This window comes from Latilactobacillus sp. (genome assembly GCF_033176295.1).
GTDB lineage: Bacteria > Bacillota > Bacilli > Lactobacillales > Lactobacillaceae > Latilactobacillus > Latilactobacillus sakei.
This window is the reverse complement of the sequence record NZ_JAMQEX010000004.1, coordinates 57672-102383: the sequence shown is the minus strand read 5'-3', so window position 1 is coordinate 102383 and position 44712 is coordinate 57672. Positions and strand designations below refer to the sequence as shown.

General features: G+C 40.5%; 46 protein-coding genes and 1 pseudogene (1 of these 47 cut by a window edge). 25 read left to right on the top strand and 22 right to left on the bottom strand.

Annotated features, from left to right (window positions below; genetic code table 11):
- Positions 1–92: 92 nt before the first annotated feature.
- Positions 93–308: pseudogene (locus tag NDN60_RS03685) on the top strand (glycerol-3-phosphate cytidylyltransferase); the annotation flags it as partial.
- Positions 309–351: 43 nt separating this feature from the next.
- Here NDN60_RS03685 and NDN60_RS03680 read toward each other — a convergent pair.
- Together NDN60_RS03680 and NDN60_RS03675 are read right to left on the bottom strand one after the other, a co-directional pair.
- Positions 352–897, bottom strand: a complete 546-nt coding sequence (locus tag NDN60_RS03680; protein WP_099947731.1) for a sigma-70 family RNA polymerase sigma factor — start codon at positions 895–897, stop codon at positions 352–354.
- Between the two features lie 204 nt (positions 898–1101).
- Positions 1102–1920, bottom strand: coding sequence for a hypothetical protein (locus NDN60_RS03675; protein ID WP_099947730.1), 819 nt, complete (start codon positions 1918–1920; stop codon positions 1102–1104).
- A gap of 191 nt (positions 1921–2111) precedes the next feature.
- Between NDN60_RS03675 and galU the strand changes: the two genes are divergently transcribed.
- Positions 2112–3014 (top strand): UTP--glucose-1-phosphate uridylyltransferase GalU, encoded by a 903-nt coding sequence (galU, locus tag NDN60_RS03670; protein ID WP_099947729.1) that lies wholly within the window; start codon positions 2112–2114, stop codon positions 3012–3014.
- Between the two features lie 200 nt (positions 3015–3214).
- On the opposite strand, the gene NDN60_RS03665 is transcribed toward galU, so the two are convergent.
- The 5 genes from NDN60_RS03665 to NDN60_RS03645 form a co-directional block, all read right to left on the bottom strand.
- Positions 3215–3352 carry a hypothetical protein gene (locus NDN60_RS03665; RefSeq protein WP_011375194.1) on the bottom strand — a complete coding sequence of 46 codons (138 nt, stop codon included), beginning with the start codon at positions 3350–3352 and terminating at the stop codon, positions 3215–3217.
- Positions 3327–3899 carry an accessory gene regulator B family protein gene (locus NDN60_RS03660; RefSeq protein ID WP_157771049.1) on the bottom strand — a complete coding sequence of 191 codons (573 nt, stop codon included), beginning with the start codon at positions 3897–3899 and terminating at the stop codon, positions 3327–3329. The genes NDN60_RS03665 and NDN60_RS03660 overlap by 26 nt, the downstream gene beginning before the upstream one ends.
- Positions 3900–3918: 19 nt before the next feature.
- Complete coding sequence (locus NDN60_RS03655; protein WP_056948066.1) at positions 3919–5247, bottom strand: sensor histidine kinase; 1329 nt, start codon at positions 5245–5247, stop codon at positions 3919–3921.
- Positions 5240–5971 carry a LytR/AlgR family response regulator transcription factor gene (locus tag NDN60_RS03650; RefSeq protein ID WP_099947727.1) on the bottom strand — a complete coding sequence of 244 codons (732 nt, stop codon included), beginning with the start codon at positions 5969–5971 and terminating at the stop codon, positions 5240–5242. Before NDN60_RS03650 ends, NDN60_RS03655 begins: the two co-directional genes overlap by 8 nt.
- A 366-nt stretch (positions 5972–6337) precedes the next feature.
- Complete coding sequence (locus tag NDN60_RS03645; protein ID WP_011375190.1) at positions 6338–6748, bottom strand: peptide deformylase; 411 nt, start codon at positions 6746–6748, stop codon at positions 6338–6340.
- A gap of 391 nt (positions 6749–7139) precedes the next feature.
- Here NDN60_RS03645 and NDN60_RS03640 point away from each other — a divergent pair, with 391 nt between their 5' ends.
- From NDN60_RS03640 to NDN60_RS03620, 5 genes are all read left to right on the top strand, one after another.
- Positions 7140–7574 carry a hypothetical protein gene (locus tag NDN60_RS03640; RefSeq protein WP_099947726.1) on the top strand — a complete coding sequence of 145 codons (435 nt, stop codon included), beginning with the start codon at positions 7140–7142 and terminating at the stop codon, positions 7572–7574.
- 206 nt (positions 7575–7780) lie between these two features.
- Positions 7781–9217 (top strand): amino acid ABC transporter substrate-binding protein/permease, encoded by a 1437-nt coding sequence (locus NDN60_RS03635; RefSeq protein WP_099947725.1) that lies wholly within the window; start codon positions 7781–7783, stop codon positions 9215–9217.
- Positions 9217–9951 (top strand): amino acid ABC transporter ATP-binding protein, encoded by a 735-nt coding sequence (locus NDN60_RS03630; RefSeq protein WP_011375187.1) that lies wholly within the window; start codon positions 9217–9219, stop codon positions 9949–9951. The genes NDN60_RS03635 and NDN60_RS03630 overlap by 1 nt, the downstream gene beginning before the upstream one ends.
- Positions 9952–10053: 102 nt before the next feature.
- Positions 10054–11055, top strand: a complete 1002-nt coding sequence (gene rfbB / locus NDN60_RS03625) for a dTDP-glucose 4,6-dehydratase (RefSeq protein ID WP_099947724.1) — start codon at positions 10054–10056, stop codon at positions 11053–11055.
- A gap of 100 nt (positions 11056–11155) precedes the next feature.
- Entirely contained in the window at positions 11156–12052 is an 897-nt protein-coding gene (locus NDN60_RS03620; protein ID WP_011375185.1) for a DUF975 family protein, read from the top strand.
- 40 nt (positions 12053–12092) lie between these two features.
- Here the strand turns inward: NDN60_RS03620 and NDN60_RS03615 are convergent, their stop codons facing one another.
- Positions 12093–12983 (bottom strand): diacylglycerol/lipid kinase family protein, encoded by an 891-nt coding sequence (locus NDN60_RS03615; RefSeq protein WP_011375184.1) that lies wholly within the window; start codon positions 12981–12983, stop codon positions 12093–12095.
- A gap of 156 nt (positions 12984–13139) precedes the next feature.
- On the opposite strand from NDN60_RS03615, the gene NDN60_RS03610 reads away from it, so the two are divergent.
- Positions 13140–13958, top strand: a complete 819-nt coding sequence (locus tag NDN60_RS03610; RefSeq protein ID WP_016265518.1) for a TIM barrel protein — start codon at positions 13140–13142, stop codon at positions 13956–13958.
- On the opposite strand, the gene NDN60_RS03605 is transcribed toward NDN60_RS03610, so the two are convergent.
- From NDN60_RS03605 to NDN60_RS03590, 4 genes are all read right to left on the bottom strand, one after another.
- Positions 13955–14254 carry a hypothetical protein gene (locus tag NDN60_RS03605; RefSeq protein WP_011375182.1) on the bottom strand — a complete coding sequence of 100 codons (300 nt, stop codon included), beginning with the start codon at positions 14252–14254 and terminating at the stop codon, positions 13955–13957. The genes NDN60_RS03610 and NDN60_RS03605 overlap by 4 nt on opposite strands.
- Positions 14241–15065, bottom strand: a complete 825-nt coding sequence (locus NDN60_RS03600) for a hypothetical protein (RefSeq protein ID WP_076632340.1) — start codon at positions 15063–15065, stop codon at positions 14241–14243. The genes NDN60_RS03605 and NDN60_RS03600 overlap by 14 nt, the downstream gene beginning before the upstream one ends.
- Before the next feature lie 192 nt (positions 15066–15257).
- Positions 15258–15479: a DUF2922 domain-containing protein gene (locus NDN60_RS03595; protein ID WP_011375179.1), complete on the bottom strand. Its 222-nt coding sequence runs from the start codon at positions 15477–15479 to the stop codon at positions 15258–15260.
- A gap of 32 nt (positions 15480–15511) precedes the next feature.
- The gene (locus NDN60_RS03590; RefSeq protein WP_011375178.1) at positions 15512–15724 is read right to left on the bottom strand and encodes a DUF1659 domain-containing protein; all 213 of its coding nucleotides are present in this window, start codon (positions 15722–15724) and stop codon (positions 15512–15514) included.
- A gap of 194 nt (positions 15725–15918) precedes the next feature.
- On the opposite strand from NDN60_RS03590, the gene NDN60_RS03585 reads away from it, so the two are divergent.
- The 3 genes from NDN60_RS03585 to NDN60_RS03575 are packed head-to-tail and all read left to right on the top strand — an operon-like array spanning position 15919 to position 19554.
- Entirely contained in the window at positions 15919–17115 is a 1197-nt protein-coding gene (locus tag NDN60_RS03585; protein WP_099947723.1) for an acetyl-CoA C-acetyltransferase, read from the top strand.
- A complete protein-coding gene (locus NDN60_RS03580; RefSeq protein ID WP_099947722.1) occupies positions 17108–18376 on the top strand; it encodes a hydroxymethylglutaryl-CoA reductase, degradative in 1269 nt (422 codons plus the stop codon). Before NDN60_RS03585 ends, NDN60_RS03580 begins: the two co-directional genes overlap by 8 nt.
- Positions 18377–18390: 14 nt before the next feature.
- Positions 18391–19554: a hydroxymethylglutaryl-CoA synthase gene (locus NDN60_RS03575; protein WP_099947721.1), complete on the top strand. Its 1164-nt coding sequence runs from the start codon at positions 18391–18393 to the stop codon at positions 19552–19554.
- A gap of 779 nt (positions 19555–20333) precedes the next feature.
- Here NDN60_RS03575 and NDN60_RS03570 read toward each other — a convergent pair.
- Positions 20334–20576: a hypothetical protein gene (locus tag NDN60_RS03570; protein ID WP_011375173.1), complete on the bottom strand. Its 243-nt coding sequence runs from the start codon at positions 20574–20576 to the stop codon at positions 20334–20336.
- A gap of 86 nt (positions 20577–20662) precedes the next feature.
- Positions 20663–21133: a nucleoside 2-deoxyribosyltransferase gene (locus NDN60_RS03565; protein ID WP_011375172.1), complete on the bottom strand. Its 471-nt coding sequence runs from the start codon at positions 21131–21133 to the stop codon at positions 20663–20665.
- Between the two features lie 90 nt (positions 21134–21223).
- Here NDN60_RS03565 and NDN60_RS03560 point away from each other — a divergent pair, with 90 nt between their 5' ends.
- Positions 21224–21730: a DUF805 domain-containing protein gene (locus NDN60_RS03560; RefSeq protein ID WP_011375171.1), complete on the top strand. Its 507-nt coding sequence runs from the start codon at positions 21224–21226 to the stop codon at positions 21728–21730.
- 215 nt (positions 21731–21945) lie between these two features.
- Here the strand turns inward: NDN60_RS03560 and rlmD are convergent, their stop codons facing one another.
- Positions 21946–23337, bottom strand: a complete 1392-nt coding sequence (gene rlmD, locus NDN60_RS03555; RefSeq protein ID WP_011375170.1) for a 23S rRNA (uracil(1939)-C(5))-methyltransferase RlmD — start codon at positions 23335–23337, stop codon at positions 21946–21948.
- A gap of 385 nt (positions 23338–23722) precedes the next feature.
- Here rlmD and NDN60_RS03550 point away from each other — a divergent pair, with 385 nt between their 5' ends.
- From NDN60_RS03550 to ntdP, 4 genes are all read left to right on the top strand, one after another.
- Positions 23723–23902 carry a hypothetical protein gene (locus NDN60_RS03550; RefSeq protein ID WP_011375169.1) on the top strand — a complete coding sequence of 60 codons (180 nt, stop codon included), beginning with the start codon at positions 23723–23725 and terminating at the stop codon, positions 23900–23902.
- Between the two features lies 1 nt (position 23903).
- Positions 23904–24710 (top strand): recombination regulator RecX, encoded by an 807-nt coding sequence (gene recX, locus NDN60_RS03545; protein ID WP_016265510.1) that lies wholly within the window; start codon positions 23904–23906, stop codon positions 24708–24710.
- Complete coding sequence (mutY, locus tag NDN60_RS03540; RefSeq protein WP_099947439.1) at positions 24697–25800, top strand: A/G-specific adenine glycosylase; 1104 nt, start codon at positions 24697–24699, stop codon at positions 25798–25800. The genes recX and mutY overlap by 14 nt, the downstream gene beginning before the upstream one ends.
- 86 nt (positions 25801–25886) lie before the next feature.
- Positions 25887–26423, top strand: coding sequence for a nucleoside tri-diphosphate phosphatase (gene ntdP / locus NDN60_RS03535; RefSeq protein ID WP_011375166.1), 537 nt, complete (start codon positions 25887–25889; stop codon positions 26421–26423).
- Positions 26424–26491: 68 nt separating this feature from the next.
- Here ntdP and NDN60_RS03530 read toward each other — a convergent pair whose 3' ends face one another.
- The 3 genes from NDN60_RS03530 to NDN60_RS03520 all read right to left on the bottom strand — a co-directional run bounded on the left by NDN60_RS03530 (position 26492) and on the right by NDN60_RS03520 (position 29314).
- Complete coding sequence (locus NDN60_RS03530; RefSeq protein WP_231953169.1) at positions 26492–28192, bottom strand: glycosyltransferase family 8 protein; 1701 nt, start codon at positions 28190–28192, stop codon at positions 26492–26494.
- 141 nt (positions 28193–28333) lie between these two features.
- Positions 28334–28807, bottom strand: a complete 474-nt coding sequence (locus NDN60_RS03525) for a hypothetical protein (RefSeq protein WP_099947719.1) — start codon at positions 28805–28807, stop codon at positions 28334–28336.
- A 75-nt stretch (positions 28808–28882) separates the two neighbouring features.
- On the bottom strand, positions 28883–29314 hold the full coding sequence (locus tag NDN60_RS03520) for a GNAT family N-acetyltransferase (protein ID WP_099947718.1): 432 nt from the start codon (positions 29312–29314) through the stop codon (positions 28883–28885).
- A 127-nt stretch (positions 29315–29441) separates the two neighbouring features.
- On the opposite strand from NDN60_RS03520, the gene NDN60_RS03515 reads away from it, so the two are divergent.
- The 3 genes from NDN60_RS03515 to NDN60_RS03505 all read left to right on the top strand — a co-directional run bounded on the left by NDN60_RS03515 (position 29442) and on the right by NDN60_RS03505 (position 33635).
- The gene (locus NDN60_RS03515; RefSeq protein ID WP_011375162.1) at positions 29442–30548 is read left to right on the top strand and encodes an AI-2E family transporter; all 1107 of its coding nucleotides are present in this window, start codon (positions 29442–29444) and stop codon (positions 30546–30548) included.
- 138 nt (positions 30549–30686) lie between these two features.
- A complete protein-coding gene (locus NDN60_RS03510) occupies positions 30687–32027 on the top strand; it encodes a hemolysin family protein (RefSeq protein ID WP_016265506.1) in 1341 nt (446 codons plus the stop codon).
- Positions 32028–32057: 30 nt separating this feature from the next.
- Positions 32058–33635, top strand: a complete 1578-nt coding sequence (locus NDN60_RS03505; protein ID WP_011375160.1) for a peptide chain release factor 3 — start codon at positions 32058–32060, stop codon at positions 33633–33635.
- A gap of 87 nt (positions 33636–33722) precedes the next feature.
- On the opposite strand, the gene NDN60_RS03500 is transcribed toward NDN60_RS03505, so the two are convergent.
- From NDN60_RS03500 to NDN60_RS03485, 4 genes are all read right to left on the bottom strand, one after another.
- Positions 33723–34808, bottom strand: coding sequence for a MucBP domain-containing protein (locus NDN60_RS03500; protein ID WP_016265505.1), 1086 nt, complete (start codon positions 34806–34808; stop codon positions 33723–33725).
- A gap of 206 nt (positions 34809–35014) precedes the next feature.
- Positions 35015–35437, bottom strand: coding sequence for a PPC domain-containing DNA-binding protein (locus tag NDN60_RS03495; RefSeq protein ID WP_011375158.1), 423 nt, complete (start codon positions 35435–35437; stop codon positions 35015–35017).
- Positions 35438–35561: 124 nt separating this feature from the next.
- Positions 35562–35858 (bottom strand): DUF1827 family protein, encoded by a 297-nt coding sequence (locus tag NDN60_RS03490; protein ID WP_011375157.1) that lies wholly within the window; start codon positions 35856–35858, stop codon positions 35562–35564.
- A gap of 107 nt (positions 35859–35965) precedes the next feature.
- On the bottom strand, positions 35966–38131 hold the full coding sequence (locus tag NDN60_RS03485; RefSeq protein WP_099947717.1) for an ATP-dependent Clp protease ATP-binding subunit: 2166 nt from the start codon (positions 38129–38131) through the stop codon (positions 35966–35968).
- Positions 38132–38364: 233 nt separating this feature from the next.
- Here NDN60_RS03485 and NDN60_RS03480 point away from each other — a divergent pair, with 233 nt between their 5' ends.
- From NDN60_RS03480 to nrdD, 6 genes are all read left to right on the top strand, one after another.
- The gene (locus NDN60_RS03480) at positions 38365–38556 is read left to right on the top strand and encodes a hypothetical protein (protein WP_011375155.1); all 192 of its coding nucleotides are present in this window, start codon (positions 38365–38367) and stop codon (positions 38554–38556) included.
- A gap of 142 nt (positions 38557–38698) precedes the next feature.
- Positions 38699–38965 carry a phosphocarrier protein HPr gene (locus NDN60_RS03475; protein WP_004265632.1) on the top strand — a complete coding sequence of 89 codons (267 nt, stop codon included), beginning with the start codon at positions 38699–38701 and terminating at the stop codon, positions 38963–38965.
- Positions 38965–40689 (top strand): phosphoenolpyruvate--protein phosphotransferase, encoded by a 1725-nt coding sequence (gene ptsP, locus NDN60_RS03470; RefSeq protein WP_011375154.1) that lies wholly within the window; start codon positions 38965–38967, stop codon positions 40687–40689. The genes NDN60_RS03475 and ptsP overlap by 1 nt, the downstream gene beginning before the upstream one ends.
- A 148-nt stretch (positions 40690–40837) precedes the next feature.
- Entirely contained in the window at positions 40838–41278 is a 441-nt protein-coding gene (locus NDN60_RS03465; protein ID WP_011375153.1) for a CopY/TcrY family copper transport repressor, read from the top strand.
- A 2-nt stretch (positions 41279–41280) separates the two neighbouring features.
- Entirely contained in the window at positions 41281–43320 is a 2040-nt protein-coding gene (locus NDN60_RS03460) for a heavy metal translocating P-type ATPase (protein WP_099947436.1), read from the top strand.
- A gap of 200 nt (positions 43321–43520) precedes the next feature.
- Positions 43521–44712: the 5' portion of an anaerobic ribonucleoside-triphosphate reductase gene (nrdD, locus tag NDN60_RS03455; protein ID WP_056948103.1), read on the top strand. Its footprint extends 1025 nt past the window's final position; only the first 1192 of its 2217 coding nucleotides appear in the window; the start codon lies at positions 43521–43523; its stop codon lies off the right edge, out of view.

The window sequence follows — 44712 nt, the reverse complement described above, 5'->3', positions numbered from 1 at the left end:
GTAATCACTCCCTATATTGGTTGGAATTAGCTACTACCATTGTAAGTGATTGCTTTGGGCTTTTTAATTTCTGTTCGGATTAATTATAGAATTTGCCAGCTATTAAATATGTTGATGAAGTGATTCCAGAAACAGATTGGGAACAAAAGAAAACTGACGTTGCTAAGTATGATATTGATACATTTGTCATGGGTGATGATTGGAAAGGTCAATTTGACTTCCTAAAAGATCAATGTGAAGTAATCTACTTACCAAGAACAGAAGGTATTTCAACAAGTAAAATTAAAAACGATTTGAACATCAACTAAAATAAAAGGTCTCTCATTCTTACGAGAGGCCTTTTATTTTTTATTAGATTAACAACTTACTAAACTTCTTCTGCACCCTAAATTTAATATTATTAGCCGTTCGCCGCGTGATGTTTAAGTCCACGGCGATTTCTTTTAGGCTGGCGTTGGCAAAGTAGCGTAGGACTAGGAAGCGACGTTCACGCGGGTCGCAGACCTGATAGAGTTTTTCGAAGAGGTCGTTATAGATGACGGCATTATCTGGGTCGCAGTGGGGATCACTGATTTGGTCGAGGTAGTCCATTAGGGCATCGTCTTCAGATAGACGGTTAACGAAACCGATTTGTTTGTTCCGGCCGTTTTCTTGTCTGAAGTGTCGCATCGTGGCCCATTTAATCGCTTGGTAAGCGTAGACGATGAATTCGTGCTCTTGGGTCTCAGGATCGCCTGGAAAGCGCTGATAGGCATCAATGAAGGTCAGGATGGCTTCTTGGTAGAGATCATCGAAATTCTCGTGATAACGGTTAATATGGAGCGATTTGAGGGCACCGTAAATAAAGTTGTCGTCTTGGAGTAAGAGATTAAAAGCGGCTTGGTTAGATTTGGTCATTATATATCATCCTTTAGGCCGCGAGCTCGCAGTGAATTTTCCCGGTAAGTTCACTATAACGACTTGGCAATCAAAAGAATAACGAACGTTTTTGATGATTAATCAGAGTGAAACGTTGGTTTTATAGGAATTCGTAAGTAGTAATTTCTGAAACAAGTGTTATTTAATCTTGAAAATCGGTGAAAAGCCAATATTTCGGGTGTTTTATAAATCGCGTAATTTCCTGATAAAACCGGGTACACCTTGTAAATACCAGCTAAATTCATGAATCGGATATTCCTTGTATTCTTGTATGGCCGCTTGGTAGATATAATTTGATTTGTGAATTTCTAAGTCATCTAGGAGCCGAATCAATTGTTGTAGGTTATTCGGTACCATGCTACATAATTGGCAATGACAGTAATCATAGCTGTGGATAATACTACTGTTAAAGCAAGATTGCAGTTCGATGGTATAGCCGAAGTTAGTTGCGCAAATCCCGAGGCTCGTGCGTAGAATCCGGCCGATTGCGGCACATTGATGAATTTCGGTCTCTAACTGACGTCCTTTGTAGAGGAGTTCGCAACTTGTTTCATTCAGGAAAGTAATCCGCAGATGATCACCAGCTTGTTCGTAGTATTTAACGTAGTGTAGCGCTAACCAACTCGCGTTTTGATGGGCAGTGCCACTAAGCGGTAGAAATTGGTATTCACCGTTAATTTGCGGTAGTTTCCGTAGGTGGCCGAAGTTATGATAGATGTGTCGCATTTGTGAGAAATCAATGAGTTGTTGACGGTTATACTGGCGCATTAATTTGCGGGTTGAAAGGGGCGTCGCTTGCAGGCCGTTGTTACGACTGATAATTAAACTGCGATGTTTATTAGTCGCTAGCAACATGGTATCGGAATTAATACGATAATGGTTGATATACGGGCAACTAATTGATTCACGAAAGCGCAGATCATAATCGACGGTTTTGATTAAAGGTAGGCAATCTGGACAAACTGTGTGTTGGAGCGGGACGGTACGCGTATGTAGTAACATAGAAACCTCCTAATAAACTATTCAATTGAGGATAGCAAACATTAACAAGCGCTTACAAATTTAATGTGATTATGTTAACAAACATGTGTTAAGATATTAATATTTTTCTCATTTTTGAGCGTCTAAGGGTCACAAATCGGCCTGAGTATGGCATACTATGATTAGACTATGATTAATGGGGGATTCTTTAAATGAAAGTACGCAAAGCAGTTATTCCAGCAGCCGGATTGGGCACTCGTTTTTTACCAGCTACCAAAGCAATGGCGAAGGAAATGTTGCCAATTGTTGATAAACCAACGATTCAATTTATCGTGGAAGAAGCAAAGGCTTCAGGGATTGAAGATATCTTAATTATCACTGGTAAGGGCAAACGGCCAATCGAAGATCACTTCGATTCAGCACCTGAGCTGGAACAAAACTTAAAAGCTAAGAATAAGACGAAGATGTTGAAGATGGTCAATGAAACCACTGACATGGGCGTTAACCTCTATTTCATTCGCCAATCACATCCTAATGGTTTAGGGGATGCTGTTCGTCTTGCGAAGTCTTTCGTGGCTGACGAACCTTTCGTGGTCATGTTAGGTGATGACTTGATGGAAGATGAAGTGCCATTGAGCAAACAATTAATTAATGAATATGAAGAAACACATGCCTCACAATTGGCTGTTATGAAAGTACCACATAACGAAGTTGATAAGTATGGTGTCATTAACCCTGAAAACAAGGTTAAAGATGATTTATACAATGTTAAGAACTTCGTTGAAAAGCCAGCTGTTGATAAGGCACCTAGTGATTTAGCCATTATCGGTCGTTACTTATTAACTCCGGAAATTTTTGATGTCCTAGAAAATCAAAAACCAGGCCTTGGTGGTGAAATTCAATTAACCGATGCAATCGATGAATTGAACAAGACCCAACGCGTCTTCGCTCACGAATTCAAAGGCCGTCGTTACGATGTTGGTAACAAATTCGGTTATTTAGAAACAAGTATTGAATATGGCTTAAAACACCCAGAAGTGAAAGATGACTTGAAGAAATATATTATCAAATTGGGTGAAGAATTAAAACAAAGTGAAAAGAAAGAAAATAAATAGAGTTCTGACTCGAACGGGTTGGCTTTGAGGATTAACAAGAAAATGGGGATTATGGCGGGTTTAGCCATGATTCCCATTTTGTGGTTAACCGGAAAAGGCAGTTCGAGAAGCACGTTTAAGTGAAGGGTGCTGACCATCGCGGTTAGTAATTGAGCATAAAAAAAGATCTCGTCATTGACGGGATCTTTTTTTGTAATGAATTAGTCAATACTCTTAAGGTATTTGTCTAATTCAGCTGGTTTTTTAACTTCGTAGCTCCAGCCTGCAGAAACAGTTTTTGAGTTTAAGCGCATCTTTAATACGATGGCTTCTCTAACGTAATTTAGGACTTTTTTCATGAGATATCACCTCCTTTAAATGAGATATTGTGACTAGTACTAAAGTTGCCAGTGTCGCGGCACCGATTGGAACGACTAAAAAATGGAAGAACAGACACAAAACTGAGAATAAGCCGAAAACGATAATCGTGATCCGATTACGCTTAAACTTTTCATTTTTAACACGTTTATCTTCTATAAGTGGTGTTCCAAACCAGAAAGCAAGGGCTGATAGAAGCGAGAAAATAATCGCGATAGTGGTATTGAATAATAGCCATTGCGCGAGATAGATGGCAACAATAGCCAGAGAAACGGATGTCAGATAACAATTTAAATAGGTCCGACAGTGATAGCCGCCGGTTTGTGTATGAATGATTCTAAAGAGAATCACATAACCGACAGTGAGCCAAAATTGATGAGTGCTGAGCCCAAATAATAAGATGGAGGCCGTAATTAAAAACTCATTAATTGTTAGCTCAACGCCATAATTGTAGAAGACTTGTTCGTCTGCTGAAATCACTTTTTTTCTAACGAGTAGATTAGTAATCATTTTTGTAAGGTTTTCCAAGCCACCAACACCGCCATTATTATTTTTGATCAATCGGTAATAAAACAAGCATGTCAAAGTGTGTTTCATCGTAGGCTATTTTATAATCACCGTCTAGTCGATCGATGCTCTTCTTAATAATCCCGATACCTAGTCCGTGATGTTCATGCTTAAACCAACTTTTGTTAGAAAGGTTTACCCTACTACCTAAATGGGTTTCGGCATGAGAGTTATTAACGATTAATACCAATTTGTGTTTGTATTCAAAAATCTTAACGCTAATTTTTCTTTTTTCAGGGGGCAGCTTTTCGGTTGCGGCAACGGCATTTTTTAATAAGTTAATTAGTATGTTGGAGAGGGAAACGGGTTCTAACGATTCAGTCTGGACTTGGTCCACTTTAAGTGAGAGTTCGATATCCTTAGAAGCACATAGTTGAATATTGTTGTTTAAAACGGCATCAATATAGACATTCCCGGTTAAAACCTGGGCTTTAACCTTCTCCAATTGCCCTGTAATCTGGTTGATATAATTAATGGCTTCAGTATCAAGCTCATTTTCAATCATGTATTTGATTGACATGATGTTTTCTTTAAAGTCATGCCGCATATGACTGAGTTCAAGTTCTTTTTTATTTTGAATTTTAATTTCGTTTTTTAAGACAGTAGAAGCCGCTTGAAGGTTAAGTTCAAATTCACGATTTTGATAGTAGAGGCTTAGTTGTGAAAATAGGTAAATCGTTAAGCAGATAGTGATATTGAGTAAAATAACCATAATTAGTATTTTATGGGATAACGGGCCCGTATTGTTAAGTTGCAAGTTGCCACTGATGATAGACATGAAATTGTCAATTAGGATGGCACCAATGATTAAAATACAGTTCATAATCATTAAATAGTGATACGAAATATTTAAATTCAGTTTATTGAAAAAGTGGTAGTAGCCATAAATTAGAAGCAACATGATCGACTTCGTCAGAATATAGAATAGGATGCCATAAAAATCTGTAACGTCGATAACTTGTAGGATATTTTTATTGAGAAGGTTGGAGAGTATTAACCCAGAAAAAATATCAGAGAAATAAACAAAATAGTAACCTAATGCAACAAAGTAAAAGATTTTAATTATTTTATCTTTAAATAGTAATATTGATGAAAGGCTCACAGCGATGGGGATTAGCAGTGCACGGATATATGGTATTGATTCAGAGATAAAAATAGTAAGGTATGAATCTATCGCAATGAGTGTGATTAGCACAGCAATCGCCCGGCTTCGTTGAATAAAACGCGTATTTAAAAATAAAATCAATAGTACATAAAGGATGGTCACTTCAATCACAGTCGGTGTAACGTAGATAATTAGATTAGTCACTGAGAATCCCCCGTATACCGCATATAAATGCTTCTTGAACTTCTTTTTTTCGTCGACGGCTTAAATCTAGTTTTTCACCATTATCCATTAGGATGCTGGTGTTTTTAATTTCATTAATAAAAATTGGATTGACGGAGAATTTCCGATGCGTTCTCAGAAATCCCTTCTCAACTAGCGAATCTGTTATTTCTTGGAAGGTATAACCGATAAGTTCAAATTGGGTTTGATCGGCCAGATGGAGATAAACTTTCCGATTGAGTGATTGAACGTAAATAATGTCATCAAGATAGACTTTTTTATAGAGTTCTTCACCAGTTGTTTCGCGTAGTTTCAGTCTGAGATATTTGCTATTTTCAAAAGCCACAGAGCGACTCAGCCGTGCCAGTAAGTTATCAATACGCTCACTGAGATGATCTTTAGGTAGAAAATCATAGATATCATATTGCAAGGTATTTAGAATTTCTTGTTCATAACGGGTGACAAAAATAATTTTTACCCGCTTATCAAGATTGCGAATTTTGTGGGCTAACATTTTACCATTAATTTTGGGCATATAAATGTCGATAAAAAGGGCGTCGAATACACCGGGTTTAAAGGCATCGAGTAGGTCGGTTGCATTTGTAAAAGTCTGATAAGTTGCTTTGATGGCTAATGATCGATCGATTTCTTGAGTGATTTTTTTTAGAAAACACTGATTATCGTCACAAAATGCAATATTTAACATCAAAAGTGCTCCTTATATTACTTGATTATTTAATATTCTATCACTATTATTAATAAAATAGCATCTTTAACCTGTCACGTTTTTACCAAAAAATGCTATTATTATGCCCTTTTAAGTCATTAATATGGCGTTAAAAGACGATTGTTAAAAGCGCTAATTACTTGAACGGTTAATATAAATGTCGCAACGGTAATTTTTGTTTCGAAAATAAATTAAATTAAATGCTAGAACTAAGCTGATTTTTTAGACGGCAAATAGTATAATATCCGAATTTAATTTTTTAATTAATTTAAATTAATTAAAAAAATTTTTAGTGATATAAAAAAGCCACTAGACCAAATCGGACTAGTGGCTGTGTAATAGGAATTAAATGAGGATGCCCTCACAATGATCTATTTCATGTTGGATAATTTGAGCTACCCAGCCAGAAAAAGCTTGTTGCTGTGCTTTAAATTGGCGATCTTGATAGCTTACTTCAATTGTTTCATACCGTTTTGTTGAACGTTGGCCAACAAGTGATAGGCACCCTTCTTCAGTTTGATAAGGGTTGCTGTGACGGATAATCTTGGGATTGACCATAATTACAGGGAGAATCCCCATTTGGACGATAATAATCCGTTTATTAACGCCAATCATATTAGCAGCCATGCCGACACAACGATCGGTGTTAGCTTGTAATGTATCAATTAAATCGGTGATAACTGCTGTATCTGCAGTTGTGGCAGGTAGGGCCACCTGGCTCAAAAATTCGGTATCATGCATAATCGGCTTAATCATAAAAAAACTCCTCACAAGTTAATAAGCCTATTATAACAGAATCATGTTGCTCAAAGTGATTCACGAACTGCCCAAATTGGGACAAAATAACGGTTGACAATATAATTTTATTTATAAAATTTAATTTATATGAACTGAATTTTATAATAGGCTAATCAATATTAAAGTGGTCTAGTGCAAGATAGATTTAGTGGTTTATTGTTTGTGGTATTAGTAAACTATTACACCGAGCGGTCATATAAATGGCCTTAATGGTCTATATTGTAAAAAATTAGAAAAAAAGAAAGCGATTAACATTGCTAATAAACGGTTTATCGTATTATATACAATGGTAACTATTAGAATTTGGAAGACTTTAAGCTCTATAACAATAGAGGGGAGAAATAATAAAATGTTAAGTCAAACAGAAACGTTATCGTCGGTTACTTATATCATGCGCTGCAACCAGGTCGTTGAGAAATTATTAGTATTTGATACGGTTTTTAACGAATACACACAAACCTGCCGTAATATCGTATTAGGCAGATGTTTGGCTAATGAGAATCTGCATTCCTTGAAGAAGTATTTCCAGAAGAATTTGGTGAATTTGCGACATTTTGTGGAATTGACTGAAAGTATTAATCCGCCAAGTTATTTTACTGAAACTAATCAACGGTTAAAGGAAGCTTTTAGAGGATACGCTGAAAGTGTTGAAAAAATGTTATCAATCATTGAAACAGAGAACGATTCGTTAATATTAGAAAAATTACAGGAGATCCGACAAATTCAAAAAGATTATTGTCATCAAATTAATGAAGCATTGGCGGATGTCGTTAAACTCGGCTAATGCTCGAAATAAAGGTGGTTAACCGGGTAGGTTAATTGCCTTTTTTAGCATTTAGAATAAATAAAAAGTTTATCTTTTAGGCACAAAATGAATAAAAATTCGACAAAGTATGTGTTTTTGATTATAATTATGAGTATAGCATTATAACTAAACTTATTAGTTTTTAATTTTAATGACCGGTAAGAGGGTATAGAGGAGGATTCACAATGAAGAAAATAACGTTATTTTTGAGTAGTTTGTTGTTACTGGGACTGTTTGTATTTGGCAGTCAACAGGTGCAATCAGTGCAAGCGGCTGAGAAAACTTATGAAATCGGAACTGATGTCACTTATCCACCGTTCGAATTTGCGAATAAGGATAATAAGTATGTCGGGATTGATATTGATATCATGAAGGCCATCGCAAAATCAGAAGGTTTCAAAGTGAATATCCAACCTCTCGGCTTTAATGCCGCCGTTCAAGCGGTCCAATCAGGACAGATTGATGGTGTGATTGCCGGGATGACAATTACGGATGAACGGAAAGCAAAATTTGATTTTGCGGATCCTTATTATCACACAGGCGTTGTCATGGCGGTTAAAAAAGACAGTAAGATTACTGGCTTAAAAGGATTGAAAGGCCAACGGGTCGCAATTAAGACTGGGACGGCTGCTGGTGATTATGCAAAATCAAAGGCCAAAGAGTACGGCTTTACAACGGTTACTTTTGATGATTCCGACAATATGTACAATGATGTTGTCAACGGTAACTCAGTAGCCTGTTTCGAAGATGAACCAGTCATGCAATACGGGATTAAGACTGGTTTAGGCTTGAAAATTGTCACGAAGCCAGTTCAAGGCGGCGACTACGGATTCGCTGTTAAGAAAGGCACTAACCCAGAGTTAGTTGCTAAATTCAACAAGGGATTGAAGAAGTTAAACGCCAGTGGCGAATACGCTAAAATTCAAGCAAAATATTTAAATACTAAAGCATCTAGCGAAAAAGAAGCTGATCACAGTTTCTTCGGTTTATTAAAAGAAAATAAGGGCGCAATCTTAGATGGCTTAGGTCAAACATTACTATTAACGGTCATCGCGATCTTCTTCGCAACCATCTTCGGTGTCTTCTTCGGCTTACTCGGCGTGTTACCGAATAAATTTGCACGGGGCGTTTCGGATACAGTGATTTATATCTTCCGAGGCTTGCCACTATTAGTCTTAGCCTTATTCATCTACACTGGGATTCCAAGTTTGACGGGGCAAAAGATTCCCGCAATGGTCGCTGGTGTGATTACACTGATGTTCAATGAAGGGGCCTATACAGCCGCCTTCGTTAAAGGTGGGATTGGTGCCGTTAGCGCTGGTCAAATGGAAGCAGCCCGTAGTTTAGGCCTACCATATGGCAAAGCAATGCGCCGCGTTATCTTACCGCAAGGTATTCGGATTATGGTGCCATCTTTTATTAACCAATTCATCATCACATTGAAGGATACCTCGATCTTATCAATCATCGGTATTGTTGAATTAACGCAAGCCGGCAAGATTATCATTGCTAGAAACCTAGAAGGCTTCAAAATCTGGGGGATGATCGCGTTGATTTACTTGATTGTGATTACATTATTGACATGGTTATCGAAGTATATCGAGAGGAGAATGAATAACTAATGAATAGAATTGAAGTGTCCCACCTCATTAAAAATTATGGTAGTAATGAAGTTTTGAAGGATTTGGATTTAACCGTTGGCAACAATGAAGTGGTTGTTATGATTGGGCCTTCTGGTTCTGGGAAGAGTACTTTTCTCCGTTGTTTGAACCGTTTGGAAGAACCAACGAGCGGCGAAATCATCGTCGATGGTTATAATCTTAGTGATCGTAAGAGCGACTTGAATCAGATTCGGGAAAAAATTGGGATGGTGTTCCAACACTTTAACCTCTTTAAAAATCTCACCGTTGCTGAAAATATCACACTAGCACCTGTTGAACTGGGCAAAATGACACCAGAAGAAGCCAAAGAAACGGCTAAACATCTTTTGGAAACAGTCGGCTTATCGGATAAGTACGATGCCAAACCAAGCTCACTTTCAGGTGGTCAAAAACAGCGGGTCGCCATTGCGCGCGCCTTGGCGATGAAACCCGATATTCTGTTATTCGATGAACCAACATCAGCGCTTGATCCGGAAATGGTCGGCGATGTCCTGGAAGTAATGAAGCGCTTGGCCAAAGAAGGGATGACGATGGTCGTTGTTACCCATGAAATGGGCTTCGCCAAAGAAGTGGCTGATCGTGTCATCTTCATGGCAGACGGGCACATTGTCGAACAAGGCACCCCAGACGATGTCTTCGGCAACCCACAAAACGACAGAACAAAAGACTTCTTGAATAAGGTATTGAATGTTTAGAAAAAGCTGTTTAAAGAGTTACCTGGTTTAAATTACTGGGTAACTCTTTTTTTGTTGTCCGTGCTATGATAAGTGATAACAAGTAGTTGGGAGATTTGATAAATGATACGTCATATTCTTGTAACCGGTGGTGTCGGTTTTATCGGTTCTAATTTTGTTCGCTATGTGGTCCGGCAACAGCCAGAAGTCCATGTAACGGTTTTGGATAAGTTAACGTACGCTGGTAATCGGGCTAATTTAGCCGGCTTACCAGCAGAACGAGTGACGTTGGTAGTCGGTGATATTTGTGATGCACCATTGGTTCAGCAGTTAGTCCAAAAGGTGGATGCGGTGGTACATTATGCAGCTGAAAGTCATAATGATAATTCGCTGCAGGATCCAACACCTTTTATTCAAACTAATATTATGGGTTCCTATACGCTAATTGAAGCCTGTCGACAATATCATGTGCGGTATCATCACGTTTCTACAGATGAAGTTTACGGCGATTTACCGTTAGTAGGTGATGCAAAATTTACACCCGAAACACGTTATAATCCTAGTAGTCCGTACTCCGCTTCCAAGGCGAGTTCTGATTTGTTAGTACGGGCGTGGGTGCGCTCATTTGGGCTACGCGCAACGATATCCAATTGTTCCAATAATTATGGGCCGTATCAACATATTGAAAAGTTTATCCCGCGTCAGATTACCAATATTTTAAGTGGTAGGTGCCCTAAGTTATATGGCACTGGCCAAAATATTCGTGATTGGATTCATACGGATGACCACTCTAGCGCTGTTTGGACAATATTGACACGTGGCCGAATTGGCGAGACCTATTTGATTGGTGCTGATGGGCAACGCACGAATCAAGCTGTTTTGGAAATGATTTTAACATTGATGGGGCAACCCAAGGATGCATATGATCAAGTTCAGGATCGACCAGGGCGTGATTTGCGGTACGCCATTGACGCGACCAAGCTTCGTGAAGAACTTGGATGGCAACCGCAATTAACCGATTTTAAAGTTGGGTTACAGCAGACAATCGATTGGTATCGGCACCATGAGGAATGGTGGCAAGCAGATAAAGCTAAGGTAGAAGCGAGATACGCGCGTAATAAATAATGATCGAATAATACGTGATTTTAATTAACCCCCTGTTCAAAAGAAGTTAATAATAGTAGTATAAAAGAGAATTAATATTAAGTAGTGGGGGAAGATAATCATGAAGTTTTGTCCAAATTGTGGTTCGGAGATCAAGGAGGGGGCTAAGTTTTGTCCCAAATGTGGGTTTAACATCGAACAAATGACCAATCCAAACGCAACAAGTGACAGTGTGAAGAGCCGTTTTGAAAAATTGAAAACGGATGAAGAAATGGCACTCCAATTAGACCAAGTCGAGGGGTTAAATATGACGCGGGCGGACATCAAAAAGGAAGCTCAACGTAAATTATCCGGACGTTATGGCGAATGGATGAAGACCATCTTGTGGTTGGTGGTGGGGATGATTGTTGTCACATTTCTTTTGGTAATGAGTTTTGGCAGAATGATGACGGCCATTGAAATGACAATTTTGGGGAACCTCTACTCTGACCGAGGTCCGACCGGATTTACGGTTTTCTTATGGTTTGTAGTGGTGATTATGCTCTTAATAGTGCTATTCTTAATTGCTTGTTTACGCAAACCCGTTTTACAGTGGTGCGCAATCGTTACTTTACGAGGTCAGCGTGCCGATGGGTTGAAAATTTTTAACTACTTAGTAAAAGCGCAAAAGAACCGGGTGTTAAAAGCAAATGTTTTAACCACCTTCTATCAATTCTGCTGGTCATTGTTATTCGTCATTCCGGGGGTTGTCAAAGGGGCCTCATACGCAATGACTAATGTCTTATTGGAAAAAAATCCTGAAATGACTGCTAGCGAAGCGATTAACATGAGTCGTAAAATCATGCATGGCTATAAATTAGAATTCTTAATCATGCAATATTCATTTTATTTCTGGCAATTATTGGTTGGTGTGACATACGGTCTCGCTAATTTCTATGTGCTCCCTTATCAAAATGTAACTGAAATTCAATTCTTAGAATCACTTTATCAACGTTATCAAGAAAATGAAACGAAATAGAAAAAAGACAAAGTCGTAAGACTTTGTCTTTTTTAATAGCCTAGTGAGGCGTGATGACTTGTAATTTGTGTTGCAATAACCGCATATTTAACGGTGATTTGGTACTAGGATCGCCATCAATGCGTGTTTGCACACTTTCTTGATTGTCAGTGGTAATTGTTATTTTATCAGCTTTAAAGTAGGTCATTCCAGGAATTTTCTTAAAGTTGCCTGTTAGAAAATAGGGGAGAAACATAGCAGAGCGCATTAATGACATTTTAGGAGCGACAAATACATGGAAATAGCCATCATCTGGTTGCGCTTCGGGATTGAATTTTGTAAAACCACCGACGGAATTGGTGAGTGTCACGAGCAAGAACTGTGTGTCTTTTTGCCAGTGACGATGAGGGGTTTCAATTGTTAAAGGGTAATGTTGATGCTTGGCTAATACACGAATACCTTCGTTTAAAAAAGCCAAGGGGCCCCATTTTTGTTTCTCGCTCTGGGTAACATTCAAAGCAGCGTCAGCTAAAATACCAAGCGTCATCGTACTGATTAGATAGTCATCATTGATTTGACCGACATCTAGTGGTTGGAGATGGCCTTGCTGTAGATTTTCAATCGCTTGGTCAATATCTAACGGAATTTGTAAAACGCGGGCCAAATTATTAACGGTACCAGCGGGAACAATTCCTAAATAAGGTGGCTGCTCTAAAGTAGCTAGGCCACTAACGACTTCGTTGATGGTGCCATCACCACCGACAGCGACTACGATATCGAACTGCGCTTGCGCCGCTTTTTTTGCTAAGCGTGTCGCATCTTTAGGGCCTTTAGTAGGCATCAATTCAACCGTCTGCTGGTTTTTAACGAGGGCTTGTTCAATTTTTTTACCAACTGACTCGCCATGATCTTGGCCAGAATGCGGATTATAAATAACGGCATAACGATCCATAAAAAGACCTCCTTTATTAACTAACCTAAGCATAGCAAAAATCTCATGAATAAACATTGAAAACGAATTGAGGTTGGTGCTGAGCCGATAATTGATTAGCATTTTTGCTAAGTGTTAAAATGAAACTAACGTTGAATTATGAAAGTAGGTCAGGCTATGCAACTAGGGTTAAAGGCGGGTGTGAATGACCGTCAAATTAAGGATCGTTTACAATATCATCCCAGCGTATTTGAATTTCATCTGACGGAAGAAGATGTCGCAAGTGCTGGTTTAAAAAGGCTGCGCGATAAGATTCAATTTATCCGTAACCAAGGGGTGCAGCACATTATCTTACACCATCCGATGAATTTTGAAGGCGGTCATCTTGAGTTATCGATGAGTGAGGCCAGTTCACCAGCGCGCTATCGCTTTTTGTGGCAGTCAACGTTGGACTTATTGCAACTCGCTCAAGCAGAAGATGTTCAATTATTAGTCCACGGTTCATATGATGAACCCGTTGAGCAATTGACAGTTGGTTATCGCAATCTCACTGAAGCGGCTGAGGTACTTTTTAAGCGGATGGACTATCTCAACAAGATTGGTCATGATCATCTATTCTTCGAAAATTCGATTTCACCGCTTTTTTATTACGGTAATCCTGATTTAGATCAAGCTATTTTAGCAAAAGGCTATCGATTAGCTTTTGATACGAGCCATTGTTTCATTAAGTACCATGGCGATAATGACGTGTTAGTTCAGAGCTTACAGACGCTAAAACCAGCGATTGCCCATTATCATCTTGTTGATTCATTAGGACTTAAACATGATGGCTTAGAACTCGGAACTGGCCGCATTGATTGGCGCCGGGTTGTGCCGGTTTTAAATCCAGCAGCAACCAATATCTATGAAGTTCAGTTGGCTGATCAAAATGATGCGCGGGAAATGGTTGCGAGTCACCAGTATTTAACCGCTTTGGCGGCTGACTTGCAACATTAGCCGAGCAGAATTTTATTTTGGGCCACGCGGAAACCAAATAGTGGGTAAGCTTGGTCATCCTGATTAACGTAAACGTAGTGTTGATAGTATTCACGGTGATTTAAGAGGAGGCTGAATTCCCATTGGTTGAGGGGATGTGGCTTCTTGGCGACCATCTGTAATAACAGACGCGGTTGTTCATTGTGGACATCTTGTTCAAAACCGGCAATCGGCCAATTTTGATCTGAGCCTTCGAAAAAAATGAGTGCATTACGTGGCGTATCGGCGAGTAACTGTAATAAATCAATGACGCGCATGATATCGACTCCTTTGTGGCATTTTAAGTAGTGTAGCGACAATCAGCCAACTAATCAATGAGAGTAAGACGACGATTGTTAAAATGACCATTAATGGTGTCAGAATAGTTAGTAGCCAACTGGTCCCACTGGTAGTTTGATTGAATAAACTAGCGATGAAAGTGCCCCCGATAATGACGATCAAGGTGGCAATAATTCCGGGAATCATCCCTCGATAATCGGCTTTCGATAAGTCGAAACCACCAATAGCAATCATGCCACAGAGAATCAGCCAAATGAGTAGTAAACTGGGTTTGGTCGTCGTCAGTAGCTGGCTGAATAATGGTTTGACTGCCTGCCATTGCCAAATTGGTTCTTCGGCAAATGTCAGCCAGGTTTGAAAAGTATTGCGGGCTAGTAACCAAGTGAGGCCTAAAATTGCCGCGGAGCAACCAAAAATAGGTGCTAAGCCAATCCAGAAGTTACCAATGGTGGGCCACAGCCGCCCAGAACGATAGCGGTGTTCGACGTGTCCAAGCGAGTGGTCATTAGAATCGTTCAAGTTGCGATTGAGCAGTTGCATGTCAGTAATTTGATGATTGAAGATGAAGCAAAATAATGCGTGGCTCAATTCGTGAATAATGGTGCCGAGGCCACCAATCACAATCTGTGAGCGGGGCCACCAGCGTGCTAAGCGTGTTTTCGTTGAGCGATTAATCACGGTTAACAAGGCGGCAAAGCCTAGTGGCATCAAAATTAACAGGGTACAGTTGCGCATAATGGCAAGCAGTAGTTGTTGCCAATCGATGGTTAGTGGATTTGAAAGTGACATACTAAACCTACCTTAATAACTTAATAAGGGTCATCGTACACCTAAGTCAAGGATGGTGACAAGCGAACAAGCTAAAATTTAAAGAACCCATAAAGGCAAAAAAACGCCCGGAACAAATTTGAATTTGTCCCGGGCGTTTTTTGGATTCGAACTTTTGTTAATCCTCAGGATATACCTGACTGATGCAGACGCTTATTTATCTGAAAAAATTGGTGTTTCAATTCGTTCAACGTACTTGGCTGCGACTGGTGTTTTGTAGAGTTGGATGTCGTCTTTTTCGAAGAGATTAGCGTCGGCGATTTTAATCATTGCTGCTTTAACCACTTCAGGGGTTAGGGATTCGTTGACTTGGCGTAGGCGTAATGTTTTGTTCTTATTAACACTGGTTTTAAATTCTAAATTAAGTTCTTTCATCTTGAATTCCTCCTAAAGAATTGGTATGTTTTTTACTTAGCGTTATAAACTGATTTGGTTGTCAGTTCGGCCATGATAAATTGATCGTCGTCATGCAGACTGGCAAGGGCTTCGCCAACTGCTTGAATTTCGTCGGCTTGTACGTTTTCTTTGACTGCGCTTAAACGCCGCATGAGATGATCGTCTTCATAGGCCTCGTTTTGTAATTCGAACGCAATTGTTGATGTTAACCATGTTGTTTGCATATTGAAAACCTCCAAGTTTTTATTGTAAGGCCACCGGTGAATCGCTTACGTTAATGAGTAAACCAAATCCACCTTAAAATGGTAAACATTTTTAGAATAATCCTAAAAATTAGTTAAAGAAAAGTAAATTTGGCATACAATTGCCAAATTTTTAGTTATAGTAATAATTAGACTTATAAGTGAAGAGGGATATTATGAAAGAAGTAGTCATTATGAGTGCCAAACGAACACCAATTGGGAAGTTTGGCGGGCAATTAGCTAGTTTAACCGCAGTCGATTTGGGGACAATCGCGGCTAAAGCAGCGATTCAAGCAGCTGGCATTGAAGCTGACCAAATTGATCAAGCTATTTTTGGCAATGTCTTACAAGCTGGTTCAGGACAAAATGTTGCTCGTCAAATCGCATTAAATAGCGGTTTAGCACAAACGAGCGTTGCGATGACTGTGAATGAAGTTTGTGGTTCTGGTTTGAAGGCCATCCGTCTTGCACAAAGTGCGATTGTGATGGGCGATGCCGATGTCGTTTTAGTTGGTGGGACTGAAAGCATGTCACAAGCACCTTATTTGAATAAAGGGATGCGTTTTGGCAGTAAGTTTGGTGATCAAACCGTTGTCGATAGTATTAGTAGTGAAGGTTTAAATGATGCCTTCACCGATAAACCAATGGGGATTACGGCTGAAAACGTAGCTGCCAAATACGGCATTACACGTTTGATGCAAGATACATTCGCTCTAGAATCACATCAAAAAGCGGCTAAGGCAACGCAAGCTGGCTGGTTTGATGCTGAAATTGTCCCCGTAACTGTGCAACAACGACGCGCAACCTTCGAAGTGAGCCAAGACGAAGGGATTCGCCCAGATACAACGCTTGAAGCAATGGGTAAATTACGACCAGCCTTCCAAGCAGACGGCACCGTTACAGCGGCCAATGCTTCAGGAATCAACGATGGTGCTTCGGCAATGATCGTGATGTCTAAAGAAAAAGCAGAAGCACTCGGTCTTGTTTACCAAGCAACACTAGTCGGTTATCAAGAAGTTGGCTTGGACCCTAATTACATGGGTTACACACCAGTACCTGCTATCCAACAATTGTTGGCTAAACAAGCTCAAACGGTTGCTGATATTGATTTATTTGAAATCAATGAAGCTTTTGCAGCCTCAAGTGTTGCCGTTCAAAACGGATTAGCGTTAGACACTGCCAAAGTGAACGTTGCCGGTGGTGCGGTTGCTTTAGGGCATCCAATTGGCGCTTCAGGCACACGAATTATGACCACGTTATTGCACCAATTAAAACGGACCAACCAAACAACTGGGGTCGCCTCGTTATGTATTGGTGGCGGCTTAGGGATTGCTTATGAAATCCAACTAAACGAGGCGTGGCTAAATGACTAGTCCAAAGTTTTATCAACTTTCAAAATCAGAACGGTTAGCCCGCTTGGTTGAGGCCAGCCAACTTTCAAAAAAGGATGCACAATTTTTGGCACAAAGCCAACCGTTAGCAGATGAATTAGCCGATAGTATGATTGAAAATTATATTGGACAATATCACTTGCCATTAGGCATTGTGCAAGATGTTATGGTAGCTGGTAAGGTTTATCAGGTACCAATGGCCATCGAAGAGCCATCAGTGATTGCCGCGGCTAATAATGCCGCGAAGATGATGCGCCTAAATGGCGGCGTTACAATTGAAAGTAGCCGACGGGTGATGTTTGGTGAAGTTGTTTTAACTGATTTACCTCAGCTAGCAGATGCTGTAAAATGGGTGGATAACCACTTTACTGTTTTGCAAGCGGTCGCCCAAAAAGCGCATCCGTCAATTGTTAAACGTGGTGGTGGTTTGCAGAAAATTGCAACGACGATCGTTGAAAATCGTTTTCTGAAATTGAATCTTGAAATTGATACTAAGGCTGCGATGGGCGCTAATATTGTAAATACCATTTGTGAGGCGATTGCCCATGCTGTTCAAGCGACTTTAGGTGGGACTATTTTGCTGAGCGTTTTGACGAACGCTGCCTTTGGGTCGGTTGTTAAAGCATCAGTGACGCTTAATCCGGCGACTTTAGCGACGGCGACCTTAACGGGTGAAGCAGTGGCGCAACGGCTGATTGACGCGACTCAGTTTGCTCAGTTTGACGTGGCTCGAGCTACGACGCACAATAAGGGTATTATGAACGGAATTGATGCTGTGATTATGGCAACCGGTAATGACTGGCGGGCGATTGAAGCTGGTGCACACAGTTATGCTGCGCGTACCGGCCATTATCAACCCTTAACGGCTTGGTCGTGGACCACTGATCATCAACTGTGCGGTCAAATTGCCGTCCCATTACCAGTCGGCATTGTCGGTGGTTCAATCGGGATTTTACCGACAGTTCAAGTTGCCCAACGCTTAATGGCCATCGAAACGGTTGAAGAATTAGCTGGCGTGATTGCAGCCATCGGGTTAGGTCAGAATTTAGCGGCCTTGAAAGCCCTCGTTTCAGACGGGATTCAAAAAGGTCATATGGCACTCCAAGCTAAATCACTCGCAATTGCAGTTGGCGCAACGGCCAGCGAATTAACGACTTTATTACCGCAATTATTAAAGGCACCACACTTAAATACTGAAACAGCGACGACTTTATTAAGTCAAATCCGTGCTGAAAACAGATAGATTGGAAGTTTATTATGCAAATTGGAATTGATAAATTGGGTCTTTTTACCCCAAATACTTATTTAGATCTTGTCATGTTAGCAAATGCGCGCGGTGTTGACCCTGATAAATTTACAATTGGGATTGGCCAAGATCAAATGGCGATTGCACCATTAAGTCAAGATAGTGTCACAATGGGCGCTAATGCTGCTTTAGATTTATTAGAAGGCGAATCACGCGACAATATTTCATTGTTAATTTTAGGGACTGAATCAGGCATTGATCAATCTAAAGCTGGGGCCATCTGTATTCAACGCTTATTAGGCCTCAGCAATGCGCGAACTTTTGAAATAAAGGAAGCTTGTTACGGGGCAACAGCTGGTTTAATGACAGCTTATGATTATGTTGCGGCTCATCCGGATCAAAAGGCATTGGTGATTGGTTCTGATATTGCGCGCTACGGTTTAGAAACACCGGGTGAAGTGACACAAGGTGCTGGCGCCGTTGTCATGTTGGTCAGTGCCCAACCACGCTTGATGGTTCTGGAACCAGAAACGAGTGTCCACAGTGCAGATATTCAAGATTTCTGGCGGCCAAACTATTCTAAAGAAGCCTTTGCACGAGGCAAATATTCCACAGAACAATACATCGAATTCTTCCAAAAAACATGGGCGGATTACCGTGCTAAAACGGGGCGGACCATTGCTGATTTCAAGGCTTTAGCTTTCCACTTACCGTACACTAAGATGGGGCTAAAAGCCTTGCGGACAATTCTAGATGAAGGTACTGAAGAACAACAAGCACAACTTTTAGAACGTTATGCTGAAAGTACCTTGTACAGTCGTCAAATTGGGAATATCTATACGGGTGCACTATATTTGGGCTTCCTTTCATTATTAGAACATTCAACTAATCTGGAAGCGGGCGATCGAATCGGCTTTTTCAGTTACGGGTCAGGGGCCGTTAGCGAATTTTTCACAGGGATTCTACAACCAGGTTTCGAAAAACAATTAGCAAAGCAAAAACATGCTGATCTATTGGCCAACCGTCGCCAACTCACGATGGTCGAATACGAAACCCAATTCCAAATGGAACTACCAGAAGACGGTAGTGAATACGAAATTGACCTCACAATGGATAACGCCCCAATTATCCTAAAAGGCGTGAAGGACCACGAAAGAATATATATGACAAGATAGAGTGGCTTAGCAACCGGGATGATTCTGAGGATTAGCCTAGTTAGGGAAATAATCGGTTTTATCGATTATTTAACTGACGTAGCTAAACGCAAGAATCAGGTTGATAAGGCACGTTTCAAAAAGACGCTTTCGATAAGTTAATCTTATCCGAATCGTCTTTTTATTTTAGCTTAAAACCTTGTTATATCAGCATTTTAAAACTTTTTAAAATTAATTCAAAAAATTGAGGTGTTTTAGTTGTAACCGGTTACATAAGGTGGTATATTAATGGTGAGGAAAGATAGCTTGGCAGAACAAAACCAAGTGAATCACATTTGTTAAGCGCCACCGTATTTGTCAGGTACTAAGTAACAAAAGGTACAAATTGTTAAAGTTTTAGAACCAAAATCACAACAACACATCGCAAGATAAGATTGGTAAAAGTACACTGAGTGATTGCTAGGAAGTGGGTCCAATGACAACTTAATTGCAAAATCAAAGCGTATAAGTGCGAGTATATCGGAGGCTGATGTCTGTTAAAGAATATCGTAGCAGTAACAAACGCAAAGTTAATCGTTATCGCTGAAGCTGCACGCAGAGTCAATCACCAAGAAACGACTAAACTAGATCGAGTAATACGATAAGCAGTAGGTTAGAACAAACGATTAATTACAATTGAATATAGTATTGAGGTGTAACATTATCCAGAGTAAACAACAGAATCAGCAAGCAGCAACCAAGCTATCTACCTCGACATAAAGGGGATTCAAAGCTATCAACTTTGAATCCTTTTTTGATTGTCATGATTTAGTATCTGAGGCTTGTGTTCGAATCTGGTCCAAATCGATTGACTTGTTGATAAGTTGGGCACAACTTTGGCAAATTATTTGGGCGTTCGTAATTTTTAAGGTTTCGCGAATATCCATATAACCGTTCATGAAACGACCAGGGGGTAATTGAATATTGGTCCAACAGTGTTCGTTGACAGTGATTGTTTGTTGACAAATATTACAGCGATATTCTTTTATCGATTGATCATACATATTAAATCAGCTCCTTTTGATTACTAGCATACGCCTTTATTTAAAAATAGAAACAAAAAAATAGCGGCATTAACGGCCGCTATTTCTTAGTATTTTTGAACGGTTTCGATTAAAGCATCGACTGAGTTGACGATCGTGCCATTTAATTTAATTAAGCCCACCGTATAAAGATTGAGGTAATGGAATTGGTTTTCAGCAATGGTTTGCAAAGCGGCTACCTTTTGTGAATTCGTGGCGCCTTGTTGCCGACTATCTGTGTAAAGGCCGACAATTGGGATGTTACGGGCGTATGCGACACCAATTTCACTGGCCACCCCAACGTCAATTGTAGGGCCGTCTAAGACCGCAATCACTAGGTCACTGGCAACCAGTTGTTCGGTATCAGCTTGGGCAATCATTTCGGAATTAGCGTAGGCTTCTTTATCATTGATCGCTGCGTTTTCTTGTGGCAAATAGATATCTAAGGTTGGCATTGCTTGGCGTAACGCAGCAACCACGCGCGTATTGTAATCAAAATCAGCTTGTGAGAAGAGTGCATTTGCAAAATAAATTTTCATAATGAGCCTCCAATGTGTTTTTACCATTGTATCAAATTGCAGACGATATGCGGTACAATTAATGGATAGTAGTTAACTGGAGGGAAAAGTATGCGTGAAATTCAAGAAGTACCTGGTAAAGTGACAATTAAGACAGCATTTCGGGATTACTTTAAAGGTTATTTTGACTTTATGGGCCGAAGTACGCGGGCAGGTTATTGGTGGGTAATGGGAATAATAATATTAATACTTTATATACCACTATTTATATTATTAGGACAGTTATTAATCACTAAAGGTCATGTAGCTGGTATTAATCCTTGGATTTATTTGGGCATCTTTGCAATTATCGCTGTAGGAATATTTATTCCAACACTTGCACTTAGTATTCGTCGTTATCGGGATGCTGGTTTAAACGGTCGGGGCGCCGTTACCTTATGGGTTTTAAATGGACTTGCATCCAGCTATAGTCAGCAATCTCGCGGTTGGGCCTTTATTTCGGCTGTCATCGGCTTAGCGTTATTAATTACGGCATTATTAAAAACAAATCAGTTAGAAACAGACAGTGATAATCCGCTTGTGACGTTCTTTTTGAGAGCTAAAGTGAAAGAAAACTAAAACAAGCCATCCTCATTTTAAAGGATGGCTTGTTTGTTTTTTGTTATTAGATTAGTGCTCGGCGGTAAACGACCTTTGAAAGCACTCAAATCATAACGTGCTATTCATAGCATACTCTTGTGGCTAGCGACATCAGTCAAACAACCGATTGCATCGGTTATTCGCCTGATTAGGCTAGTCCTCAGAGTATAACCGCTATGAATAGCACTCATTTTTTATAGATTTCTTTTTAATCTCATTGTGACGATTGCTTCTACTCTGGCCGTTTGTGGGAACATGTCTAACGGTTGGATTTTTTCAACTTGGTAGGTATGAACCAATGTCTTAAGATCCCGCGCGAGCGTTGAAGGGTTACATGAAACGTAAACGAATTTAAGGGGCCGGCTGTCGAGAATTGCATCGATTAATTTTGGATCAAGACCAGTCCGTGGTGGATCAACAACAAGGGCTGTTGGGACAAAGCCGTTATCTAACCATTCTGGTAAGAGGTCTTCAGCTGCACCAACGGCATAATCCACATTGTCGATCCCGTTGATCTCTGCGTTATGTTTAGCGGCTTCGATTGAGTCGGCAATTGTATCCATACCACGCACTTCAGCGACTTGATTGGCAAGACTTAATCCGATAGTGCCGACACCACAGTAAGCATCGACTAAGCGATCTTCAGGGGTTAAATCGAGTGCTTCTTTAACCAAGTTATACATCTTAGCGGTTTGAACAGGATTGAGTTGGAAAAAGGCGCGGGCAGTTAATTCAAACTGAACGCCGTTGAGGTTTTCCATAATCGTTTCTTGACCGGCAAGGTGCATTGTTTGGTCACCCCATACCAAGACGTTTTTCCCTTTGTTGACGTTTTGCATAATTGAGACCACTTCGGGTAATTCAGCTTGAATGGCGGTGATTAGCGCATATTTCTTTGGTAGTTTGGGTGAATTGGTGATGAAGGTGAGTTGTGCTTCACCGGTTGAGAAAGATTCACGTACGACGATTGTTTTTAAGATACCGGCGTTCTTTTCTTCATCAAAGACGGGAATGCCGAGGTCTTCGACTAATTTTAAAACAGTGCGGATAATCCGCATCGTTAAATCAGTTTGGGTTGCGAATTCTGGAAGGTCAATCAAAGTATGACTGCTTGGGGCGTATAACCCAGCGCCTAAATGGTCACCTAATTGACGCACTTGGAATTGTGCTTTATTCCGGTAGTGCCATGGATTTTCCATGCCCACCGTTTCAGTGACTTGATAGCCATTGTAGCCGTGTGGTTTGAATTTTTCTAAGGCTTGGATCATCATATCCTTTTTAAAGGCGAGTTGGCCAGGATAACTGAGATGTTCCAATTCAATCCCACCAACTTGACCGTAAGTGGCATCTCTAGGTGTGACCCGTTGTGGTGATTCTTGACGAATCTTGTGGACCTTAGCTTCGATGAAGCGGGGGGCAACAGTTGTGACTTCGGCAATCACGACTTCTTCAGGAAGTGCACCGGGGATGAAAACAATTTTGCGTTTGTAATAACCAATCCCTTCACCGTTAATCCCGATTCGCTTGATGGTCAGTGGGAAACGTTGGCCGACTTCGACTTCATTAGTAGTTGTTTGTTCTGGCATTTAATTAACTCCTATATTGTTAAAATTGTAAATAGCACGAAATTTGCTGTACCCTATTATAACAGAACCGGGTTAGAAAAAACGGATATTCTAATCGGAAACTAACAGCGTTCGATTTTGTTGCGCGTTGTGATTTATGCTACTCTATAGAGTGTGATGGAAGTCGGTTATGTCCTGAGGATTAGCACAGCCGGGCGAAAAATTGCGTTAGCGATTATTTGACAGGCAGCGCTAACCGGAGGGATATGACTTGCAGAACACGTTTAAATAGAGTGTGATGGAAGTCGGTTATGTCCTGAGGATATAATTGATGAAATGCATTTAAATAAGAAGTATGTCAGTAGCCGGGGATTAGTACTAACTCCCCATGAAGGAGCGAATAACGATGAACTTTTGGGAACGAAATCAATTTTTAATTGCGATGGTGATAGTCCTTGCAATTGGGATCTATGCTTTTCAAGCGAAGAGCTTGCCATTAATCATTGGCACCCTGATTTTAGCGGTAGTCGTGATTGGCTTTAAGATTTATCTGAATGTCAAAGCGACACGTAACGGGAGAAAATAAGATGCCACAGATTACTAAAATTACCTCACAAAAACAAAAAGGACGCTATAACATTTTTATCGACGAGCAGTTTGCCTTTGGGGTGACTGAAAGTGTCTTAATCAAGTTTCGGCTTGCAAAAGGGCTCGAAATCGATAGTAGCTTACAACGCGACATTCAAAAAGAAGACGACAATGCCAAGGCCTATCAACTGGCCTTGAATTATTTAAGTCACCAATTACGAACGGAAAAAGAATTAACACAATACTTGCGTGATCATGAAATTACGCCAGAAGGCATTGAAACCAGTTTGACAAAATTACGCGAACTACATTATTTGGATGATCAGGATTACGCGGACAGTTATGTTAGAACGGTGATTAATACTTCAGATAAGGGGCCTAAAGTGGTTCGACAAAAATTGATTCAAAAAGGGGTTAGTGCTAATCATATCGATCAAGCGTTGACGCTATATACAGACGAAGAACAAGTGACAGTCGGCTTAGCAACTGCCCAAAAGCTAGCGAAGAAGTACCGCCACAGTTCGTTCTTCGAACAACAACAAAAGATTAAACAGGGCTTGATGCAAAAGGGCTTTGGTGGTGATAATTTAAGTCGGATTATTGACGAATTAGCGCTTGAAGAAGACAGTGATAGTGAAGCAGATGCATTGGCAGCCCTTGGCGAGAAAAAATGGCGCCGTTATCGCCTATTAGAACCGCGCGAGCGGCGGATGAAGATGCAACAAGCACTTTACCGGAAAGGATTTAATATTGATGCAATCAACCGTTTCATCGACGACCAAGAAGTATCAGATGACACCGAGTGAACGTGAGGCGTTTCAGACTGCTTTTATGGCATGGTACGACGAACATCGTCGCGATTTACCTTGGCGTCAAAATCAAGAACCTTACCGGGTCTGGTTGTCTGAAATTATGCTCCAACAAACGCAAGTCCAAACGGTGATTCCGTATTACGAACGCTTTTTAGCGACTTTTCCAACCGTTGAAGACCTATCAGCTGCCCCAGAAGAGTTGCTCTTGAAAACTTGGGAAGGGCTAGGCTATTATTCACGGGCGCGTAATTTACAAAAAGCGGCTAAGCAAGTAGTTGATGACTATCAGGGCAAATGGCCGCAAACATCAGCTGAATTGGAAAAACTAGCCGGCATCGGCCCGTATACAGCGGGCGCCATCGCCAGTATTTGTTTTGGTGAAGTGGTTCCCGCAATCGACGGGAATGCTTTTCGGGTCTTCAGTCGGTTATTAAAAATTGACGCTGATATTGTGAATCCGAAGAATCGCGGCATTTTTTATGATGCCATTTTGCCGTTAATTCCCAAAGATCGACCTGGCGATTTCAACCAGGCGGTTATGGATTTTGGTTCGCAAGTTTGTACAGCTAAAAATCCAACGGTTGGGGACACCGAATTAGCACCATTTTTCAGAAGTTATCAAGATGGCACGTTGTTGGATTATCCGGTTAAAACGAAGAAGGCTAAACCAAAACCGGTTGCGCTTTTTGCGGTTGTGATTGAATCTGAAGAGGGCTTTTTATTCCAAAAGCGACCTAGCACAGGTTTGCTGGCTAATTTAACGACCTATCCGTTGGTGATGGCAGAAGATTTACAGGATGATGAGTCTGAGTTATTAATGCCAGAAGAGCAAATGACTCGAATTGAAGCCTACTTCAAAGAGGCGTATGGTTTAACATTAGCGCATTTAAAACCGGTGCCTGTCAAACCGGTGACGCACGTTTTTACCCATTTGAAGTGGACGATTACGTTGTTATCGGCGACGATTGCAAAAGACAGCGACTTGGCCTTTTTCCCAGGTGAATGGTATTCAAAAGCAGCTCTAGCAGAAATTGCGATGCCAACGGTTCAAAAGAAAATGGCGCAACGATTTGACTCACTTTAGCGGTAGAAAGTTTTAGGTAATTTTGAGAGTCTTTGCTATAATGATAGGTGATTATGAATAATAACCTTGGAAAGCCAGGTAGGTCGATGAATGCACCTAAAGAAGGCGACTATATAGCGATTCAAAGTTATAAACACGATGGGAGTTTACACCGGACTTGGCGCGACACGATGGTTTTGAAAACCAGCGAGAACGCAGTCATTGGTTGTAACGATCATACCTTAGTTACAGAATCAGACGGCAGAAAGTGGGTCACGAGGGAGCCGGCACTTATTTATTTCCATAAGAAGTATTGGTTTAACGTTGTGGCCATGATTCGCGAAGGCGGCGTTTCATATTATTGTAATTTGGCATCGCCACACGTTATGGATCAAGAAGCGTTGAAGTATATCGACTACGATTTAGACGTAAAAGTCTTTCCAAACGGAGAGAAACGCTTGTTAGACGTCGATGAATATGAAGCGCATAGTGCGAAGTGGCACTATTCTGCCGAAACTGATCGGATATTGAAAGCCAATGTCAAAGTTTTGGTAGATTGGATCAACAATGGCAAAGGGCCATTTTCGAAGGAATATATTGATATCTGGTATAACCGATATCAAGAATTGGCTCACCACCGTTAGAACACTATTTAGTCTTAATAGCAAAAGAAGACCGCACAGATTGTGCGGCCTTCTTTTTTTGCTTTCTTTTAAGAATGATATTCATCAAAAGTGGTATTTGTTCTAAAAGGCACCGGATTGTTATTTTCAAGGAACCGGCTTTTGTAAAAGCGATACTGGGGTGTATAAGGATGGGTTGAACTTTTATCCCAGGGTTTTTCTGAGCCACAAAAATGAATGAGTCCCGGTTCTTTTTGCGCACTTAGAAATTGACGGTTAATCCGTTCGGTCGGTGCAACGATAAAGTCCATCAAAATGCTAGTTTGGACGTTCCATTTGGGGTGTAAGTGAATCCAGCGATCATGTAAAATGGCATTTAAGGCATCTTGGTCGTGAAATCGTAATTTTTGAGGGTATTCTTTAATGAAGGTCAAAATTTGTTCCGTTATTTTTTGTTGGCGCCAGATGGTTAGGTTCATCAATAAAACACCGGCATTGAAGTAGCGAATGCTCTTGTAGTCAATTGCCATTTGAGCCAATCGATTATGGAAGCCGGCATCTTCAACAGCGGCTACTGGTATGTTACCCAATTCAACGTCCCACAGACGCGCGAGATTTTCGAGGCATAGTGTATCACAATCTAAATAGAGCACGCGTTCGATCTCGGGTAGTAGATTAGGAATCAGTAATCGGTAATAAGCAGTTTTTAAAACTTGTTCATCTTGAATGACCGCCGTTAGCGGTGTTTCGTTAACTTCAATAAAGGTTAATTCGGCATTAAAACTTTCAGTGATTTGGCGCAAGGTTGCCTGATCGCGAGCAGTTAGCTGATCACTTAAAACAAAAAAGGCATAATGGCGATTATCATCGTTATTATTCAGAATTGAGGCATATAAAATCGCGAGGGGTTCCACAAAATTAGAATCAGCCGCAGAAACAATATTGATTTGATCACGTTTGTCAGCTGGTAGTTGTGATAAATAGACCTGATACTCGGACATATAAGGATGCTCTAAAAAGACTTCCCATGGTTTTTTCTCAGTGGTGAAGTGAATGATTTTAGGAGCCATAATTGCCTGTTTAAAGAGTTGACTGTACTCATTATTAATTGGCTCATAGGTTTTAAATAAAATGGCATTTTGAACGTTCCACTTGGGAGCCAATAACTTAGTCCGTCCCGCTAAAACGACATTCAGCGCATCTTGGATATCATTAACACGGCGCCCAGGGTAAGGCACCAGCATCGCAAGAATTTTTTGGCTGATATGGTGTGTTTCCCAAAGAATGGTATCGATTATCAAAACGCCGGCATTAAAATAGATATTATTGGCTTGCGATTTAGGAACACCAAGTCTTTTTAAGGTCAGTGCCTTACCAGGGTCAATGACCGCACCGATAATATTCCCCTCTAAATCACTGTCGTATAAAGGCGTTAAATCGGTTCGGATGAGTGTGTCGAGATCAAGATAGAGTACTCGCTCAATATGTCTAGCGAGGAGGATTTGTGGTGCCAGAATTCTATAATAGGCAGTTTGGTCAAAATGATTATTTCCTGGGAAATTTTTGATGCGACGGGGATTAATGGCAATAAATGAGACATTGTGAGGTAGCGTCATTAAGCGATTGACGGCGGACTTAGTTGCGTGGGAGAGGTCGCTACTCAAGACAAATAAATCAATAGCCGTTTCTAAAGTACAATGTTCTCGAATCGATTTAAGTGTCAGTAACATCTGATCGGCGTATTGCTCGTCAGCAGCTACCATAATAGCAATCGTTTTGATGGCACTCATCTCCTTCATAGCTATTTATGATTAAGTGTAACAAGTTGCCAAAAGGCTTGTAAAATTAACTGATTAGCGCACAAAAAAACCATCCTGAAGAAGGATGGTTGGGGAAATTATGTTCAAAACCAAAGCGCCTTGACTAGCACGCTAATCGTTTTCTACCGATGTGTCTTGTTGAATTGTTAGTGTCTTGAAACCGAGGGCTGTTGCGATGCTAATTGAAGCAAAAATTGCGATAACACACCAACCGAGTAAGCTACCAGAGATAATTTGGATGGGAAGAAAGTCTCTTAGTAGATACGTTGCTAGGCAAAAGAGTACGAAATCTAAAACGAAGTTGCCAATTTTATAAGCAGTTGAACGACTGATAATGAAGAAGTTCAAAATAGCATGCATAACAGGATTCTTAGTTTGTTCAGTCATAATTGTTAGTGGCCGTTCAAGCGGTACTTTTGTAAAGAGGATTAGGATTCCACCGACGAGACCGCCAAAAATTGTACGATCCCAAGTAGCGCTATGCACAACCAAACTGTCATAAGCGATGGCAGCAATTGTAACAACTAGTAAATAAGGGATAACGAAGAAAAATAGATTAACGAAAAATATTTTTTGTTTAGACATAATAAACCTCTCTTTGAAAACAGGGTCAGACTTTAATATTTATTATAGGTTAAAGATTGTAAGAATGCCAACGGTTTATATGATCTTAATCATTTCTTGATGTAAAATACCAGCGTCTAAGAAACGTTCCTTATCAGTTGCTTGATAGCCTAAGCGTTCATAAAATGGGACGGCTGTGACTTGAGCATTTAAAATAAGACCTTTATGACCGGCTTTTTTTGCGGATGCTTCAGCTGCTTTCATTAGCTCTAATCCAAGCCCTTGGTGCCGGTAAGCTTTCATTGTAGCGACCCGCTGCACGTGATAAAAGTCGCCCTCGGTCAATACGCGTAATGTGGCAACAGGTTGTTCATCTAAATAACCTGTGAAGTAGAGTGCTTGGTCTTCAAATTCATCGATTTCCATTTCAGCGGGGACCTTTTGTTCAGCGACAAAAACCGCTTGGCGAATAGCGAGACCATCTTGATAGTAAGGACTTGTTAAATCACGAGTTTGTTTAATTTGCATGAAAAAACCACCAATCGTTTGAATTTATGTAGCTTTACAATGAAATTTGGTACAATAAAAATAATCTTTGTGTTTATAATAGCACAATTAGGTGTTATTTTCGATGAAGTCAAGTGGAGGAATGTTTATGTTTGAGCGTTTGCGTCAATCAAAATTGTTGTTTTGGTCAACTGAATTATTAATCTTGGCCGTTTTAATTTTTGTTTGTACTAAAATTAGTTTCTTATTTGATCCAATAGGGACCTTTATTTCAACCTTGTTTGGGCCAATCATTGGGGCAGGGTTATTATTCTACCTATTTAATCCGTTGATTAATTTACTAGGTAAGCTAAAAATATCGCGAAAATGGGCAATTGCGATTATTTTCATCGTCTTTTTCGGTGGGATTATCTTCATTGTGGCTTTAGCGATTCCGCAATTAATCCATCAAGTGACACAAGTGGTAACGAATCTACCAGATTATGTGCATCGCTTGCAGGACATGATTGATAAGATCTCAACAAATCCGCATTTGAAGAATATCGATGTTAATAAATACGTTAACCAATTAGACTTAAAACCTTCTAAGATTGCTGAAAACATCATGAAGAGTTTCACCAGCGGTTTCGGCAGCATGATTGGGGCCGTGACGAGTGTGACGATTGGTGTCTTTACCGTACCAATCATGCTCTTTTATATGTTAAAAGACGGTCATCGACTCATTCCAAATATTCAAAAGATGTTACCAGATCGTTATAACGATCAAGTCGCTGATTTATTACGTAAAATGGGTGCAACCATTTCAGCTTATATCGGCGGACAAGCGCTAGAATGTTTATTCGTCGGTGTTTTCACCTTTATTGGTTACCTGATTATTGGGATGCCATATGCCTACTTATTGGGCTTTATCGCCGGTGTTTCCAACATTATTCCATATCTTGGTCCTTATATTGGGATTGCACCTGCTTTAATTATTAGTTTATCAATTTCAATTCCGAAAACAATCATGGTGATTGTCGTAGTAGTTATTGTGCAACAAATTGATGGGAACTTGATTTACCCTAATGTGATTGGCCGTTCCCTAGATATTCACCCATTAACGATTATCATTATCTTGTTAGTTGCCGGCAATATCTACGGTATTTTGGGGATGATTTTAGCAATTCCGTTTTATGCCGTTACCAAAACAGTTGTTGTTTATTTATACGATATTCAAGCCTTACGCACTAAAGTCGATAAGGCGACTAAATTATAATCGCACAAGACTGATTTGAAGGCGATTTTAACGACTCTTACTGGGTTGAATTTCCATTTTTGACTATGCTATACTGCATAGTAGGTCTTAATCGGCTCAATACGATAATTTATAAGATGAAAGGTAGTGGATGTGACGATGAATCCTGACCCTGGAAGTCCGGTGTGGGGACAGTTACTGTTGATTTTAATTTTAACCTTAGTGAATGCTTTTTTTGCCGCGGCAGAAATTGCGCTAGTATCACTAAGTCGCACGAAGATGGAGAACCAAGCAGAAAATGGCGATAAGAAGGCGCGCTTATTAGTGGAGGTTTTAAACCACTCCAATAATTTCTTAGCAACGATCCAAGTTGCCATTACGTTTGCTGGTTTCTTATCTTCAGCGAGTGCTGCCACAACCATTGCGGGTAGATTAGCACCCCTTTTAGGAAATGCGGCTTGGACGAAGGAAGCAGCCGTATTAATTGTGACGATTGTCTTATCCTATATCTCACTTGTTTTTGGGGAATTATATCCCAAACAAGTTGCCCTGCATCGCTCAGAAGCGATTGCCAAGGCGGCAGTTCAACCGATTCGCTTCATTGGCGTTTTATTGCGACCATTCGTTTGGTTGCTATCAGCGTCAACGACGGTTTTGATGAAGTTAACGCCAATTGATTTTTCTGAGACAGAACCCAAACTAACCCGTGAAGAGATGGTTCATATGATCGAATCAGGGAAAAGTGCAGGGGTTTTAGAATCTGACGAGTACGAAATGTTAGAAGGGATTATTACCCTTAATAAGAAGATGGCCAGAGAGGTCATGGTTCCCAGAACGGACGCCTTCATGGTGGATATCTGTGCGGACAATGACCAAAATATTGATGCTATTTTAGCACAACCATTTTCACGAATCCCGGTTTATCGGGATGATAAAGATCAAATTGTAGGGATTGTCCACATCAAGAACCTACTAAGAGAAGCACGTGAGAAGGGCTTCTCAGAAACACAATTGGAAACAGTCATGAAAGAGCCCTTATTTGTGCCTGAAACAATCGTGATTGATGACTTATTATTTGAAATGAAACGCACCCAACTCCAGATGGCCATCTTGTTAGATGAATATGGTGGCGTTGTTGGGCTAGTCACAATTGAAGATTTATTAGAAGAGATTGTTGGCGAGATTGAAGATGAATCCGATAAGGCGGATGTGTTGTATCAGAAGATTGACGAGACCCACTACAAGGTAATGGGCCGGATGCCAATTAATGAATTTAACGATGCCTTTCAGACCGATATTCAAATTGCTGATGTTGATACGATTGCTGGGTTTATGATTACTGAGATTGGTGCAATTCCTGTCAGTGGTCATCCAGAATCAATCGATTTACCGAACGGCATTGTTTTAACAACTGGTTCGGTAGTCGGTTCACGTTTATTAGATTTGAAACTAACATTACCAACGACGGTCGCTGCAAAAGATGATGCGTCTGAGGCTTAATGACTTTGGCACTAAAGAGAGGATTTAACAATGACACCAACTGAATTAAAAACGGCTGTTGAACGCCGGCGGACTTTTGCAATTATTTCCCATCCGGATGCTGGGAAAACAACAATTACTGAACAACTCTTATTATTCGGGGGCGTGATTCGTCAAGCCGGAACCGTTAAAGGGAAGAAGAGTGGCCAGTTTGCGAAATCTGACTGGATGGATATTGAAAAGCAACGTGGGATTTCCGTTACAAGTTCTGTGATGCAGTTCGATTACGCTGGCAAACGGATTAACATCTTAGATACGCCAGGGCATGAGGATTTCTCAGAAGATACTTACCGGACATTGATGGCGGTGGATGCCGCTGTCATGGTAATTGATTCTGCTAAAGGGATCGAACCCCAAACTAAGAAATTATTTAAAGTCTGCAAGATGCGTGGTATTCCAATTTTCACATTCATGAATAAATTGGATCGTGATGGTCGCGAACCGCTCGATTTAATCGCTGAATTGGAAGAATTATTGGATATCGAAGGTTGTGCTATGAACTGGCCAATCGGGATGGGTAAAGATTTACGGGGCCTATACGATATTGCTAACAAACGAATTGAAATGTATCGTCCAGAAGATGAAGCCAACCCTTACCTTGCTTTAGATGAAGAAGGCAAGATTGCTGGCGATAATCCTTTGAAGGAAGATTCTGTTTACACACAAGCACTAGATGACATCGAATTAATCGGTGAAGCGGGTAATGCTTACGATCCTGCTAAAATTGCTACTGGTGATCAAACACCAATCTTCTTTGGTTCAGCCTTAACAAACTTTGGCGTTAAGACTTTCTTAGAAGCCTTTGTTGATATGGCACCAGCACCAGAAGCTCATCAAACACAAGAAGAAACACAAGTTGAACCAACGAATGAAGATTTCTCAGGGTTCATCTTCAAGATTCAAGCTAACATGAATCCAGCCCATCGTGATCGAATCGCCTTTGTACGGGTTTGTTCAGGTGAATTCCAACGCGGGATTGACGTGACGTTGACGCGGACTGGTAAGAAGATGCGGTTGAATAACTCAACTGAATTTATGGCTGATGCTCGTGAACAAGTAACGAGTGCGGTTGCCGGTGATATTGTCGGGTTGTATGATACAGGGAACTTCCAAATCGGTGATACGATTCATACTGGTAAAGAAGCAATCTCGTTTGAAAAATTGCCACAATTTACACCAGAATTATTTATGCGCGTCACTGCTAAAAACGTAATGAAGCAAAAATCATTCCATAAAGGGATTCAACAATTGGTTCAAGAAGGGGCCATCCAATTGTACAAGACATACACAACAAGCGACTATATTCTAGGTGCTGTTGGTCAATTACAATTTGAAGTTTTCCAATATCGGATGCAACATGAATATAATTCTGAAGTGATTATGGAACCAATCGGCTCACGAACAGCTCGTTGGATTGATCCTGAAAAATTAGATCAAAGTATGTCATCATCACGGAACTTACTTGTAAAAGATATTCACGACCAACCACTCTTCTTATTTGAAAATAAATTTGCAGAACGCTGGTTCCAAGATAAGTACCCAGAAGTTAAATTAACAGCTAAATTATAAGAGCATGCATTCCTAGTGGCAAAGCACGTTTTTAAACAATCAAAAAGAGGTCTTCTGACAAAATTGATTTTGTCAGAAGACCTCTTTTTAGTCAAATGTTAGTAGTGATTCTAATAGCCACTGCCCACCTTCAAGTTCACACCACCGACTGAGATTGTCGAGCGCAATCACTTGCTTGACGTGCACGCGAGTCTTCAAAGCAAGGCGATAGGTAGCCGGTTTTTCGTAAGGCGCGGCCCATAATGTTGCCGTTGTGTTATTCAAAGTCGCATCTAAATTAAGCGGTGTGGTTTCAATAACCGTATATTGATTGGTAAACTTGGGGACTTGGTAATCGACCGTTGCCTTAGGGTTAGTTGCATGGAGTTCATAATGCTTGGGTGAAATCCAAAAACTACCGAGGTTGAACCATTGTTGACCAGAAGTAGCTGTTGCACAACTATAAATTTTCCAAATTGCATTCTTAGGTAAGCGGGTCGTGGTGAGTGCTTCTTCTGTCGGCCGTTTGTAAGTGTCAACCGATGCGGTTAATTCAATAAACGGTTGATCAGGGGCATCGCTGTATTTTAGATTAAGTGGATCATATTGGAACCGTACTAGCTGCGTTTCAGCACTAAAACGTCCTGTTTGATTACTAGAAGTGCGATAGATGAAGTTCACACCGCCTTCTAACGGGTTAGCTTGATAGTGTTCATTCAAAGCGCCAAGTAAAAATTGGGGTTTGATCAGCAAACCACCTTCTAAATCTTGATGAAGTACCATGACTGGTGCCGCTAATTGGGGTTTATAAAAAAGCCAAATGTTAGTGGGGTCTTCATGGAAATGTTGTTTTAAATTTGTAATTTCGGCTAAATAGTAGCCAGGAAATTTTAACCACGGTAAATCAAGCGTAGCGCCAACTACTCCAGAAAGTGTAATCGAAGGCCGCAGTGGAATTCGATTTTGGTTGAGGTAGTGGATCGTCACTGAACTTTTGCGTGGTTGGACAGGTGTTGTGACAAAATGTTCAGTTTGCTGCGCTTGGGGTTCTTTTTCAAATTCATCAGCTGTCTCGAAGAATTGATTTGTGTTTTCTGGTTCAGGAGTAGCTTGATTAAAGTGCGTCTCTGGTTGAATGGTTGGGCGCTTTGGCCGCCGTCTAAATAACGATTGAATCAGGTTAATAAAATTCATACGGACTCCTCGTGGAACGTTATTTACTTAATACTAGTCTATCATAAATTAGAAAAAGAGTGGTTTATAATCGTTACTAATTTGGCTAGAATTTTAAATAAAAAGCGTGCACCTTAGAGGGCATCATTATCCGCTTACTAATTTGGCTAGCAAAAAAAGGGATTAGGGCAAAAATTTTATTTGCCTTAATCCCTTTTAATCATCTTTTATGATAAATCGAGTACTTGTAATTGGGTTGGTTGATGCAAGATACGCCCAACAGCAAGGGGGACGATTGAGATGACGAGTTCGCCAGTTCTTGAAATAACGGCGCGTTCAAGATGGCCGCCAAAAACGCTTGTGTCTAAGCGGGCAAAACTGGCGTGCAAGTGAGTTGAAATCTTACCATCCGCATTTTCAACGTTACCACTCAGTGATAGGAGTTCAACCTGTTCTTGGCTGCGCGTTTCAACGTAGCTGTCGCTGTCTGGTGAGTAAATACTGACAGTAACATCATTGCAGGCACCAATTCCTGAGATGGCACCTAATTGGTCCGGTAAAGTAGCGGCTAAATATTTCAATTCGGTGATGAGTTCATCGCCAACTTCTAAACGACAAATAATTTGTTGCCCTTTTTGAACAGTTTGCATCGTAAAATCCTCCCTCAATAAGCTTAATGGGTATTATACGATATGCCATATCGAATTGCTATTATTTTGATTGCATACAAAAAGCCACTACCAAAGTTATCGGTAGTGGCCTGCTTTCAACCGTCTAAGAGGCGGTAGTAGAAGGGGTTGGAATGGTAATCTCAACTAATGAGCCATCGTTTAGGATTTCAACATCGTCGGTTGAATCAATATCTACTAATTCCTTGAGTACAAAATCAATTTCAGCTTGTTGAATATGTCGCTTGTCATTTTTTAGAAGAATTTCACGCGTTTTAGATGAGCGGGTGAAAAGGACTGTTGTTTTGCCAAGCGAATAGACGCTCACATAGTCGGCTTTAGTGGTTGCTAATTGTTGTGTTACTAAACGGTGATAAGAATTTGTAATATTAATGAGTCTCATACTAATCACTCCCTAATCATTTAAGTCCTACTAATAGTATAACTGAAAGCGATTTATATAACACGGATTTAATCTTAAAATATGATAATAAATCTTAATATTTGATATTATCCTTGCACAATTTGAATCTGATCATCATTTAACTGCGCTTTTAATTGCTTATGTTCTGGATGATCTAAATAATAATCAGCAACGCGGTCTTCAATTTGTTCTTGAATGACACGACGTAGTGGCCGAGCGCCCATTTCAGGGTTGTAGCCCAAATCGACTAATTTAGATTTAGCGTCATCCGTCACAGCAATGTGGAGGCCTTGATCGGCAATCATCGCGTTAGTTTGATCAAGCATTAAGCTGACAATCTTTAATAGATTATCTTTACTTAATGGTTGGAATTCAATAATATCGTCGAAACGATTTAAGAATTCTGGTTTAAAGTAGTTCGTTAACTGATCGAGAATTGAATGGGTTTGGCCAGCGACAGCTGCACCGAAACCAACGTTAGCCTCAGCATCAGTTTGTCCAGCGTTAGACGTCATGATAATGATTGTGTCTTTGAAGCTGACAGTCCGACCTTGTGAATCGGTTAGACGACCGTCATCTAGAATTTGTAAGAACATGTGCATAACGTCAGGGTGAGCCTTTTCGATTTCATCCAAAAGAATCAAACTATAAGGGTTCCGACGAACTTGTTCCGTTAATTGCCCGGCTTCTTCGTAACCAACGTAGCCAGGAGGTGAACCAATCAATTTTGACACACTGAATTTCTCCATGTATTCACTCATATCAAAGCGAATCATCGCATCGGTACTGCCAAAGAGTTCTTTGGCAATTTGTTTGGCTAATTCCGTTTTACCAACCCCGGTTGGGCCAACAAAGAGGAAGGAGCCAATTGGTCGGCCGGATTTATTAAAGCCAATTCGACTACGACGAATTGAACGAGCGACTTTATCAACTGCGGTATCTTGACCAATGACATGTGCTTCAAGATCTTGCGCTAAGTTTTTAAGTTGAGCTTGTTCTTGCGCCTTTAATTCGCCAACTGGAATATGGGTTTTTTCTTCGACAATTTTTTCCATATCCTTTTCGGTGATTGTTGGTTCTTGGGATTTTTCAACTGAATTATTAGCTTTCATTTCAGAGAGCTGTGTGACTTGATCACGATAGGTAGCTGCTTTTTCGTAATCTTCTTGTTTGAGGGCTTCTTGTTTTTGTGCTTCTGCAGATTTAATCTTGGCTTCTAATTCCTTAGGATCCATCAAGGTAATCGTCAAGTTTTTCTTAGAGCCTGCTTCATCCAAAAGGTCGATAGCCTTATCAGGCAAATAACGATCTTGGATATAACGACTAGAAAGGGCCGCTGCTGCTTTAAGCGCCTCGTCCGTATAGTGAACGTGGTGATAACTTTCGTATTTATCTTGAAGCCCTTTGAGAATTAGAACGGTTTCGTCAACAGATGGTTCGTTGACCGCGACCGGTTGAAGACGACGTGCAAGGGCTGCGTCTTTTTCAATCTGACGGAATTCATTATTAGTTGTGGCGCCAACGAGTTGTAATTCGCCACGCGCAAGAGCTGGCTTCAACACGTTACCAGCATCCATGCCGCCTTCAGCATTGCCGGCGCCAACGATTTCGTGAATTTCATCAATAAAGAGGATAATCTGCTTATTTTGTTTGAGCTCAGTGATCAACTGTTGCATCCGTTCTTCAAATTGACCGCGAATACCAGTCCCTTGTACTAATGAAACGACATCCAAGCGAATCACTTGGCGATCCTTTAATTTAGCAGGAACGTCGCCATCGGCAATTTTTTGCGCTAAACCTTCGACAACGGCTGTTTTACCAACGCCGGCTTCACCAATTAAGACTGGATTATTCTTGGTACGCCGATTGAGAATTTCGATGACGCGCGCGATTTCCTTATCGCGACCAATCACCGGATCAATTTGACCACCCTTAGCAAGGTTGGTGAGGTTCACACCAAATTGGCTGAGTAAGCTTTCGCCATTTTGACCGTTGTTACCGCCGCCATTACGGCCACCTTGTGTTTGGGGACCTTGGTTAGCAGCATTACGTTCAGCGTTTGGATTGTTGATTGCATTGAAGAGTTCATCAAGATTACTAAAACCAAAGGGATCATTATATTGACTACTCATTCCTTGTTGCTTTAGTGCTTGATAACAGTTTTGACAAAGGTTAATGGCTTGGTTTTGACCATTGACGCTAGTGTAGAGATGGATTGTTGCTGGATTTTTTTGGCAATTTTGACAAAGCATTTAATCTGTCACAACCTTTCGCCTATTAAATGTAACGTCAAAGTTTGTTTGACTATCTTTGACCTTGAATAAATTATAATCATCTCTAAAAAAAGTTGCAAGTAATCGAACTCGAAAATAAAACTTTATTTGTGGGTCAAAATTGCGTACAATTGGAGGCAGTGACGCTACTTGATAAATGAAAAGAGGGTCATTAAAAATAATTATCTAGACGTGATAAAGGAGTGATTCAGATGGCAAGAGATTTTTTAGCGGAGATGGATGCCTTGTTAAATCACGAAAAAGAAACCATTGTCGTTGAACATGATGAGTTTTTAGACTTTCAGAAAGTATGGGTCAATTATGATCACCGAAAAGAAATTGTAGGCGCTGCCCAACGAAATGGACAAGTGATTTATCGCTGCGCTGAAAGCGGTATAGTGTAGACTATCATTAATTTTGTTAGCGAAACTGTTGTAGTATTTTTCAAAAAATGGTAATCTTAATATTCGAAAGGGTAGACACTATTGATGACTACTTATTTCGGCCAAAACAAATCTATAAATAGATAAAAGGGGATCGATTAACATGGAAAAACGCGATTTTCACGTAGTAGCAGACACAGGTATCCACGCTCGTCCAGCTACATTATTGGTACAAACAGCAAGCAAATTTAACTCAGATGTCAACTTAGAATACAAAGGTAAATCTGTAAACTTGAAATCAATCATGGGCGTTATGTCACTTGGTGTTGGCCAAGGCGCAGACGTTACAATTTCTGCTGAAGGTGCTGATGAAGCAGACGCAATCAACGCAATCGAAGAAACAATGAAAAAGGAAGGTTTATCTGAATAATGACTAAACTAAGAGGGATTGCTGCCAGTGATGGTATCGCTACTGCGAAAGCCTACATGTTAGTGCAACCTGATTTGTCATTTTCGAAATCAACTATTTCAGATTCAGAAAAAGAGATTAATCGTTTGCATAAGGCCTTACAAGATTCTACGAGTGATCTAGAGACCATTCGGAAGATTGCTGCTGAATCATTAGGAGAAGAAGAAGCACAAGTTTTTGACGCTCACATGATGATTTTAGCAGACCCAGAATTTACCGGCGCTATCGAAGGTAAAATCAATGATGACAAGGTTAATGCTGAGCAAGCGTTGAAAGAGGTCGCGGATTTATTCGTGGCCACTTTTGAGTCTATGACTAATAACGCATACATGCAAGAACGTGCTGCTGACATCAAAGATGTTACGAAGCGAGTTCTCAGTCATTTATTAGGGGTAACACTCCCTAACCCAGCATTAATTGATGAAGAAGTAATTGTGATTGCTCATGACTTGACACCTAGTGACACAGCCCAATTAAACGGTAAATTCGTTAAGGCTTTTGTAACTGATGTTGGTGGTCGGACGTCACATTCTGCCATTATGGCACGTTCTTTAGAAATCCCTGCAATTGTTGGGACTGAAACAGTCACACAAGATGTTAAAGCTGGCGACTTATTAATTGTCGATGGTATTAACGGTGATGTTGTTTTAGATCCTACAGATGCTGATATTGCTGAATATGATGTGAAGGCCCAAGCCTTTGCTGATCAAAAAGCAGAATGGGAAAAACTAAAGAATGAAAAGTCTGTCACTAAAGACGGCAAAACATTTACGGTTGCTGCTAATATCGGAACACCTAAAGATTTAGCTGGTGTTCTTGAAAATGGCTCTGAAGCAATCGGTTTATATCGGACAGAATTCTTATATATGGATTCAGCTGAGTTACCTAGTGAAGATGACCAGTTCGAAGCTTATAAATCAGTTCTAGAAGGTATGGACGGCAAACCAGTTGTTGTGCGGACAATGGATATTGGTGGAGATAAGAAATTACCTTACTTACCATTACCAGAAGAAATGAATCCGTTCTTAGGCTACCGAGCAATTCGGATTAGTTTAGATCGTGATGATATTTTCAGAACACAATTGCGCGCCTTATTACGTGCTTCTAACTATGGTAAGTTACGGATCATGTTCCCAATGATCGCAACTGTTGCTGAATTCCGTCAAGCTAAAGGGATTCTCGAAGATGAAAAAGCAAAATTAATTGCTGCAGGTCAAACTGTATCTGACGATTTACAAGTTGGGATGATGGTTGAAATTCCAGCCAGCGCCGTATTGGCTAACCAATTTGCTAAAGAAGTCGATTTCTTCAGTATCGGGACGAACGACTTGATTCAATACACAATGGCTGCTGATCGGATGAACGAACGTGTTTCATACCTTTACCAACCTTATAATCCAGCAATCTTACGTCTTATTAAGAACGTCATTGACGCTTCTCATAAAGAAGGTAAGTGGACTGGTATGTGTGGGGAAGCTGCCGGAGATTCAATCATGGCACCACTCCTTGTCGGGATGGGCTTAGATGAATTCTCAATGAGTGCAACTTCTGTGTTACGAGTTCGTAGTTTGATGAAACGTTTAGATACAACTGAATTAACTGATTTAGTTGAAACAGCTGTTAACGTCAATACAAGCAACGAAGAAAATCAAAAATTAGTCGAAGATTTTATGAAAGATCGTTAGGCTTAAACTTTTTAAAGGGTGTTAAGACAAAAGTAATTTTGTCTTAACACCCTTTTTTGTACGCAAAAGTATTAATGATTGACAGAAGTGCTTCTTGATTGTAAACTGAATATATAATTACAAATGTAAACGAAAGAGTGTGAGCAAGATGGCAGAAAATACAAATGAAATTACGACTTCCGAATGGGAAGTGATGCGCATTGTCTGGTCACTTGGTCAAGTCAACAGTCGTGACTTGATTGATTTACTTCAACAAAAGCGCGATTGGCAAGATTCAACCATCAAAACATTGATTGGCCGCTTGGTTAAAAAAGGCTTCTTAAAAACAGAAAAGGAAGGGCGGCGGTTTAATTACACAGCAACCGTTCCTGAGATTGAAGCGATGGAAAATGCCACACAAAGTCTTTTTGAGCACTTGTGTGGCATGAAAAAAGGGCAGACATTAGCGGCTTTAATTGATCAAACGACTTTGAGTCAGACGGATATTTTGCAGTTACAACAATTACTGACAGCCAAAGCAGCTACTGCACCAGAAAAAGTGGCTTGCGACTGTTTGCCAAATAAATGTGACTGTGAAAAGGAGGAATAACGATGAAACACGATGATATGAAGATGCACGATATGCATGATATGGACCATGATCACGGCGATATGATGATGCATGGTGGACATATGATGCACATGGGTAATTTGAAACAGAAATTCTGGGTCTCATTAGTCGCAACAATTCCCATTATTATATTATCGCCTTTTATGGGAATTAAATTACCGTTTCAAACCACGTTCCCAGGATCGGATTGGTTAGTCCTCTTATTAGCAACCTTCCTATTCTTTTACGGCGGCGCGCCTTTCTTAAAAGGTGCAAAGAGCGAATTGGCCGAGAAGAACCCAGCGATGATGACGTTGATTGCGATGGGGATTACGGTATCGTACGGTTATAGTTTATATGCTTTTATTGCCAACCATTTCTTGGCAACACAAACGCACGTGATGGATTTTTTCTGGGAACTGGCAACGTTAATCGTTATCATGTTGTTAGGTCACTGGATTGAAATGAACGCCGTTATGAGCGCTGGGAGTGCGATGGAGAAGATGGCCGCCTTATTACCTGGCCAAGCACAAGTCCTCGATCAAGATGGTCAGCAACACGCTGTTGATTTGAAGGATTTACAAGAGGGCCAAACCGTGTTGGTGGCAGCAGGCGAAAAAGTCCCAGCGGATGGTCTTGTGGTGAATGGTCAAAGTCAGGTGAACGAATCATTGGTGACTGGTGAAGCCAAAGCAGTTGCTAAAAAGACTGGCGACCAAGTAATTGGTGGAACAGTCAATGGCGACGGGACATTAACCGTTAAAGTCACGGGGACTGGTGAGAGTGGTTATTTAGCGCAGGTGATGAAGTTAATCAAACAAGCACAACAAGAAAAGTCAAAGGTCGAAGGTTTGGCCGATAAGGTCGCTAAATACCTTTTCTACGCAGCGTTAGTGGCTGGTATTATTGCTTTTATCAGTTGGTTTTTCTTAGCTGATTTAAATACTGCGTTTGAACGAATGGTGACGGTCTTCATCATCGCTTGTCCACATGCACTTGGTTTAGCGATTCCACTAGTTGTTGCTCGAAGTACAGCGATTGCGGCAACTAACGGCTTATTAATTCGTAATCGCCAAGCAATTGAAGTGGCAGATCAAATTACGATGGTTTTAATGGATAAAACAGGGACATTGACGCAAGGGGCTTTTAAGGTCAATGCGGTTCAACCAACTGGCGAGATGTCAAAAACTCAATTGATGGCTTATATGGGTGCTTTGGAACGACACTCAAGTCATCCATTGGCAACTGGGATTTTAGCTTATAATGACGCTGAAAAAATTACGATGTCCCAAGCTGAAAATGTACAAACGATTCAAGGAATCGGGCTGACAGGCGCAATTGAAGGGCAAACTTATCAAATCGTTACGGCCGATTATCTACAAGAAAAGCAAATCGCATTTGATACGGCAGCCTTTGAAACTTTGGCGGCTAAAGGTAATTCCATTAGTTATCTAATTCAAGGTCAAACTGTCTTAGGATTGGTCGCGCAAGGGGATCAGTTGAAACCAGAAGCACTGACGTTCATCAAGGCATTGAAAAAGCGTCATATCCAACCGGTGATGTTGACTGGGGATAATCAACAGGTTGCCGAAAAGGTGGCGCAACAATTGGGTGGTATGACAGTTCAAGCCAATTTGAAGCCAGAAGATAAGGAAGCACTTGTACAAGATTACCAAGCAAAGGGTGAAGTGGTCTTGATGGTTGGCGATGGTGTCAACGATGCCCCTAGCTTGACGCGAGCTGATATTGGGATTGCGATTGGTGCGGGCACGGATGTCGCAATTGATTCCGCAGATGTGATTTTGGTTAAGAGTAATCCGAACGATATCATGCATTTCTTGAATTTAGCACATGCTACTAGTCGGAAGATGACGCAAAACCTTTGGTGGGGAGCTGGTTACAACATTTTAGCAATTCCATTGGCGGGTGGCTTATTTGCCGCTTGGGGCTTAATTTTAAGTCCAGCGATTGGTGCCATCTTGATGTCGCTTTCAACAATTGTCGTGGCAATTAATGCGATGACATTAAAATTAAAAAATTAAGCAAACTTGTCAATCCTTTTTTGAACCTCGTCAGGCTAATCCTGATAAGGGCGCGGGAAAGAAAAAATTGTGCACAATTGGCGTATACGACATACAGTTGGTATACGCCTTTTTTAATGTCTAATACACTATATATAGTTGCTTGGCATCTTGAATTCGTCTATGATGGGGATAGTGATTTTTTTAAGGAGACTGGTGCAATGTTGGAAATACGTGAAGAACAAGACCCAAAAATGGATTTAGAGATTAAAGTCGTCAAACGTGACGGACGTATTTTACCCTTTTCAGCGGATAAAATTGAACAAGCAGTCATTAAAGCTGCTAAAAACGTTAAGGATGAATTAGAACCACTTGATTATCAAATTTTAAATTCAGTGGCAACCGACGTCGTGAGCGAAGTCGGTGCGCGGTTTGATAAAGACGTTAAAATCTATGAAATTCAAAATATTGTTGAACACAAACTATTAGAACATCATCAATATGACATCGCCCAGGAATATATTAATTATCGGACACAACGGGATTTTGCCCGCAATAAAGCAACTGATATTAACTTTACGATTCAAAAATTATTGGCTAAGGATCAAACCGTAGTCAATGAAAATGCCAATAAGGATAGCCAAGTGTTTAACACACAACGGGACTTAACGGCCGGCACCGTCGCTAAGGCAATGGGCCTTAAGATGTTGCCACCTAAGGTTGCCAATGCGCATCTAAAAGGTGAAATTCACTGGCACGATTTGGATTACCAACCATACAGTCCAATGACGAACTGTTGTTTAATCGATTTTAAAGAAATGTTGAATCATGGCTTTAAGATTGGGAACGCCGAAGTTGAAGCACCACATTCAATTCAAACAGCTACGGCACAAATGTCACAAATCATTGCCAACGTTGCTTCTAGCCAATATGGTGGCTGTTCAGCTGATCGAGTTGATGAATTATTGGCACCTTTTGCACAGAAGAACTACGACAAGCATTTAACGGATGCTAAAAACTGGATTGATGGCGAAGCCAAACAAACAGCTTACGCACAAACTAAGACTGAAAAAGATATTTATGATGCGATGCAAGCATTGGAATATGAAATCAATACTTTATATTCATCACAAGGCCAAACACCATTCACGACACTTGGCTTTGGTTTAGGGACAAGTTGGATGGAACGTGCCATTCAAAAAGCAATCTTAGAAATTAGAATTGAAGGTTTAGGTAAGGAAAAGAGAACGGCTATTTTCCCTAAACTCGTTTTTGCTGTTAAACGTGGTTTAAACTTAGCCCCAACTGATCCAAACTATGATATTAAACAACTAGCTGTTGAATGTGCAACTAAGCGGATGTACCCTGACGTTTTAATGTATGACAAGTTAGTTGAATTAACAGGTTCATTTA

Excerpts from the sequence above, each read along its gene's own strand:
- NDN60_RS03680 (WP_099947731.1), bottom strand. The coding sequence starts at position 897 with ATGACCAAATCTAACCAAGCCGCTTTTAATCTCTTACTCCAAGACGAC.
- NDN60_RS03675 (WP_099947730.1), bottom strand. The coding sequence starts at position 1,920 with ATGTTACTACATACGCGTACCGTCCCGCTCCAACACACAGTTTGTCCA.
- galU (WP_099947729.1), top strand. The coding sequence starts at position 2,112 with ATGAAAGTACGCAAAGCAGTTATTCCAGCAGCCGGATTGGGCACTCGT.
- NDN60_RS03665 (WP_011375194.1), bottom strand. The coding sequence starts at position 3,352 with ATGAAAAAAGTCCTAAATTACGTTAGAGAAGCCATCGTATTAAAGATG.
- NDN60_RS03650 (WP_099947727.1), bottom strand. The coding sequence starts at position 5,971 with ATGTTAAATATTGCATTTTGTGACGATAATCAGTGTTTTCTAAAAAAA.
- NDN60_RS03645 (WP_011375190.1), bottom strand. The coding sequence starts at position 6,748 with ATGATTAAGCCGATTATGCATGATACCGAATTTTTGAGCCAGGTGGCC.
- NDN60_RS03640 (WP_099947726.1), top strand. The coding sequence starts at position 7,140 with ATGTTAAGTCAAACAGAAACGTTATCGTCGGTTACTTATATCATGCGC.
- NDN60_RS03635 (WP_099947725.1), top strand. The coding sequence starts at position 7,781 with ATGAAGAAAATAACGTTATTTTTGAGTAGTTTGTTGTTACTGGGACTG.
- NDN60_RS03630 (WP_011375187.1), top strand. The coding sequence starts at position 9,217 with ATGAATAGAATTGAAGTGTCCCACCTCATTAAAAATTATGGTAGTAAT.
- rfbB (WP_099947724.1), top strand. The coding sequence starts at position 10,054 with ATGATACGTCATATTCTTGTAACCGGTGGTGTCGGTTTTATCGGTTCT.
- NDN60_RS03620 (WP_011375185.1), top strand. The coding sequence starts at position 11,156 with ATGAAGTTTTGTCCAAATTGTGGTTCGGAGATCAAGGAGGGGGCTAAG.
- NDN60_RS03615 (WP_011375184.1), bottom strand. The coding sequence starts at position 12,983 with ATGGATCGTTATGCCGTTATTTATAATCCGCATTCTGGCCAAGATCAT.
- NDN60_RS03610 (WP_016265518.1), top strand. The coding sequence starts at position 13,140 with ATGCAACTAGGGTTAAAGGCGGGTGTGAATGACCGTCAAATTAAGGAT.
- NDN60_RS03605 (WP_011375182.1), bottom strand. The coding sequence starts at position 14,254 with ATGCGCGTCATTGATTTATTACAGTTACTCGCCGATACGCCACGTAAT.
- NDN60_RS03600 (WP_076632340.1), bottom strand. The coding sequence starts at position 15,065 with ATGTCACTTTCAAATCCACTAACCATCGATTGGCAACAACTACTGCTT.
- NDN60_RS03595 (WP_011375179.1), bottom strand. The coding sequence starts at position 15,479 with ATGAAAGAACTTAATTTAGAATTTAAAACCAGTGTTAATAAGAACAAA.
- NDN60_RS03590 (WP_011375178.1), bottom strand. The coding sequence starts at position 15,724 with ATGCAAACAACATGGTTAACATCAACAATTGCGTTCGAATTACAAAAC.
- NDN60_RS03585 (WP_099947723.1), top strand. The coding sequence starts at position 15,919 with ATGAAAGAAGTAGTCATTATGAGTGCCAAACGAACACCAATTGGGAAG.
- NDN60_RS03580 (WP_099947722.1), top strand. The coding sequence starts at position 17,108 with ATGACTAGTCCAAAGTTTTATCAACTTTCAAAATCAGAACGGTTAGCC.
- NDN60_RS03575 (WP_099947721.1), top strand. The coding sequence starts at position 18,391 with ATGCAAATTGGAATTGATAAATTGGGTCTTTTTACCCCAAATACTTAT.
- NDN60_RS03570 (WP_011375173.1), bottom strand. The coding sequence starts at position 20,576 with ATGTATGATCAATCGATAAAAGAATATCGCTGTAATATTTGTCAACAA.
- NDN60_RS03565 (WP_011375172.1), bottom strand. The coding sequence starts at position 21,133 with ATGAAAATTTATTTTGCAAATGCACTCTTCTCACAAGCTGATTTTGAT.
- NDN60_RS03560 (WP_011375171.1), top strand. The coding sequence starts at position 21,224 with ATGCGTGAAATTCAAGAAGTACCTGGTAAAGTGACAATTAAGACAGCA.
- rlmD (WP_011375170.1), bottom strand. The coding sequence starts at position 23,337 with ATGCCAGAACAAACAACTACTAATGAAGTCGAAGTCGGCCAACGTTTC.
- NDN60_RS03550 (WP_011375169.1), top strand. The coding sequence starts at position 23,723 with ATGAACTTTTGGGAACGAAATCAATTTTTAATTGCGATGGTGATAGTC.
- recX (WP_016265510.1), top strand. The coding sequence starts at position 23,904 with ATGCCACAGATTACTAAAATTACCTCACAAAAACAAAAAGGACGCTAT.
- mutY (WP_099947439.1), top strand. The coding sequence starts at position 24,697 with ATGACACCGAGTGAACGTGAGGCGTTTCAGACTGCTTTTATGGCATGG.
- ntdP (WP_011375166.1), top strand. The coding sequence starts at position 25,887 with ATGAATGCACCTAAAGAAGGCGACTATATAGCGATTCAAAGTTATAAA.
- NDN60_RS03530 (WP_231953169.1), bottom strand. The coding sequence starts at position 28,192 with ATGAGTGCCATCAAAACGATTGCTATTATGGTAGCTGCTGACGAGCAA.
- NDN60_RS03525 (WP_099947719.1), bottom strand. The coding sequence starts at position 28,807 with ATGTCTAAACAAAAAATATTTTTCGTTAATCTATTTTTCTTCGTTATC.
- NDN60_RS03520 (WP_099947718.1), bottom strand. The coding sequence starts at position 29,314 with ATGCAAATTAAACAAACTCGTGATTTAACAAGTCCTTACTATCAAGAT.
- NDN60_RS03515 (WP_011375162.1), top strand. The coding sequence starts at position 29,442 with ATGTTTGAGCGTTTGCGTCAATCAAAATTGTTGTTTTGGTCAACTGAA.
- NDN60_RS03510 (WP_016265506.1), top strand. The coding sequence starts at position 30,687 with ATGAATCCTGACCCTGGAAGTCCGGTGTGGGGACAGTTACTGTTGATT.
- NDN60_RS03505 (WP_011375160.1), top strand. The coding sequence starts at position 32,058 with ATGACACCAACTGAATTAAAAACGGCTGTTGAACGCCGGCGGACTTTT.
- NDN60_RS03500 (WP_016265505.1), bottom strand. The coding sequence starts at position 34,808 with ATGAATTTTATTAACCTGATTCAATCGTTATTTAGACGGCGGCCAAAG.
- NDN60_RS03495 (WP_011375158.1), bottom strand. The coding sequence starts at position 35,437 with ATGCAAACTGTTCAAAAAGGGCAACAAATTATTTGTCGTTTAGAAGTT.
- NDN60_RS03490 (WP_011375157.1), bottom strand. The coding sequence starts at position 35,858 with ATGAGACTCATTAATATTACAAATTCTTATCACCGTTTAGTAACACAA.
- NDN60_RS03485 (WP_099947717.1), bottom strand. The coding sequence starts at position 38,131 with ATGCTTTGTCAAAATTGCCAAAAAAATCCAGCAACAATCCATCTCTAC.
- NDN60_RS03480 (WP_011375155.1), top strand. The coding sequence starts at position 38,365 with ATGGCAAGAGATTTTTTAGCGGAGATGGATGCCTTGTTAAATCACGAA.
- NDN60_RS03475 (WP_004265632.1), top strand. The coding sequence starts at position 38,699 with ATGGAAAAACGCGATTTTCACGTAGTAGCAGACACAGGTATCCACGCT.
- ptsP (WP_011375154.1), top strand. The coding sequence starts at position 38,965 with ATGACTAAACTAAGAGGGATTGCTGCCAGTGATGGTATCGCTACTGCG.
- NDN60_RS03465 (WP_011375153.1), top strand. The coding sequence starts at position 40,838 with ATGGCAGAAAATACAAATGAAATTACGACTTCCGAATGGGAAGTGATG.
- NDN60_RS03460 (WP_099947436.1), top strand. The coding sequence starts at position 41,281 with ATGAAACACGATGATATGAAGATGCACGATATGCATGATATGGACCAT.